Source organism: Empedobacter brevis (genome assembly GCF_965118635.1).
GTDB lineage: Bacteria > Bacteroidota > Bacteroidia > Flavobacteriales > Weeksellaceae > Empedobacter > Empedobacter brevis_A.
In genome coordinates this window covers 57,672-106,432 of sequence record NZ_CBCPHV010000008.1, presented here as the reverse complement: position 1 = coordinate 106,432, position 48,761 = coordinate 57,672, and the positions used below count along the sequence as shown (strand labels likewise).

Sequence of the window (48,761 nt, the reverse complement as noted above, 5' to 3'; positions counted from 1 at the left end):
TTGTTGGCAGTAGATATATTAATTATGTATAAAAAAATGAAGGTGAACGTATTTCTAAATGTGATAAGCAGATTGAGTAATCGCAAAAAATATAATTGTATTCTGTTTTTTTGTATTTAATATCATCATTAATAATCTTACTTATGTACGTCCAAAAAAGCATACTATGATTGTAAGATATCTGATAAAAAATTCCAGAAACTGTTGATTTATTTTTAAGAAAAAATGATGATTCCTTATATGGTAAATAAGAGAATGTTTTATTTGTAAGAGAAGATATATTGGGATGAGTATTTTTGTTCTTCTCAACCACTAAATTATTTGAATTTTTATTTATTTCTTTCTTTACTTCTTCTTTTACTCTTTTTTCATGTACAACTTTATCTTTATTAGCAATATGTTTTATTTCAAACTGTGATGTAGATGTATTTTCATTAATATAAATAGTTGTATTCCCTTTTATTGTTACTACATTTTTAGAAATTGATGAAATAGAATCTTTACCCTCATTTGTTTCTGAAGCATGAGCAAAAACAAGAGTTGAAAAAAAACAAAACAATAATAGGTAAGTAGAAGTCGTATGATTGAGAGATATAAATAAAACTCTTCTCATAATCATATTTATTGGTTGGTTATATCTAATAAAAGGTTTTTATACTATTTTTTTTATAAAATATTAATTCTCTTTAACATGCATAAAAATATTATCATGACAAACATAATCAAAAAAAACAACTTAATACCTTATTGTTTAATTATTATTTGCAACATAATTTTTTGTGCGCTAATATTTTAAAAAATTGAAAATTCTAAAAATTGCGATTATTTCATTAAAAGTTGCATTATTCCTCGGATTGTTAAAATTTGCTTGATGTTTTTAAGGTGTAGAAATCCATTCTTGATGATGATTATAAATAATCATTAAAAATTATTTATAAAAAATATGAAATCGATAATTTCAGAAATAAATGACTTTAACATAAAATTAGAATAAATTAATTTTATATTCTATTGTTTTACTATACTTTAGTCACGATATTAATATCATAAATATCATAACTAACCATATAAATCAATTAAAATGAAAAAAGAAATCTTTTTGATGTCAATTTTAGGTGTTCTATTTTTTGCACCATTTTCTGAAGTAAAAGCAGATACTACTAATTTTAAAATCGAAAAACAAGATACTTTACAAGCTAAGAAATCTTTAGGAGATCCGACAGATGTAAAAGCAGATCCAGGAACTTTCCAAATAAAACCATTAAAATATGGTTACAATGATTTGAATAAATACATTGATGCGCAAACAATGGAACTTCATTACTCAAAACATTATTTGGGATATACTAACAAATTGAATGCAGCACTAAAAGATGCTAATATAAAATCGAATGATATCATTGAAATTTTGAAAAAAATGGATATGAAGAATAGTGCTTTACGTAATAATGGAGGTGGATATTACAACCACATGTTATATTTCGATATTATGTCTCCTAATCCACAAAAACAACCAACAGGAGAATTAAAAGCAAAAATTGATGCTACATTTGGTTCTACAGCAGAACTTTTGAAATTATTGGATGATGCGGCAGCTAAACGTTTTGGTTCTGGATGGGCTTGGCTGGTTGTAAAAAAAGATGGTTCTTTAGCTGTTACAAGTACAGCAAATCAAGATAATCCATTAATGCCTGGAGCAGAAGTTGCTGGAATGCCTATTTTAGGAATCGATGTTTGGGAACATGCTTATTACTTAAAATATCAAAACAAACGTGATGAATATTTAAGTGCATTTAACAATGTTTTGGATTGGAAACAAGTTGAAGAGAATTACAAAAAAGTAAAATAAAAACTTTTCACTAAGTAACATAAAAAGAAGCTTCTCAAATTGAGAAGCTTCTTTTGTATATATTTAATTAATATTTCAGTTATATTCTAAATTTAAATATCTTTTTGATTTAAAATTTCTTCTGGACTTAGATTTTTAGGATTAAACGATTCAACTTTTGCTCCTTTGTTTAGTTCTTCTTGAATAAGAATATTTCCTTTATCAACTTCTTCTCTAAATTTCGTAATCTGTTCTGATGAAAAACCTAACTCTTTGGCTAATTTTTCATTAATATATCCTTTTCCATCTTCGAATTTGAAAATTTTTAGAATTCCTAAATTATATTCTTTCGTTCCTTTTTCCAAACCTTCTGTTTGATGCTGAATATCTACAATTGCATCATTTTCTGAACAAGAATAGAAGAATGAAAATGTAAAATATATAACTAAAAGGTGAATTAAATTCTTTTTCATATTGTTGAATATTACTTACAGAGATTAAAAAGATATTTCTTATTAAATTATTCTTTGTAATAGATTCATCAAAAACAATACCTTATTCATTATTAATTCATTAAGAACTAAGCAAATTCACATCATCCATAGAATTCTTCTTTTTTCTTCTAATCATTTTTCTTAATAAAACTATTCTTCTAAAATGAAAACTTCCGTAAGAATGAGTGAATACGTAAATTAATATCGGAACAATTAACCAACACAATGATCCTAAAACAATTTTTAAAGAAGCCATTAATGAATTAAGCATTGTGTTCTGGTAAATCATCATTCCATTTGGAATTTCGCCAACATCAAGATAATTCGAAATATCATTTAAACTTTGCCATTGAGATTGATAGGTTGCCCAACCAATAATTGCTCCTCCTATAGCTGTTGCTAAAAATGATCTTAAAGCAATAAGTATTGCCATCATTCCCATTAATTGATCCATTGATAAATTTAATGAAGCATAAAACCAAATACCAATAAATAGGATTCCCATAGCTAATCCTTTTAATAACATAGAATATTCTAAATAGCGAATGTCCATTTGTGGTTGAATAATTAAATACAAGCATAACAGATGTAAGAAAAAGCAAAAAAATCCAAGCGCAATATAATATTTAATATACCATTTGTTCTTGAAGCCAAAAAATGCTAATATTCCTGCAACAATTATCCCAGGTATCATCCAGAGATTTGTATGTGCATTAACTAAGTTATTATATCCTAAAACACCTACTGCATATTGTGAATAAATTGATGAACTTGCTTGATAAATACCAAAAAAGAGTAATAATACACTTGCATGAATTACATTTTTTTTCGTGAAAGCACTAAAGTCAATTAATTTACGAGCCAATAAGGTTTGTCTGTAAACCAACCATATAAAAAAAGTAACCCCAACTATTAATGTTCCTACGATGTAAGGAGAGATAAACCATCCTTGTTGTTTCATAAAAACAAAGAAATAATTCAACGACATGAATGATATACTTAATAACACAAGAGATAACCAATCAATTTGATACAAAGGCATCTTAAAACAGAATCTTTTATTATGTTGAAAAATTAGAGACAACATTGCAATAGTCAACATGATCGCCGACATTGTAAAATAAGGTGTCTGCCAATTTCCATCAAAAACTATTGATGCAAAATAATAAGCAAACAACTGTCCTGAAACAATAGACAAAGGATAAAATACAGAATAAAACTTTCCTCGATCTCCTGTAGGACTTACAACAAACATCAAAGGCAATACCATTTCTATAAAAGGAAACATTTTAATGAATCCAATAAAGAAACTACATACAACCAACACCCAAGGTTTGTCGGTCATTCCACAAATGTAAGATAGGATAGCAAGTAAAATAGAACAGAAAGTGATGATTTCCTTAGATCTAAATCTCATTTTGACACGAAAAATAATCAAAAAAGCCACTCCCATTCCAATATAACCGGCATTATTAGCAAGCGAAATATATTCTGTATAAGTTGCCAATGCTCCTGAAACATTAGTTACTGTACTTGTATATACACCCGAAATGGACATCATCGGAAATAATATCACAATGATTAATAACAACATGACTGGTTTAGGAACCCAGCTTGCGAACGGATTTTTCTCGTACATATTTTTATTATATTATGCAGTTTTAAAAATTTAGAATCAACTATTTTAAAGTTACTTCTACATTCATTCCTGCACGTAATTGTTTCAAATCTTCCGATTTATTATTTTTCGTAAACTCTATTCGAACTGGAATACGTTGCTGTACCTTCACAAAATTCCCTGTTGAATTATCAAGTGGAACCGCTGCATACTTGGCTCCTGTTGCTCCAGATATAGCTGTGATTTTTCCTTCGAATTCTTTGCCTCCCAGCGCATCTACTTTTATCATTGCCAATCCGCCGATTTGCACATTATTCATTTGTTTTTCACGATAATTAGCTGTTACCCAAATGTTATTAATATCTACAATAGTTGCTACTTGCTGACTTGGGTTTAGCAATTGTCCAATGTTAACTGTTCTTCTCCCCATAATTCCGTCATGTGGAGCAGTAATCACCGTATAAGAAAGGTTAAGTTTTGCCATTTCTAATGCATTTTCAGCACGTTTAATTTCAGCATCATTCAAACCTAATTTTGATTGCACTTCATTTACAGACAATTCACTTGTAGTTTTGGTATTAATTACAGATTGATATTGAGAAATTTGTGCTTCCAATTGTGCTCGCTGAGCTTGGTAATCCGATTTTACTTGATCAAACTGTTGTCTCGTTACAGCTTCATCTTTCAATAAATTTTCGTAACGTTTATAATTTTGTTCAGCATTCCACAAACGTGCTTTTGTCGCTTCTATATTTGCTTTTGCTGATTGAACATTCGAGCCAACTGTATTTACATTATTCGCTACTGTTCTTACAGAACTTTCTGTTGCATTACGAGAAGCTTGTGCTGCCATATAAGCGGCTTCTGCTTGCCCAAGTTGTGTCAATATTTCTCGGTTATCTAATATCAATAATGTATCTCCTTTTTTTACATATTGATGTTCCGTAAATCGAATTTCTTTTATATAAGCAGAAACTCTTGTATTAATTGGATTAATGAACGATTCTACTTGTGCCGCATTCGTATAGCGATCATTTCCTACATTGAAATAAGATTTTATCACAAAAAATAATCCTACAAGTACTAAAATGAATACAACTATGTTTCCAATTTTTGTCCTACGTTTCTTCTTATTTTTTTTATGTTGTTTTGTTAATTTTTCATCAGAACTATGTTGTTCTTTATTTTGATGATTTTCTTGTTCTTTATTCTTTGACATTTTTATCTTTTTTTACCTTTATTATAAGTTTCCACTTTCTTTTAATAGCTTGTAATAAGCATATACAATATTGATTTGCGAATTTGCGAACTGAAGTTCTGAATCTAATTTAGAATTACTCGCATCAATCAAATCCAGTAAAATAGCCAACTGATTGTTGTATTTACTATTCATAATACGATAATTCTCATCTGCCAAATCTTTATTCGTTTTTAGCGTATTATTTTGTGTAATCGCTTCATTGTATTTAATATGAGCTGCATTAACCGCAACATCTATCATTTGTTGAACTTCATTTACTTGTGCTTTCGCTTTATCTTTTTCAAACTGAACTTGTTTTACTTTTTTCGGCGTTTTATACAAAGCATCAATACTAAAATTAAGTGAAAGTCCTATATTCCAACTATTCGCATACATATCTACAGCTGGACTTGTTGTTGTGATTGGTCTTGCCAATTTGTTTCCAGCAAAAGCTGATAAAGTTGGTAACATTTCTGCTTTTGTTATTTTTTCAGAAACTTCATATATATCAATCGTTTTTTCTGTCATTAAAACTATAGGATGATTTTCTGCTAGTTTTCTGTAATCATCTAGCAATAATACTTGTGGAATATCAGCTAAAAGAGTTTCGTCTGGTAAAATTTGCGTATCATCAGCCAAACCTAGCGCGGTTGTAAGTTGTTTATTCAATATTTGTTGATTATTTTCGACAACTTGCAAAGCAAGATTTAAATTAGAAGATTGTAATTCACCTCTAATTACATCGTTTCGGGTTACCATTCCTTGATTATAGAATTTTTTAATATTTTCTAAACGCTGATTAGCAAGTTGTATATTTTGCTGATAAACAATTTTCTGATTGATTAATTTATACAAATCAAGATAATATCCTAATACTAAAAGTTTGATACTTTGTTCATTCGATTGATAATTTAACTGCATCAATTCTTCTCGCAACGATTGCGCTTTGATACTGTTTCTTACCGTTTCTCCTTTCCATATTAATTGATTTGCATCTACCGAAAAAGTATTCCCGAAATGTGGCATATCCACTCGAGTACTATTGGAAAAATCTTTATCAATTACTTGTAAATCGCCTATATAATAAGCTTGTAAACCAGTATTTAAACTTGGTAACATTGCATTTTTAGCAACTTCAATTCCTTGTTTGGCGATAGCAATATCTGCTTTAGAAACGGATAGCTTCGGATGATTTTCTTTTGTCAGCTGAAAAAGCTCTTCTATCGAAATTCTTCTTTCAGAAACTTCTTGTGCATACACTACGTTAGTGGTCAAACCTATAGTAAATAGTAAGACAGTGATTAATTTTATGTTCATTTATTTTTAATTCGAATCAATATTATTTAATATCAAGTATCTTAAAATAAGTACTTTCTTATTCCATCATTTTTTGATGAATTCGTTGAAGAACTTCTATTGTATGACTAAGTTCTTCAGAAGAAATATCTCGCAGAAACAAATCGTACACTTCTTGAAGTAATGGGATTAATTTTGCTTGATAATTTTCTCCTTCTTTTGTCAATGCTATCAGATTATTTCTTTTATCACTTGGATCTGGTTTACGCTCTACTAATCCTCGCTTTGTCAAATTATCAAGCAAAGAAGTAACACTTGCTTTATCTTTATTTGTTTTAAATACAATTTCTCGTTGATTAATATTGTCTTTCTCCCAAAGAATATATAGAACATCCAACATCTCTATCGTCATATCAATCTGATGCTCTTTCATTTTTTTCATAAAATGATTACGAACATCTTTTCGGATGTCTCGTATCGATTCCATAAGACTTGTGAATTTTGACAAATCTTCCTTATCCTTAATTTTCATGGCGCGAAGATACATTTAATAGTTCGTTATCAAACCATATTACATAAAAATAATTTGATAACGAACTATTTTTTATTTTATGAAGTAGTATTGATGATATGAATCGGGAAAATAACATTATTTAAAATATTAAATATCAATTAGGAACATACAAATCAAACGATAAACTTTCCTTATTTTCAAGAGTTAGAAACACAAGAAATTTTGAGAAATTAAACTGATAATCTCTCAAAATAAGTTTGTTGAAGAACAACATTTTAGACAATAAAAGGGTTTTTCATACTATATTTTTAAGTATATTATTATTTTGATTGTATAAGGAATTTAATCTTCTTGTGCAGTCCAAGTAAGTTGATCTATCGCATAACCATTTTCTTTTGCATACAAAAGAAACTTTTGTTTAGTTGCTTCAGAAATCGTTTTTTGACGGGATAAAATCCACATATAATCATGACTTTCTCCAAAAACTAAAGCTGTTTCATAATCTGGTTCCATCAACACTATATTATATCCTGAATAAAAAGGTCCAAAGAAACTAACTTTTAAAGCTCCTTTTCCTTCTTCTCTATTAAACTGGGCTTTTCCATGCGCTTCTACCCATTTATCTTCCTTATAATCAAAACCTCTATTATGAACATCCACCATACCATTCTTATTCAAGAAATAAGTAGCTGTTACATAATTCATATTTTTTTCATATTTAAAATCTAAGCGAGCAATCTCATACCATTTTCCCATATATTTTTGCAGATCGAAGTTTTCGACTGCTAAAACATAATCTGGAATTTTTACTTTTCTGTAATTGAGCCAAGCATAGCTTAATCCTCCTAAACCTAATAAGGTTAAACTTGAAATGATTGTTTTATTTAATTTTTTCATAACTTAATCCTCTTTATGTTCTATACCTAATAAAAATTCAAGTAAATCCATATTCAATTCCTCTTTGTGTGTAATATTCAAACCATGAGGAGCATCTTCATATACAATATAAGTTGACTGAGGAATTAATTCTGAAGCCTGATCACCAGCAGTTTTTATTGGCACTGTTTGATCTTCTCTTCCATGTATAATTAATGTTGGAACATGAATCATTTGGCATTCTATTCTAAAGTCTGTATTCATCCAAGCTAATGCCGCTTTTAAAGTCGCATAAGGAGAAGCATGTGAAGAAACTGAAAAATCAAAATCTAATTGTTGTTTACTCACCGATCTTTTTAATAATCCGTAATTATAAAAATCTTTATGAAAACCTTCTAAAAATTCTAATCGACTTGTTTGAAGTTGATCAACAATTTCATCTAATTTTTTCTGAGGAACACCATGTTTATTATCTTCAGTATGTTTAACTATTGGAATAATAGAACTTATTAAAGCAATCTTAGAAACATTCTTATTACCATAATTGGCAATATAACGCACAACTTCTCCTCCACCCATCGAAAAACCAACCAACACAACATTTTTCAGTTGTAATTCATCAATCAATGCATATAAATCTTCTGCCAAAGCATCATAATCGTATCCATCCCATGTCGCACATGATTTTCCGAAACCTTTACGATCATAAGCTATACAGCGAAAACCTGCTTCTACTATTTTTGGAATTTGATATTCCCACGATTGTAAACTTAGTGGCCATCCATGGATTAAGATAACAGGTTGCGCCATTTTATTCCCATAATCTACATAATGTATGTTATAACCGTTTCTTTTCAATTTAGCCATAATAATTATTTTTTGTGATTTGTATTTGCTATTTATAATTTTCATAACAAGCATTAAGCCAATAATCACATTTTTAAATGTTTAACATTTTAATCATTTCAAAAAAACATAAAATTGAAAAGAGATTATTTTGTTCATTTCACCAAACTATTGAAGATTTCATAAGATTCAAATTTTATAAAAGTCAGAGATTTTGTTACAACTCTCCTTTTTTGGGTTACTTTTTGTAACATTTTGTATTAGAACTTTGTATCATCAAAAATCAACAAATAATTATGACTGAAGTATTGATTATCCTAACGAATATAAATCACTATGCCAATAGCAAATTAAAAACTGGTTTATGGTTAAGTGAATTGACACATTTATACCATGCTGCTATGGAACAAGGTTATAATATAACTTTAGCAAGTCCTAATGGTGGTCCTATTCCTATTGATCCTGAAAGTCTAAAAAAATTCTTGATAGATTCAGTTTCTAAAATGTATTATCACAATGTCAATTTTATGAAGAAACTAAATAATAGCAAAGCATTAAAAGATATTGAGAATGAAGACTTTGATGTGATTTATTTAGCTGGTGGACACGGAACTATGTATGATTTTCCAAATGATGTCGTGATGCAAAAGATGATTCAACATCAATATGAAAATAATAAAATAGTTGCAGCTATTTGCCATGGTGTAAGTGGATTATTGAATGTAAAATTATCCAATGGAGAATACCTTATAAAAGGTAAAACTATTACAGGATTTAGCTGGTTTGAAGAAACTTTGCCAAATAGAAAAAATAAAGTTCCTTTCAACTTAGAAGCTGGCTTGAAAGCAAGAGGTGCTAATTACAAAAAAGCATGTATCCCGATGACTTCTAAAGTTGTTGTAGATGGTAAATTAATTACTGGACAAAATCCTTTTAGCTCCAAAGAAATGGCAGAAGTCGTAATAAAAGAAATAAATAAAATAAAATAAAATAAATAGAAACAATTAAAATTAATAAAAATGAAAAAACTAAAAATTATATTTATTATCGTGATAATTGGAGTAATACTTCTTTTCATTCCCAACTTTTTTCTAAAAAGTGCAGTAATTAACAATCTCTCTGATAACGGAAAATTTAGATTGTCAAATAATGATACAATTAGTAAAAATGATACAATTATTAACTTAGGAGATCATAAAGTACCAGTATTGAAAGGAGGTTTATTTAGTAGATTTCATTCCAACTCACCTCTTTCGGTTGTTGCAAAAGAAAGACCTGATATAGATCTGAGCTGGTTTAAAACAATTAAAAAAGAAAGAAAAGATGTCGGCTTTATTACATATTCTCCTAATTTTTATTATAGCAACACAAGTATTACTGCTATTTATACAGCAGATATGGAAGAAATAAAAAAATTAATTCCAACAGAAGTGCAAGAGTTGGTAAAACCTATTTCGTATACACCAAATAGAGGGTTAATAGCTATTACTTCGTATGCCTATCATTTCTGTGACAACGATTTTTATAACGAATTGTCTATTTCTATCGTAACAACAGAACCAAACAAAAGCAATTTGGGACTTATTTCTTTAATGGGAGAACTTAATAACAAAAGTCTATGGGGATATGTTTTAAAATTGCCTGTAGATACTGAATTAGCTAGAGTTCGTGGAGTTGTAGGTTACAATTTACCAAAATGGTTAATTCCAATTGATTATAATAACGAAGGAGAAAATGTAAGCTTTACTTATTATGATGAAAAAGGAAATGTGGATTTTTCAATGGTAGGTAAAAAATTAAACATCACAAATGAAGAACCTGAGATTAGCCGCTCTAATTTTATTAACCTAAATACAAAAGGAGAACTAACACACGGATATACAGATGTAAGAGCATTGAAAAAAGCATCAAGTAAAAAAGCTGAAGACATTGAACTAAATCTTTCAAATGGCTCTTTATCTACTTTTATCAAATCTTTAGGTCTAAAAAAATTAGTCCGTTATGATTACCAACCAGAATTTCAAGCTGCCTTATATACTCCTGAATTGATTGGTGAGAATAAAAAATAATCAATCACAATCAAAAAAATCACAAAATGAATTTCACAAATATATTTCAATCACAAAAGGCTTTTTTTAAAAAACATCAAACAAAAGATGTAGAGTTTAGAAAACAAACCTTAATCAAGCTGAAAGAGATTCTTACAGAAAATGAAAATCGTTTATATGATGCGATTTACAAAGATTTTCGTAAAGGTTCTTTCGATACTTTTTTAACAGAATTGAATATGGTTTATAACGAAATCAATTATTTTCTAAAAAATCTAGACAAGTTAACTAAACCAAAAAAAGTAAAAACACCTTTTAATTTACAACCAGGATCCAGCCATATTTATGCCGATCCATTAGGAGTTACATTAGTCATTGGAGCATGGAATTATCCTTATCAATTAACATTGGTTCCTTTGGTTACAGCAATTGCTGCAGGTAATACATGTGTAGTAAAACCAAGCGAATTACCTGAAAATACAATGTATCTTTTAGCTGAATTAATAAACAATAATTTTCCTTCTGAATATTTATATGTAGCTGAAGGAGGTATTCCCGAAACTACTGAATTACTGAAATTACGTTGGGACAAAATTTTCTTTACGGGAAGTCCAAAAGTTGGGCAAATTGTGTATGAAGCAGCTGCAAAAAACCTTGTTCCTGTTGTACTAGAATTAGGAGGAAAATCACCAGCAATTATTACAAAAACTGCAAACCTTGAAGTAGCTGCAAAACGTATTGTTTGGGGAAAATTCCTGAATGGAGGTCAAACCTGTATTGCACCTGATTATTTGTTAGTTGAAGAATCTATTAAGGATAAATTTTTACAATTATTGAAAGAAAAAATTGAAGAAAATGCTTATACAGAAGATGCAGACCATTACACAAGTATCATAAATAAAAGAAATTATGACAGAATTCTAAACCTAATTGATTCAGATAAAATGTTTTATGGTGGAAAACACAATAAAAACAAGCTCTATATTGAACCAACTATCTTAAATGATGTTAATTATAAAGATGCAGTAATGCAAGAAGAAATTTTTGGCCCAGTTTTACCTGTAATTTCCTTTACAAATTACGATGAAACATTGGAGAAAATTATTGAGGGAGAGAAACCTTTAGCGGCTTATCTTTTTACTAATAATAATGAAGAAAAAGATAATTTTTTAAATAAAGTTTCATTCGGCGGAGGTTGTATCAATGACACTTTAATGCAAATTACCAGTGATTATCTTCCTTTTGGAGGAATAGGAAATTCTGGCATTGGGAATTACCATGGAGCATTTGGATTTGATACTTTCTCTCATCAAAAATCTGTTATTGAAAGAGCAACTTGGGCAGAACCTGATTTGAAATATCCACCTTATACAGATAAAAAGCTTCACTGGCTAAAAAAAGTAATGTAATAATCAATTTATTTTAAATAAAAAACAAAAAAAATGCAAGTGATATTAGGTGCCAACGGACAAATTGGCGAAGAATTAGCAAGAGAGTTGAAACGAAATTTCACCTCAGATATTAGAATTGTGAGTAAAAATGCTCAAAAGGTAAACGACACAGATGAAGTTTTTTCTGCGGACTTAATGATTAAGGAAAAAGCAATAGAAGCAGTAAAAGGAGCAGAAATTGCTTATTTCACTTTAGGATTGCCTATTAGCTCAGATATGTGGGAAAGTTATTTTCCTAAAATTTTACAAAATATCATTGAAGCTTGTAAAGTCAACGGAACCAAATTAGTCTTTTTTGATAACACTTATATGTATCCTCAAGACGATAGAAATCTGACTGAACAAACTCCGTTTCAACCATTAGGTAGAAAAGCTAAAGTAAGAAGACAAATGGCAGAAATGTTATTAAAAGAAATGAAATCGGGCGAACTAGAAGCTGTTATTTGTCGCGCTCCAGAATTTTATGGTCCAGGAAAAACACAAAGTATTACCAACACTTTTATTTTTGATAATATCAAAGAAGGTAAAAAATTAAAAGTGCCAATTAGTGCTAATAAAAAAAGAAGTTTAATTTGGACTCCAGATGCAAGTCGCGCCACAGCTTTAATCGGAAATACACCAGATGCTTACGGACAGACTTGGCATTTACCTGTAGATGAAAGCCATCCTACATACAAAGAATTTATCGCTCTAGCTTCTAAAATATATGGTCGAAATTTAAAATTTTCAGTTATTCCAAAATTTTTATTTCAAATCATAGCTTGGTTCAATCCTAAAGTAAAAGAACTGCTAGAATTATTACCAAGATATGCATATGATAACTTATTTGACGATAAAAAATTCAGAAAACGTTTTCCTGATTTTAAAGTAACTAGCTATAAAGAAGGAATTGAAATCATAAAAAGTGAACAATTTAGTAAAAAATAAAGCGTAAATTAGTCATGTACAAATCAGAGAATCAGCAAATGAAAGCGCCTTCAAAAGTTTCATCAATTAATGAATTACATCGATTTTTAGGTTTGAGCAAACCAGCACATCCATTAATTAGTGTATTCAATTTTGATGAAATGAAGCTAGAACCTGAAACTTTTTTAAGTGCCATAACAACCGATTTTTATGTTGTGGCATTAAAAAAAGATTGCGCCGGTGGTAAATTTCGATATGGCCAGCAATATTACGATTTTGATGAAGGAATTATGTATTTCATTGCGCCAAATCAGATTATGCAATTTGAAGATATTTTACTAAATGGCGTTAAAGGATTTGTATTGGTGATGCATCCCGATTTTTTACAAGGATTTCCGTTAGCAAAGCAAATAAAAGATTATGGATATTTTTCTTACACAACAAATGAAGCGCTTCATTTATCCGAAAAAGAAGAAAAATCGATCATGCATATTATAGAAAATGTTAGCAAAGAAATAGATGATAATATGGATCTTCAAAAAAAAGATACAGAACTTTTAGAATTTCATATCGAAAATGAATACAAATCAACTTTGGGCGATTTATATATTCAGACTTCCGATGATGATAAAATTTGGGTTAAAACAACTTATCCATTTACAACCTATGAAGTAGATTCTGTAGAAGAGCTTTTATATATTTTAGAAGGCTTATTTTTCAATCAATTATTTTGGGTAATTAGTTATGAAGACAATGATTGGGATGATACTTTTTTAATGCTAAAAGATCAAGAAATTAAAACCGAAGAAGGATTCACTTATAAAATTCTTTCTTGGAATGGAAAAGATGATAAAGTGATTAATGCTTAATCTCTTCATCAAAAAATCTCCTATTTTTATACATTTGCAATTATGTTTAACAACGAATTACTAAAAGACATCCAAAAACGTACACAAGATTTGCACGAATATTTGGAAATCGAACAAAAAGAAATCGAAGTTCAGAATGAAGAAGAACACGCTGCTTCACCTGAATTTTGGAACAATCCGAAAGAAGCCGAAGCTTTTATGAAAGTTTTACGTGGAAAGAAGAAATGGATTGACGAATACCAAACTATTGCAAATGCAGTAAACGATGTCGAAGTTTTAGTAGAATTTAACCGCGAAGGCGAAGTAAGTGATGAAGAAGTTATGGAACAATATACTATTGTTGCTAAGCTTTTAGAAGATATCGAGTTCAAAAATATGCTTTCAGAAGAAGGTGATAATCTTGGAGCAATTCTTCAAATTACTGCTGGAGCTGGAGGAACAGAATCTTGTGATTGGGCTTCTATGTTGATGCGAATGTATTTAATGTGGGCCGAAAAACATGGTTATAAAGTAAAAGAATTAAACTATCAAGCAGGAGATGTTGCTGGTGTAAAAACAGTAACATTGGAAGTTGATGGCGAATTTGCTTTCGGATACTTAAAAGGCGAAAATGGCGTTCATCGTTTGGTTCGTATTTCACCTTTTGATAGTAATGCAAAACGTCACACAAGTTTCGTCTCTGTATATGTTTCACCAATTGTAGATGATACAATCGAAATTGAAATTAATCCTGCTGATATCGAATTGCAAACTTCTCGTTCTGGTGGAGCTGGAGGTCAAAATGTAAATAAAGTAGAAACAAAAGTTCAGTTAACACACAAACCTACAGGAATTGTAGTTGTTTGTCAAGTTGAACGTTCACAATTGGCAAATCGTGAGCGAGCAATGGAAATGTTAAAATCTGAATTATATAAAATAGAATTAGAGAAAAAAATGGCTGCTCGTAACGAAATTGAGGCAAATAAGATGAAAATCGAATGGGGTTCTCAAATTCGTAATTATGTAATGCATCCATACAAATTGGTAAAAGACGTTCGAACAGGAACTGAAACAGGTAATGTGGACGCTGTGATGAACGGTGATATAGATGAATTCTTAAAATCGTTCCTGATGTTAATGGGACAAAAAGAAACATCAAAATAGTTTTACCCTAATTTTTTTTCATGAAAATATTAATCGGAGGCGCTGGAGAAGTTGGTTTTCACTTAGCAAAATTACTTTCCAATGAAATGAATGACATCGTCGTCATGGATATGGACAAAGATAAATTGTTGATGATTGAAAACACGTTAGATGTAATGGCATATCGTGGAGATATCACTTCTTTCAAAGCTTTGCGAGAAGTTGGTATTGATGATACAGACATTTTTATCTCGGTTACTCATCTTCAAAATACAAACCTTACAAGCGCTTCGATTGCAAAAGATTTAGGAGCTAAACGTACATTAGCCAGAATCTCGAATCCTGAATTTCTTCACAAAGAAAATCAATTCTGGGTACAAGGAATGGGAATTGATGCGCTAATTAGTCCTGAAAAATTAGCAGCAGATGAAATTTATTCTCTTGTACAACAATCGGCTTTCAATGCAATGCATCCATTTGCAAACGGTCAACTTTTTATGGTTGGAACAGTTCTAGATGCCGATTGTAAAATTCTGGATAAAAAATACAAAGACATGTACTTAACCACAAAAGGTGGCGAAGACAATCTTTTGATGCCAATTGCGATTATTCGTAGCAACGAACGTGGCGAATACAAAACCATAATCCCAGAAGCTGAAACTGAATTTAAAATAGACGATCACCTTTATTTTATTGTTAAAAAAGCTGGAATTTTAGAAATTTATAAAATCCTTGGAAAAAAGCAAGAATATTTCAAAAATGTAATTGTTTTAGGCGGAGGAAGTATTGGTGTTAAAGTGGCTAAACTTCTAAAAGATAATAAACACAACGTTAAGCTATTAGAAATAAATAGAAACAAAGCCTTTGACTTAGCCGATGATTTGAATAACATTTTAATTATTAATGGTGATGGTCGAGATGGAGAATTATTATTAGAAGAAGGGATTTCTGATTCTGATGCTTTTATCGCTGTAACAGGAAGTTCGGAAACCAATATAATGTCTTGTCTTTTGGCAAAATCAAAAGGTGTTAAGAAAACAATTGCTTTGGTCGAAAATATCGATTATATTCATCTGAGTCAAGAAGTTGGAATTAATGCTTTTATCAATAAAAAACTCTTAACTGCAGATAGTATTTTTCGTTATATAAGACAAGGATCTGTAATGGATGTAACAGGAATTTCTGATTTAGATGCAGAAGTTTTAGAATTTCGTATTAACGAAAACTCAGAAATTGCAAACAAACGTGTATCAGATTTTCCATTCAAAGAAGGCGCTATTATTGCGGGAATCGTTCGTAGAAATGAAGGATTTATTCCAACAAAAGATTTCATTATCGAACCAAAAGATCATGTCGTTGTTTTTAGCCAAGCGAATTTAATTCCGAAAGTGACTAAATATTTTAAATAATGAAATCGCTTAACATCAAAGTAATCCTGAATCTTTCGGGTGTTTTATTGTTACTAAATGCGCTTTTCATGTTCATTGCAACATGTGTTAGCATTTATTTTAGTGATCATCTACTCTACCCTTTCTTACTTTCGGGAAGTTTAGTCGGATTTTCAGGAGCTGCAATGATGTATTTCACTCGAGATAGAAGAAAACATATCAACAAACGAGAAGGTTATATCGTAGTTTGTGTCGGATGGTTTTTCTTAATTCTCTCTGGTTGCTTGCCTTATGTAACTTCGTTAATATTTTTACCAAACGATCATATTATCAATGAAAATTTCAGTTTTGTGAATATTATTTACGAAACCGTTTCTGGCTATACAGCAACAGGAACTTCTATTTATGATGATGTGGAAAGTTTACCAAAAAGTATATTATTTTGGAGAAGTACAACGAATTGGATTGGCGGAATGGGAATTATCGTTTTAACCATTGCGATTTTACCTTTTCTTGGAATTGGTGGACGACAACTTTTTATGGCAGAAGCGCCTGGAATTTATACAGATAAAATACATCCTCGAATTACTGAAACAGCTAAAAATCTTTGGTTAGTTTATTTAGGATTAACAACTTTTTTTGCAATATTGCTTTATTTCGGAGGAATGAATCTTTTTGATGCTGCAAACCATTCCATGAGTGTAATTGCAACTGCAGGTTTTTCTACCAAAAATGAAGGTTTAATGCATTGGAACAACAATGTTTTTATTCAATATGTTTTAATTGTAATGATGTTTTTAGGCGGAACAAACTTCGCTTTGATCTATTTATTAATTAAAGGACAATTAAAAAAAGTATGGAAAAACGAAGAATTCCGTTGGTGGGTTGGTTTACTTGCCGTTGTTACTTTTATCGTTTTTATCGTATTATTTTTCAATATCTATCCCAATTATTCCGTAGAAACTTATTCGTGGTTCAATTTTGAACATTCATTCAGAAGTGCATTATTCCATGTTGTTTCCATCGCATCTACAACAGCTTTAGCAATGGAAGATTACACAAGTTGGTTAACTGTTACTACTTTAATTTTCTTCTCGTTGTTCTTTATTGGTGGTTCAGCAGGTTCTACATCTGGTGGAATTACGGTTATAAGACATGTCATTTTATTAAAAAATAGTTGGATAGAATTTAAACGTATTCTTCATCCAAATGCAATTATTCCTGTTCGTTACAATAATCGTTCGCTTAATCAATCCATCGTTTTCCACGTTATGGCCTTTTTCGTGATGTTTATGTTTACTTGGATTGTAAGTTCTATTTTGTTTGCTCTTTTGAATTATGGTATAACAATGAGTTTTCAAGATATTTTGGCTTCTCTAACCTTAACAGCTTCCACTTTAGGAAATGTTGGCCCAGGAATTGGAGAATTTGGTCCAGGTAATTCAATGAATTCTTTAACGGATAGTGCAAAATTATTATGTTGTTTTTTAATGATTTTAGGACGTTTAGAACTTTATACAATTTTAATTCTATTCACGCCAGCTTTTTGGAAAAATAACTAAACAGAAGCATCTAATATCACTTTCTGAATAATCTGTTCGGTTTGATCAGGAAAATTTCTTGTTATAATTTTATTAGAATCTGTCCAACGTTGAAGTTTCTCAATATCCAAATCATAAGAATAATCAATATCGATTTTTTTTAATGCTTCACAATTGCATAATTGTTCATATTGTCCTTTGATTGGGATTACAAAAAGCTTCTTTTTTAGATAAATGCTTTCTGCAGGCAATTCGAAACCAGCTCCGCATAAAACGCCTTTACAATTTTCCAAAGCTTTCGTAAAAAGTCGTTCATCTATTGGATAAAGTTCTACATTAAACTGTTTCGTCTGTTTTTTTACAAAAGGAGAAAAAACTTTCCATTTCGATTCTTTAATTTCAGACAAAATCTCAATTATTTCAGTTGGATGATAACTTGGCAAATACACCAAATAATAATCTTCTTGCGTTGGATTTAATTGTCTAATTTTATCTCTAATAATGGGTAAAAAAATAGAATCATTGTATTCTTCAAAATGAAATCCATAATGCTTTGAAGTTGGTGCGTAATATTTTAAAATTGTTTCTCCTGTTTTGTTTTTCACTTTTGGAGTTTCGTCAAATAAAAGCGAAGCTTGATGACTCAAACCAATAATATTTTTCTTTTTCTTTCGAGCAGAATGCGCTGTAATTGGCTCAAAATCATTAATAATCAAATCATATTTTTCTATTGGAAAATGATTTACTTCATTCCAAAAAGATTTAAAACTATTTTCCTTAAAAATTCTTTTGTACGAAACTTTTCCTATTTCATTGTAGAATAAAGATAAACCTTTACGATGTTCAACTTGATAGTTTTCTAATTGTAATTGTGAATTGGAACCGCTTATAAAAACGTCTAAATCCCCATAATTTTCGAGAATAGGTAATATTTTTTGCGCTCGTGCCAAATGTCCATTTCCAGTTCCTTGTAAGGCATATAAAATCTTCATTTACTTTTTATTGAGAATAGAAACTATTAATTCATCCAATGAATAATTAAATTCGATTTCTTCTAAATTTTGCATCAAAACTTGTTTATGTTCTTCAAAATAGAAAACCGCCCAATTTCCGTCTATGCATTCTAAAGCGGATAAATTTTCGATCCAATCTCCAGAATTCATATAAATACAATTTCCTTTTTCTGTTTTCACTTTTCGTAATTGTGGTTGATGAATATGTCCACAAACAACATAATCGTATTCATTTTCTATTGCTAATTCTGCTGCAGTTTGTTCGAAATCATTGATGTGTTTAACTGCTTTTTTCACTGAATTTTTAATTTTTTGAGACAAAGAATAACGTTCTCTTCCAAAAAACTCCAAACATTTATTGATAAAATAGTTTAACTGAATTAATTTATCATATCCCCAACCTCCTAACTTAGCAATCCATTTCGAATGTTGAATAGAAGCATCAAAGACATCTCCATGAAATATCCAAGCGACTTTATCATTCTGTTTCAACATATATTTATCTGTCAAAAGGATATTTCCGAAACGCATTGTCGTAAATTTACGCAACAATTCATCGTGATTTCCTGTTATATAAATGATTGGAATTCCTTGTTCTGAAAGATTTAGTAAATAACTAATAATTTGTAAATGTGTTTCTGGAAAATAACTTTTCTTAAAATTCCAAATATCCACAATATCACCATTGAGAATAATTTTTTTGGGATGAATGGATTGAAGATAGGCTAACAATTCTTGTGCTTTACAACCAAAAGTTCCTAAATGCACATCCGAAATTACAACGACGTCAAGATTACGCTTCATTGATTTTTATTTAAATTTCGAAATCAAATATTACTTAAACGTTTTTTTAATCTTATGAAATCTTTATAAATTTGAGTCTAAATTGTAAAATTATGAGTGAATTTAAATTTAAAACAAATATAAACTGTGATAGCTGCATTAAATCGGTGAAACCTTTTTTGGATGAAGCTGTAGGTGAAAACAATTGGAAAGTTGATACAACTGATGAAAGAAAAATCTTGACTGTACTAACCAATGAAGATGAAGAAGAGATTATAGAAGCTGTAACTGATGCAGGTTTTATAATTCAGAAAATAGAAGAATAAAGAAAAGCGATTCAGAAATCTGAATCGCTTTTTTTTTATTTTTATAATTAGGATACTTCTTAATTATTTTTTAACTACTTTTTGAGTAGAAGTTTTTCCGTTAGAAGTTGTTTTAACTATATAAGCTCCTTTAGCTAATGAAGAAACATCAACAGACTGAACACCTTTTACTTCAAATGTTTTTACTAATTCTCCGTTAATATTATAAACTTCAACAATAGTTTTATCTTTCACATTGAAAGAAGCTGTGTTTGTCCATAATGTGTTATAAAATGCTTTTGTTAGTGTAAGATCATCAGTACTCAAATTTGTACAAACATTTGCAGCTGTTTGTCCATTTCTAGGAGCTGCAGCAGCTACGTCAAAATCATTTTTATTATCATTTGTATCTTGACAACCTTTTAATTTTCTTTGAGCAGAATTAGTATTAGATAAAGCCGCAGTGGCACCAGATCCTTCATATTCATTAGAACTTCCAAAACCTACAAAATCAACAATATCTTTATCTTTGACATCAGTTATTGGCTCAACATTAGCAACAAGTGCTACTTTACCGTTTACAGCTCCTAATGCTAGAGGTAATGCAGGGATTTGATCTGGAGTTGGCAATGCATCTGTACCAGCATTACCTTTTGCTTGTTGAATTAAATAATATTTACCTGGCTGAATTGTTATATCTGCTAATACTTGAGTATTAGATTCACTAACAGTACCTGTAGCAGAAGCATATTGTAGTGAATAACCTTTTAGTGTAACAGATTCAGAACCTCTATTAAACAATTCAATAAAATCATGTGTATATTTTGCACCAGAATTTCCCCCTCCACCATAAACCTGGCTAATTACAACCTGTCCAAATGATAAAGAAGATAAAGCAGCAATCGCTACTAAAGAATAGAATTTTTTCATATAATTTATTTTATAATTATTTATATAAATATAGTTAAAAAAATTAATCAATATGCTGTACGTAAAAGCTTAACGATTTATTAAACTAAAAAAGCAGCCTATTGGCTGCTTTAAATTACTATTATATTATTTTTATTTTTTAGATATGAATTGCATGTCCATATGCATCTTCTACAGCTTCCATAATAGCTTCTGCCATTGTTGGATGCGCATGTACAGATTTCATAATTTCATGAGCTGTTGTTTCTAATTTACGTGCAACAACTGCTTCTGCAATCATTTCAGTTACTCCATCACCAATCATGTGACATCCTAACCATTCACCGTATTTTGCATCAAAAACAACTTTTACAAAACCGTCTGCAGCTCCATTTGCAACAGCTTTACCATTTGCAGAGAATGGGAATTTACCAACTTTTACTTCGTAACCAGCTTCGATAGCTTTTGCTTCAGTAAGACCTACTGAGGCAATTTCTGGTGAACAATATGTACAACCTGGGATATTTCCGTAATCAATTGGTTCTACTTTTTCACCTGCAATATGCTCCACACATAAAATACCTTGAGCTGATGCTAAGTGCGCTAAATCCGCTCCTTTTACAACATCTCCAATAGCATAATATCCTTTTACAGAAGTTTCACAAAAATCGTTGATAACAATTTTACCTCTTTCAGTAGCAATTCCTACTTCTTCAAGACCGATATTTTCAGTATTTGGAACAACTCCTACAGCAGACAAAACAACTTCAGCTTCGATAATTTCTTCTCCTTTAGCTGTTTTGATTGTAGCTTTCACTAAATCTCCTGAAGTATCAACACCTGTAACTTCTGCATTTGTTAAGATATTAATTCCAGATTTTTTAAGTGATAATTGCAATTGTTTTGAAACATCTTCATCTTCAACATTTACAATACGTGGTAAAAACTCTACAATTGTAACTTTAGTTCCTAATGTATTATAAAAGTGAGCAAACTCAACTCCAATCGCACCAGAACCTACAACAATCATAGATTTTGGTTGTTTTTCCATTGCTAATGCACCACGATAACCAATTACTTTTTTACCATCTTGTGGTAAAGCAGGTAATTCACGAGAACGTGCACCTGTTGCAATAATTATATTCTCTGAAGATAATTCGCTTACAGAACCATCAGCTGCTGTAACTTTTACTTTTTTACCTGGTAAAACTTTTGCTTCACCTTGAATTACTTCAATTTTATTCTTCTTCATTAAGAATTGAACCCCTTTACTCATACGATCTGCAACTCCTCTACTACGAGAAACTACATTTCCAAATTCAAATGAAATATCAGAAGGTAAGTTAATTCCAAAATCTTCTGCATGATTTAAGTATTTAAATACTTGAGCAGATTTTAATAATGCTTTAGTTGGAATACATCCCCAATTTAGGCATATTCCTCCTAATTCCGCTTTTTCTACAATTGCTACTTTTTTACCTAATTGTGCTGCTCTAATCGCTGCTACGTATCCTCCAGGACCACTTCCAATAACTATAATATCGTAACTCATTTTTTCCATAATTTGATTGCTAATTTAATAATTATAACCCGAAAAAAAAGGAAATCCTTAAAATAGATTAAAAATTTCTTACTTTTGCAATGTGAAAATATTCTTTGAAAATTACGCTGACGACTTACATGTTGAGACTGAATTACCTTTGGAAGGTAGTTTATCACAAGCTATTGAGATTTTTCATAACCTACCCGATTATGATGGAAGTTATATAGGTTTGGTTAATCGAGATGGCAATACGGTTCAAATTTCGAAGTATGACCGTTTTTTATTTTTAGTAGAAATACCGCTTTATCAAGAACAAGCTTCTTATTCAGCATTATTCACTTATTTTCAAGTTATGCAATTATTCCAAGATTTATACAAAGGTTTTGATCCTTATAATATAAAAGAATTGAAATTTGAACCGTATATAACAGAAAAAGCAACGAAATAATCGTTGCTTTTTCTGTTATTTTATTCTAAAATAAAATGTTATTAAAAAAGTAATAATCATTTATCAATTTCTAAAGACTCTTTTTAATAACCTAATCATTACTTCCTATAAAATATAAAAAATACTTGTCTTTTATTATTAGTTATATGCTTTTGTTAACTTAAAGTGATTTTATTCTATTGATTATTTAAAGTTTAAGAATTTACTAAAATGATATAAATTTCTTTTTTGAGATTAAAATTAATTATAACAATTCTAAATAATGCTATTTATCATATAATTTGCCCTATTTAAAATATTAAATTACTTTCGATAAATAACTAAACCAAAATATAATGAACTATATTAAATTAACACTTTGTTTATTTTCTTTAACTGCCATAATTTCTTGTACAGACGATTCTATAGATGATACAGATAATATTATTGAAGAAAAGCAACCTAATTTAAAACTTAAAGTAGATAAGAATGAAAATAACATTTTAGAGATGGTTATTTTTACTCCCTCTTATGACCCTAAGTATCCTCAAGGATATTATCCTGAAATTTTTGATTCGATTGTATTTAAAACTTCTGAAGGAAATAATACAGAAAAAATTGCAGATTATACAGGTCCAGGTCTTACATCTACTACATTGTGGGGACATCATTTTTATACTACTGGAGAAAAAGTAGCCACTTTAATAGGATATAAAAATAATAAAATTATTATTGAAGATAAACTCACAATAAATATAACAAACAGTAAGGATTTTCTTAATACAAATTGGAATCAATTTGAAATCTCAGAACAGAATTCAGGTTATATAAATCATGCTACTTCAAACACTCTAGCTTTATATAATACAATTAAAAATGATACTCCAAATATCCTTTTAAGTAACTCATGGGATGACTTAGACAATAATAATAGTGACTATGAAATAATTTCAGCAGAAAAAAATTTCAAATATCTAAGCAACTACATTACTGAATTATATGGGGAGCCTAAGTATACAATTGAAAATGACCCTAATATAAAATCTATTTTTTCAAAAAGATTTAAATCTGCAATTTCAGATAAAAATCCTATCAAAATCTGGATAACAAACAAAAATAAAATAGCTCTTATTAAGAAAAATATGGACTATTATATTCTTGCAGAAGAAAACAAATAATTATTTCATAAGAAAGTATTTAAAATATAATATATCTTCGTTCTATGGATATATTTAATGATTTATTTGACGAACAAAAAAATTTATTACCAAAAAATGGAACAGTAAATTATTTTGGACAAATTATGAGCGATGAGGAAGCTCATAATTACTATTCTATATTGATGAATGAAATTGAATGGAAAAACGATCAAGCGATTATTTTTGGTAAATTAATTGAAACCAAACGAAAAATAGCTTGGTACGGAGATTTTCCATTTGCTTATACTTATTCTAAAATTACAAAAACAGCTTTGCCTTGGACTGAAACTTTGCTTGAATTGAAAAAATTAGTTGAGCTAAAAACAGGTGAAAGCTACAATTCTTGTTTGGTGAATTTATATCATAATGGTTCTGAAGGAATGGCTTGGCATAGCGATGCTGAAAAACAATTAAAACGACATGGTGCAATTGCATCTCTTAGCTTTGGTGCCGAACGTAAGTTTGGTTTTAAACACAAAGAAACCAAAGAAGTGATTTCATTAAATCTTTCAAGTGGAAGTTTATTGATAATGAAAAATGAAACACAAGATTATTGGTTACATCGCTTGCCTCCTACAAAAAAAGTAAATTCACCTCGAATTAATTTAACATTTAGAACAATCGATTTGGAGCAATAATTATTCCTGCTTAGAAATTTCTGCTTTGTAAAAAGCTAAACTTTGTTGATTAAATTCGTTCAGGAATGTATCATTGAAATTATTCAAGGAAATAACATCCAAATCAATTTTAGTTTTCAAGGTTGGTAAAGCTATTACTTTATTTGATAATTTATCTAAACTTGTCCATTTCGCAATAAATTCCTTTGTAGCTGAAATAAACGTTGATTCTCCATTTTCTTTTGAGTGATCTTCCGATACAATAGAACGTTTTATCATAGATAATTCTATTCTTTTTGTTTGACGATTATACTTAAAATACGATGTAAATAACACATCTCCAATTTTATTTATAATCTTGAAACCTTTTTTTGTTTCTTCAATCGTCGCATGTCGATCTAATTCATTAAACGCTAAACTTGTTTGTTTTTTATATGAGTTATCAGAAAGTAAAAACTCTATTTTTTTAGTTTCAAAATTGATTGAAACTTTATCGAATTTTCCATCTCCATCTAAATCTCTCACAATCGATTGTTTTGCAAAAGTTAATAAACTCATGCTCAAAAAAAACGATATGAAAAATCTTAATTTCATCAGAAAATATATTAGTTTAATTTTTATCTAAGATACTACAAAAAAAGCTCCAAAATGGAGTTTTTATTATTTAATAACAGGATTTACATCCAATATATTTTCTCTTTTATATTTTTCTATAAAATCATCTGTAAAGTTTTCACTTCCCATTAATTTATTCTCCTGTAAAACCTTTTTAATATCAAGATTTTTATAAGCTTGTAACATTGGTTTCGAAATTGCCTTGTACGTAAAATGCCAAGGTTCGTACTTAAATCCTTTTCTTGTCGGATCATCTGTATAAACTAAATAAAAACCATATTTCGATGCATTCTCATCTAACCAAAGCTTAAATTTATGCATTGAGCCACCTTCGTTAAAATGCTTTTCATTTAATGGATCAGAAGGCATTCCGCGCGTTCCATCTATAATATCTAGATCTGTTCCCCAATGATGACGAGATGTTCCTGGTATTGTAGAATATTCAATAATCTTATCAATGTTTTGTTTTGCAGCAATTTTCTTTGCCTGATTCGCTTTATACTTGCGTTCCCAAATTCCATTTTGGTACGTATAGTTTCTATAACTCGAAACTACTTGTATCTTAAAACCTGCTTTTTGTGCATCAGCTTTCATCAATTCAAACTGTTTTGCAACTTCAGGCAATAGTTTATATTCCTTCCCAACCATCGTAGGACTTCCTTTTCCAATCAATTCTGCTGTTGTAAAAATTGGTGATATAGTATCTCTTTCTTCCACTGTTTGTTCATTACTGCCGAAAGCACATCCTGCGTTTAACATAAATGCAAGTAAAACTAAATAAGAAAATTTCATAATATTAAATTGTGACATTATGATAGGTATTAGATTTTGGTTTATTTTTATCAAAATTAAAAAATAAAAGTGGAGATTGTTATAATAATTGTATTGATTTTATTGAACGGGATTTTTTCAATGTCAGAAATGGCTCTTGTTTCTTCAAGGAAATTCAAATTAGAAAATCAAATGAAAAAGGGAAGTTCTGGTGCTAAAACAGCTTTAGAACTTGTTGAAAATCCGAATAAATTCTTATCTACTGTACAAATAGGAATTACTTTAATTGGTATATTGTTAGGTGTTTTTTCTGGAGATAAATTGACTGCAGATTTAACAGAATTTTTAACATCTGTTTCTTTCATTGCTCCTTATGCTAAAACACTTTCTCCAATCATAATGGTTGTTATTATTACATATTTTTCAATTGTATTTGGCGAATTATTACCAAAACGTTTGGGAATGAAATTTCCAGAAGCCGTTTCTACCTTTGTTTCAAAACCAATGAAATGGTTATCTCTAATAACTTCTCCATTTGTATGGTTGTTAACTGTTACAAACAATTTTTTCTTAAAATTATTCGGAATTAAAGACGATGATAACGAAGTTGTTTCTGAAGAAGAAATCAAAAACATCATCAAAGAAAGTACAGAAGGTGGTGAAATTCAACAAAAAGAACACGAAATCTTAGAAAGAGTTTTTGAACTTGGAGATCGTCGGGTAAATACATTAGCTACGCATCGTTCAGAAATTACATCATTAGATATTTCTGATGATTATGAAAAAGCGCGCTCAAAAGTGAAAAAAAATAAATATTCAGCTTATCCTGTTACAAAGAATAATAATTTAGATGAAATCGTCGGAATTCTAAAACTAAAAGATATGTTTGGAGTGAACAAAGAAGATTTTAGCTTGAAAAAATTTATACACAAACCTATTTTTGTCAATGAAAATTCGTTTAGTTATCCGTTATTAGAAATGTTACAAAATTCACAAGCACATTTTGCAATTATTTTGGATGAATATGGTACAACGGCAGGAATTGTGACAATAAATGATATTTTAGATGAATTAGTTGGCGATACTCCTGAAGATCATGAAGAAGATTATGAAATTGTAAAACGTGATGATGGAACATGGTTAATAGATGGACAATTTTCTATTTATGAATTCGAGAAGTTTTTTGATATTGATATTGATGAAGAAATTGAAAATAGATATGTGACAGTTGCAGGAATTTTCTTGGACAAATACGAAACAATTCCTAATGTTGGTGATAAAGTTGAAGTAGCAGATTTAACTTTAGAAATCGTAGACAAAGACGGTAATCGTATTGATAAAATACTAGCTTATCGAAATAAAATATAATATTCTTTATCCAAAAATATGTAAATAAAAAAGCAACGAAATAATCGTTGCTTTTTTATTTTATTGTGATGTAAATTCTTATTTCCAAATATATTTCTCTCCTAATCCTAATGTAGATTTTATGATATAATTACCTTGATCATTTCTCTCTGTAAGTACTAAGATTGGATAATATTCTCCTGCAGGAACCAATTTAGTTATATTAGAATTAAAGCTTAGTTTTTCTAATTTCGTATTCCCAGAAATTGGAGACAAATCAAAGTTTAATAATTCAAAACCATCAATTTCTTTCACTTCATAAATATCTTGTCTTGAAAAATAAACCAATAATTTTAATTTATTCGTTGGTTTTGAACCCAAGTTCTGAATAGAATTATTAATTCCATCAACTGTAACCATTAAAGTATTAAAATCTATTTCTAACTTCCAAACACCTGATAATTTTACTTTTTTGTTTGCATTCTCTATATCCAAAGAACTCTCAACTGTTGTGTATATATCAGATAAAGTAGCATCTATATATTTTGTAGAAGCTAATGTATTTTCTTCTGTTAATATTGGTAATTCAGCATTATCTACAACTCTATCTATCAATATATTATTAGAATCTAATGAAATTTTGTTGCTCAATATTTTATAATTCAAAATAGAATTAGTTTCTCTATCCTTCAATAATAAAATTGGCACATAATCTCCTTGAGATAATAATTGTACATCCGAACCTTTAAAAGTAACAATTACATTATTAAAACTTGTACCATTCCCTTCTAATTGACCAAGTTGCGCATTCGTATTTATCTTGTTTGGCAAATCATATAAATCTAAAGAAGATTTTGAGGGAACAAAATATAGATCAAGAAATAAATTCTGACTTGTTTTGTTTGAATAGTTTGTCAATTTTCCTCCAGAAATTTTGAAATTAGAAGTATTTCCATCATTAGAAATTTTCCATATTCCATCAAAAGAATAATCTTTATTAATCGTTGTAGGTAAATTAATAATGTTTATACTATCTTGTTGTGCTGCAACAAAACTACTGGTCAAAATCGTTGCTGTAAAAAATAGTTTAGTAAAAATATTCATAGGTTTTACTTTTAGTTTTCCCACAAAAATAAGAATTTAATTTACAAAAAAAGCTTAAAAACGGATATTTTAAAATTAATATAGAAACTATTTATTTTTGATTAATTATTTTTGCATCGAATTATAGAATTATGACTAAAATATTACCAAAAGATACAGACCAATTTGATGATTTCATCCACAAAGAAACTACTACTTTCGAAGAATTAACAGTCTTTGATCGCAATCACTTGGCTCCTATATCTATTGATAATAAATTTGGCTTAATAGATAAACAAGGAAACGTCATTGTTCCATTTGAATATCAAAAACTTGTTCTTACAACCATTAATGCATATAGTGCACAAAAAAATGAGAAATGGGGATTTATAACAAAATCTAACCAAATCTTAATTCCTTTTGAATACGATTTAACAAGTGATTTTATTGAAAATATTTGTGCTGTAAAAAAAAATGGAAAATGGGGTTTTATTGACTTATTAAATAAAACCGTAATTCCATTTGAATATGATGGTTGTACAGATTTTAGAGCTGGATTAGCTGGTGTGGAAAAAGATGGAAAATGGGGAATGATTAATAAAAATAATCAATTATTGATTGATTATCAATATGAATATTTAATTCCGGTTGATGAAAATTTTGCAACTTTTGGAGAATCTACATCATTGAAAGTTGAACGTCCAGATATTTTGGCATATTTTCCTTATTTTTTATCAAAAGAAAATTATTTGATGCATTTCGGACTTATTACAACCAAAAATGAACGAATTTTAGATCCAATTTCTGAATTACCAATTCTAGAAAGTTTCGAAAATCAGCCTGTTGTTCGAAAAAATTATCAATTAGGATATTTAAAAGATGGAAAAACTTTTGTGAAATTTGAACAATTTACAATCGATCCATACGAAGAAAAAATCTTAACGCAATTAGGCGTAATGAAATAAAAAAGAGCTTTACAAAAAGCTCTTTTTTATTATCTATTGTTTTGGTTTGTATTGCATATGCTCATGATTTTCGCTCATCAACGTTTTTTCTCCAACAACTTCAAAACCTTTTCTTTCATACAATTTCTTAGCATTCGGATTTGTAAAATCTACTAACAAACCCAAAGTTTTACCTTGCTTGTTTCCAATTTCCTCAATCAAATAATCTAATGTATTAGAACCGATTCCTTTTCCTCTGAAATCTTCGGATACGGCAATTGTATCAATATATATTTCTCCAGCTTGTGTTTCGTCCTGTGGATGAATAACTTGATTATATTCTTTCTCCAATAATTCTAAAACTGGTTTACGTAGTTCATCTAACTTTCCTCCATCATAAAAAGTAGTAGTACCAGCAAATTGGTTGTCATATTCTACAACAATTGTATTCTTGTAACTGTATTGATTATCTTCTTGTTCGATTAATTTTTTCAAAAATTGAACTCCTTCATTATAATCTGTTTTTCCAATAAAATCATAAACGATTTTATCCATTGCTAACATCATTAATTCTGCTATCGATGTAGCTTCTGTCTTTTTTGCTTCTCTAAAATTTAACATAAAAAAATAGCCTTGAGATTTCTCAAGGCTAAGTTAGCAATAATTATTCGAAAATTATTTTGCTTTTAATTTATCTAACGTATTGTTATATCCTTCTTTCGCTTTTTCTCCAGCTTCTTTTGCTTCAGCTTTTACATCTTTAGCAGCAGCATTAATGTCTGCTTTAGCGTCTTTTGCAGCAGCATTTACATCAGCTTTCGCTTTATCAGCTTCTACATTTACTTTATCTACAGCATCGTTTACACCTGCTTTTACATCTTTAGCAGCAGCATCTACATCAGCTTTTGCTTTTATCCAAGCATTATTAGCGTCATCATAAGCTTTTTGAGCAGCTTCTGTAGCAGCTTGATCTCCTTTAGCTTTTGCTTCTTCTAATGATTTTTTAGCCTCATCTAATTTTGCTTTAGCATCTGATTCTGATACTGTTGTTGTAGTTGTAGTTTCTTCAATAACTGCTGTAGAATCATTACCTAGTGAATCTACTGTTACATCAGTTTCAACTGTTTTTGATCCTTCTTGTTTACAAGATGTAGCAAATGATAATGATGCAACTGCTACTAATACAAATAATTTTTTCATAGTACTTTATTTAATGTTTTAATAATAGAATCTTTTCTAACAATTTTAATACCAAATTGTAATTAATTCAAGTTTTAAATTTAGAAATTTATAAAAAATAAACCAAGAGTTTTGTGAATAATTATTGATTTGAAGCGCTTATCATACGATAATTACCAGAAATATCTTTATATGTTATGACATTATCAAATTGTTTTTCAAACAATTCCTTTGTTTCTTCTGCTAAATATTGATTGATTTCGCAATAGATTTTACCATTTTCTTTTAGATGATTTTTGGCAAATGCAATTATTCGCTCATAAAAAATCAATGGATTTTCGTTGTCTACAAATAATGCCAAATGTGGCTCGAAGCCTAAAACATTTTGATGCATTTCCTCTTTTTCTAGATTTCGGATATAAGGCGGATTGGAAATAATAACATCAAATTTTTCACTTAATTGAATATCTTCCAATAAATCTTTGTGATGAAATTTCACATTAACCTTTAGGTTTTCAGCATTTAATCGGGCAATTTCCAAGGCTTTTTCCGAAACATCTAATGCCGAAACCTCAGCTGTTGGGAATAACTTTGCCAAAGAAATAGGTATACAACCTGTTCCTGTACCCAAATCGATGATAGAAATTTCCTGATTCTCATGATTATCATTATGAATCAATTCGATTAATTCTTCTGTTTCTGGTCGAGGAATCAATGTATGTTCGTTTACAAAAAAGAAATCATTGTAGAAAAAAGCCTTTCCAGTAATATGTTGTATTGGTTTTCCTGCTGCTAAATCTTCTAAATCTACCAGTATTTCATCCGTTAAATCAAGGTTCTGATCACTTCTTAAATCAAGGTTCAACTTGTCTTCCACATAAATCATGAACATATGAGAAGCTTCTTCTTTATTATAAAGTGATTGCAATTTTTCTATAAACAAGTGTTTTAGCTCGGCTAAAGTCATTTTGTAAATTTTTTTCCAAAGTTATAGGTTATTAATTGAATCTGCATTGTTCTCCCTTTTCAAAGCACACAAAAAAGTGAACAAACCTGTACAGACTTTAATCAAACCGTTAGAAAACAACTCTATAAAGGCATATTATCTTATGTATTTACTCATCCCAACTTCATATCACCAGCTTTTATCCAGTTCTTTTTTCTCATAAAAAGATAGATTAAATAAGATAGAATTGCGGGAGCGATAAGTTGTAAAATCAAAATTGAAGCTAATATATAAGTCGCACTATAGTTAGCTTTCATGGCGTTGAACGTTCCTATTTGCCCAACCAAACCGCAAGAACCCATTCCTGATTCGAGTGCTGTGTTCTCCATATTAAAGTAAATGATAGCGATAGGACCTATGATTGCCGATGATAATGTGGGTGGAATCCAGATTTTCCAGTTCTTATAGATATTGGGAACCTGCAACATACTTGTTCCAAGTCCTTGTGCTAAAACTCCTTTCAAGCCATTATCCTTAAAACTTATCGTTGCAAAACCTATCATTTGTGCGCAACAACCTATCGTAGCTGCGCCTGCAGCTAAGCCATCTAGCTCTAGCATAAGACACAAAGCTGCTGATGAAATAGGTAATGTCAGCACCATTCCGACAATAACAGCCACTACAATTCCCATGATAAGCGGGTTAGAATCGGTAGATAACATGATTACTTCTCCAATCCATTTCATTATTTGTTGTACAGACGGACCTATTATCTGAGCCAATATTACGCCTACTAATACAGTTACAACAGGTGTTATTACAATATCTATACGTGTTTCTCCTGCTACCATCTTCCCTATTTCTACCGCAACTACTGTGGCAATAAAAACTCCTAAAGGTCCTCCTAATTGATAAGACGCAATTCCTACAACCGCAGAAGAGAACAAAACCAATTGTGGCGCACGCAAACTATAAGCTATAGCAAGTGCAATTGCTGGTCCTGTTGCTTGATTAGCTACTGGCCAAACGGTATCTGTCAAAAAAGTAATACCTAGCTCCTCTCCTATTGTTTTCAAGATTGTGCCTACAAGTAACGTAGCAAACAGCCCATAAGCCATTGCTCCCATAGCATCTATAAAGTATCGTTTCAGTGAAACTTGAATATCTTTTTTAAGTAAGAAGTCTTTCATTGTTATTTATTACGATTACAAAGATGATATAAAATGTCATATTTTTTTTAGTATATTTAATAATTAATCAACTATCCTAAAACAATGAAAATCAATTTTTTTTTGATATTATTAATATTCTTATCTCTAATTTCTTGTCATAAAGAAGATAAAACTTACGCAAATCTAGATTCACCTCAAAATATTGCAACTACTCAAATAGAGGATTCTATTAAATCAACAAATATTTTTTATTCAAATAAAAATAATAATTTACTAAGAGTTTTTGTTCCAAATAAAAATCAATCAGATCCTTATTTTTATTCAGATACTGCAATTGTTTTGAAAGTTGAATCAATTTCAAATTCTAATAAACGAAAGTCAGTTGATTTATTAAATCTAGATTGGACATATTTAACAATAGATAGTACAAGCATCAATGTTGAAACTTTTCAAAATAAACCTTTTTTATTTTTTTCAGCTAGGACTGATTTTATGGGAAGAGCTATCAATGTAAAATCTGTATACTTCTGGATGATTAATACTAAAAACATAAAAGAGAATTATTCTCTTACCTATACAGGTTACTTTTCTCCTGTTTGTAATGAATGTATTAAAGGTGATTTTGAAAAAAATAATATTCCTAAAGAAATAGAAAATACTTTATTAAATTTTTCAAAAACTTCTAGTTTTATTTATCAAAAAACAAACAAAAAAGAAGATGATTATAAAGATTATGAAGAAAAATGGCAAACAGATAATAATGTAGATAGTCATTTCGGTTCAGGAAATCTAGAACCAATAAATCAAATTTATTCAACCTATTACACTGATAATTTATTTAAAATTGGTGGTAATTCTTCTACAAAAATTGAGAATGATAATTATATCATTAATTCATATTTTAGAGGTAATTTGATTGGATATGATAAAAATAAAAAACTGTACTTTCCAATTCTTGTTGAAAGTTGTAGCTACTCATGCGATAAGAAAATTGAATTTATAAATTCGAATACAATCAAAATAGAATATGAATACTCAGATGAGTACGAAATTGATTTATCTAAAATAATATTTAAATAAAAAGTCTCACAAATGTGAGACTTTTATAATAATTTAATATTGTATCAATTACATATTACGTCTGTATTGTCCGCCCACTTTGAACAAAGCGTCTGTTATTTGCCCAAGCGAACAAACCTTAGTAGCATCCATTAAAGCCTCGAAGATGTTTTGATTTCTTACTGCCACCTCTTGTATATGAGCAAGCTGTGCTTTCTCTTCTTCTGCCTTTACATTATGCAAGTTTTCTTTCGTTCTTATCTGGAATTGCTTCTCTTCTTCCGTTGCACGAATAACTTCTGCTGGAACAACTGTCTTCGAGCCTGAGGCACTTAGGAACGTATTAACACCGATAATCGGGAACTGTCCGTTGTGCTTTAACGTCTCGTAATACAATGATTCTTCTTGTATCTTAGATCGTTGATACATTGTTTCCATTGCACCCAACACGCCCCCTCGCTCAGTTATACGGTCGAACTCTGTTAGGACTGCCTCTTCTACCAAGTCAGTCAACTCTTCGATAATGAAAGAACCTTGTATTGGATTCTCATTCTTTGCAAGTCCTAACTCTTTATTAATAATCAATTGTATTGCCATTGCTCTGCGTACAGATTCTTCTGTTGGCGTAGTAATCGCTTCATCATACGCATTGGTATGTAGCGAATTACAGTTATCATAAATGGCATATAAAGCTTGTAATGTAGTGCGAATATCGTTAAAATCAATCTCTTGTGCGTGCAAAGAGCGTCCAGATGTCTGTATATGATACTTCAACATTTGGGCACGTTCATTCGCTCCGTACTTTTGTTTCAAGGCTTTTGCCCATATACGACGAGCCACACGACCTATGACAGAGTACTCTGGGTCGATACCATTCGAGAAAAAGAACGATAGGTTTGGACCAAAAGCATTGATATCCATACCACGCGACAAGTAATATTCGACATAAGTGAAGCCGTTTGCCAAAGTGAAAGCTAGCTGTGTTACAGGATTTGCACCAGCTTCTGCGATGTGATACCCAGAGATAGACACAGAATAAAAGTTGCGGACATTCTCTTTGATAAAGTATTCTTGTACATCACCCATAAGGCGCAAAGCGAACTCTGTAGAGAAGATACAGGTGTTTTGTGCCTGATCTTCTTTCAAGATATCAGCCTGAACTGTACCGCGAACTTGTGCCAATGTATTCTTTTTAATGTCTGCATAGACATCAGCAGGCAGCACTTGATCTCCTGTTACACCTAATAACATCAATCCCAATCCATCATTACCCTCTGGTAAATCGCCATTGTATCGAGGTCTTTCTAAGCCTTTATCTTCATAAATTGCCTTAATTTTTGCTTCGACCTCCGCTTCTAATTCATGTTCTTTTATGTACTTTTCACAATTCTGATCGATAGCAGCATTCATAAAGAAGCCTAATAACATAGGTGCTGGACCGTTAATTGTCATGGAAACAGACGTCATAGTATGTGATAAATCGAAGCCTGAATAGAGTTTCTTCGCGTCATCTAAGCAACAAATAGAAACGCCTGCATTCCCAATTTTACCGTATATATCTGGGCGATGCCCCGGGTCGTTACCATATAAAGTTACCGAGTCGAAAGCTGTTGAAAGGCGTTTGGCAGGCATACCTTTTGACACATAATGGAAACGGCGATTGGTACGTTCTGGTCCACCTTCGCCTGCAAACATACGTGTAGGATCCTCTCCTTCACGCTTGAAAGGGTACAGTCCTGATGTAAAAGGAAACTCGCCCGGTACGTTTTCTTGCAGTACCCAACGTAAAATATCGCCCCAAGCCTCGTACTTTGGTAAGGCAACTTTTGGTATTTGTAAGTGCGATAATGATTCGGAATGCGTTTGAATCTTAATCTCTTTATCGCGAACTTTGAACGAATATACAGGGTTCTTGTACTTGTTTACCTTGTCGTCCCAAGTCGTTATTACTTCCCAATTGTAAGGATCTAAGTTAAGTTTCAGCTTATCGAACTCTGCTAATAATACCTTAGAAAGCTCTTCGTTTTCTGTACCGATAACTTCTATTCCGTGCTGTGTTAAGGCAGGTAACTTACCCGAAATAGTTTCGATTGTTTTAAAAATACCGTACAACTTCTGCGCTACATCCTTTTGTACAACTGTCTTATTGTCATATCCTCGGTTGTTTTCTGCAATCTCGGAAAGGTAACGCGTGCGAGAAGGTGGGATAACGAATATCTTCTCTGACATCTCTTTTGTAATCTCGAAAGACGAAACCAAGTCTGCTCCTGTCTTTTCGACCACTTTGTCTATAATCGATTTGTACAATTGATTAGTCCCTGGGTCGTTGAATTGTGAAGCAATCGTGCCGTAAACTGGCATATCATCTGGGTTGATATCCCATAGATTATGGTTACGTTGATATTGTTTTTTCACGTCTCGTAGAGCATCTAATGCGCCACGTTTATCGAATTTGTTGATAGCAACAATGTCGGCAAAGTCTAGCATATCAATCTTTTCTAACTGTGTTGCAGCACCAAACTCAGGTGTCATGATGTATAATGACGCATCTGAATGGTCTAAAATCTCGGTGTCTGACTGCCCGATACCTGATGTTTCGAGGATGATTAAGTCATATTTTGCTGTTTTCAACACTTGAATCGCTTCTTCTACATAGCGCGACAACGCCAAGTTTGACTGACGAGTTGCCAATGAACGCATGTAAACACGAGGATTATTAATGGAGTTCATGCGGATACGATCGCCTAATAATGCTCCGCCCGTCTTCTTCTTCGAAGGATCTACAGACACTAAAGCAATTGATTTCTCAGGGAAATCGATCAAGAAACGGCGTACGATTTCATCTACCATCGACGACTTTCCTGCTCCTCCTGTACCCGTAATCCCCAAAACTGGCGCTGAATTGTCTTCTACTTTAGCAAAGTCGAACACCTTTAAGAAGTCTTCTTCGCGGTTTTCTGCCAGAGAGATTAATCGAGAGATAGTGGTAATGTCCTTGTCTTGTAACGATTGATAGACGTCTTTGCCAGCAGGAAGCACTAGATCCATCGTTGGGAAATCGGCTTTGGCTACCATATCGTTAATCATTCCTTGCAGTCCTAGTTCGCGACCATCGTCTGGTGAATAGATACGTGTGATGCCATATTCCATTAGATCGTTAATCTCCGTAGGGAGGATTACGCCGCCACCGCCGCCAACAATCTTTATATGACCTGCTCCTTTCTCCTGCAACAAGTCGTACATATATTTAAAGTATTCGTTGTGTCCGCCCTGATATGATGTCATCGCGATAGCGTTCGCATCTTCCTGAATTGCTGTGTTTACAACATCTTCTACCGATTTATCATGACCTAAGTGAATTACTTCGCAACCTGTAGATTGTATAATGCGACGCATAATGTTGATTGCTGCATCGTGTCCGTCAAACAAAGCTGCAGCCGTTACAATGCGTATTTTGTTTTGCGGCTGATAGGCTTTTTGTATAGGATGTTTGAAGTTTTCCTTCTTTTCTTCTTGTGTGGTTTGTGACATTTATTTGTGATTTTGATTTTTTATGGTTATTGCTAATATAATATAATTTTGAATGTTATAGCATGCATAAAATTATCACATTAAATGAAAAGGCAATCAAATTGAAGAAAAATTAATAGAATAATCTAGAACTTCATTTTGTATTTAAAAACTATTTAGCTTCTGACTCTGAAATGAAAAAAATAAAAAATAAAAAAATCCCGCCTAAAGCGGGATTTAATTTATTGTATAATATTAACTTCTCTAACCAATGTTACACCATATTTGGCTTTCACATCTTCTATAATTCGTTCAGATAATTCATAAATTTCTCGTCCAGTTGCATTTCCATAATTCACTAAAACCAATGCTTGTTTATCGTGAACACCCGCATCACCAAAACGTTTTCCTTTCCAACCTGCATGTTCTATTAGCCAACCTGCGGCTAATTTTACACCTGAATCAGTTTTGAAATGAGAAATTTCTGGATGAAGTTTTTCAATTTCAACAAATTCATCCATCGAAATTACAGGATTTTTAAAGAAACTTCCCGAATTTCCTATTTGCGAAGGATCTGGTAATTTACTTTGACGAATTCTAATCACAGCTGCACTAATTTCTTGAATCGAAGGTTCGAAAATTTCTTCTTTCTCCAATTCGGATTTTATTGCGCCGTAATCTACATGAAGTTGATGATTCTTTTTCGTTAATTTGAATGTAACTGCTACCAAAACATATTGTCCTCTCAACTCATTTTTGAAAACAGATTCACGATAACCAAAATGACATTCTTCGTTTGTAAAAGTACGCTCTTCTCCTGTTTCTAATTCTAAGGTTTGAACTTCTTCAATATAATCTTTAACCTCAACACCATATGCACCAATATTTTGCATCGGAGCCGTTCCTACATTTCCAGGAATCAATGAAAGATTTTCTAATCCTCCAAAATCATTCTGCAATGTCCATTCTACAAAGTTGTGCCAATTCTCACTTCCTTGCGTTTTTACATATACAAAATCATCATCTTCATTGATGATTTCAATTCCTTTCAAGTTCAATTTTAACACAATTCCTGGAAAATCGTCAACAAAAAGCATATTACTTCCTCCACCAATAAATAAAATAGGTAAATCTTTTTGACGACGAAAAACCAAAACTTTTCGCAAATCTTGAATAGTTGCTACGTCTGCAAAGTATTTTGCTTTCGCATCTATTCCGAATGTGTTATATAATTTTAATGAATAATTTTCGATGATTTCCATCTTCCTATTTTTCTTATGATCTAATTGTTCCTGGATATTTTTCTAAAGCTTCTTTCAATAATTCGACAGAACGAACTAAATCTTCTTCTTTAAGAACATAAGCCAAACGAACTTCTTGAATTCCTGAATTTGGTGTTGAATAAAATCCTGCTCCTGGTGCTAACATTACTGTTTCTCCATTTGATGAGAAAGATTCTAACAACCAAATAGCAAATTTCTCTGCACTATCTACTGGCAACTGAACCATGCAATAGAAAGCTCCTTTTGGATTTGGACAAACAACTCCTGGAATTTGTTTCAAACCTTCGACTAATGTATTGCGACGTTTTAAATATTCTGTACGACAATCTTCGAAATATGTTCCTACATTTCTATGTGCTAAAGTTGCAATATATTGAGAAATTTCAACAGGACTTAAACGCGCTTGTGCATACAACATTGCTGCTTTCAAGAATTTCTCATTACGCGTAATCAAAGCTCCAGAACGTGCTCCACATAAAGAAAAACGTTTAGATTCCGAATCAATTACAATAGCATTATCTTTTAATTCTGGAAAACTTAAAACTGATGTAAATTCTTCTTCTGTATATAAATACTCTGCATAAACTTCATCTGCAATCAAGTAGATATCATGTTCTAAAACTAAATCTTTCAATTGATTTAATTCTTCTTTCGAATATACATAACCTGTTGGATTTCCTGGATTACAAATTAAAATTGCACGAGTTTTATCTGTAATTTTTTTTGCAAACTCTTCAATAGCAGGTAAAGCAAAATTATTTTCTATTGTTGATGGAACAGGAACTATATTTACATCATTCTCACAAGTAAATCCGTTGTAATTCGCATAAAAAGGTTCTGGAATAATAATTTCATCACCTGGATTTGCAATAATTCCGAAAATAAATAATAAAGCTTCAGAACCACCTAAAGTTGCAATAAAATTTTCCGGCGTTAATTTTATTCCACGATTTTTATAATAATCCGTCAATGCTTGACGATATTCCAATGTTCCTTCTGAATGTGTATAAGAAATAATCTTAGAAGGAAAATTTTTCAATCCATCTAAAACAGCCTTTGGCGACTCAATATCAGGTTGTCCAATGTTTAAGTGATAAACTTTAGTTCCTCTTTTCTTTGCTTCATCAGCATATGGCACCAACTTTCTGATTGGAGAAGCTGGCATATTTTGTGATTTTTGAGACAATGTTAACATTTATTGTAATTTTTTAAATTTCATTTGATTTTTTTGGTATTGTTTTTGTAATTTTAGAGTGTAAATATAAAAAACGTTTAATCTCAAAAAAAACTTTATTATGAGTAAATTAAATAATGCAACTAAATTATTGGCAGGTTTAGCAATCGGAACAGCAATCGGAGCAGTAGTAGGATTATTATATGCACCAGAATCTGGAAAAGACACACGCAAAAAATTAAAAAAAGAAGCTGATAAATACAAAAAAGAGCTTGATAAATATGCGAATGATTTTTCTGACAAAGCGAAAAAAACTAAAAAAGAATTAGAAGCTAAATTAGAAGAAGTTAAAGCTAAATTGGCTGAACAAAAAGACGAGTTTGTTTCAAAAGCAAAAGAAGCTGGAAAAGATTTAAAATCTAAAGCAAATCAAACTAAAGAAGATTTAAAAGACGAATTCCAAGAAAACGTAGGAGTTTAGTTTTAACAAAATACAATATTCCTTAAAATTTATAATTAACTTTGTCTGAAATAAATCAGTTTTATGTTTAATGAACTAAAAATTTATATTAACAATAGAATTACTTTAGCAAAATATGATCTCGTAGATTCGTTGAGTAACATGTTAGCTAGCGGTATTTACGTGTTAATCATTGCCGTATTTTCTTTGTTTTTAGTATTATTAGGGAGTTTGGCATTAGGATTTATTTTAGGAAGTTATTTTGATAATACAGGATTAGGTTTCCTTGCAGTAACTGGAATTTATCTTTTGATGATGGTTCTGTCTATTTTATTTAGAAAGAAATTAAAATTGTTTATTGTAAATATTACAATAGAAAATGCAATGGAAGCAATGTCTAACCAAGATGATGATGAAGATGACGACGATGAATAATAAAGGACAAACAAATGCTATAAAGAATTTAGACGATTTGCGAATGGCAAAACGTAAACTAAAGCTGCAAATGAAAGTTGCTGAAAATAAGCATGAAAATTCATTTGTTAATAAAGCATTTAATGTTGTTAAAAATTTACAATCTGATTCTAGTTTTACATCATCGAGAGTTGAAAATGCTTTAAATTGGGCTGGAGACAAAGCTTCTAAAAAATATCCTATGAAGGGATTTACAAAAATTTTAATCTCTGGATTGATTATGATAGCAGTTCCGATTATTACGAGTAAAATTCAGGAGTATATCGAGGAAAAATTATAAAATAATTATTTGATAATAATAAAAAAACCACTTCAATTGAAGTGGTTTTTTTATGTGTTAATTCTAAACTCATCTAATATTTTTCATAAAAATATTCATTAGATAATATTGTTTTATTCTTTTTGTCAATTGCTTCTTGATTGCGCAGTTCTACACGACGGATTTTTCCAGAAATTGTTTTTGGTAAACTTTCTACAAATTGTATTATACGTGGAATCTTATAACGCGCCAAATGTTTTTCTGTATATCTAAAGATATCTTGTGCTAATTCTTCAGACATCTCATAACCTGGTTTTAAAATAACAAAAGCTTTTATAGCATTATTCCGTAAATCATGAGGACTCGCAACAACAGCAGCTTCCATAATTGCATCGTGTTCTAATAAAGCACTTTCAACCTCAAAAGGTCCAACTCGAAAATCAGACGCTTTTATCACATCATCATCACGTCCAACAAACCAAATATATCCATCTTCATCTTTATAGGCTTTGTCACCTGTATAATATAAACCATGTTTAAAAACTGTTGCTATTTTATCTTTTTGAATCAAATAGGTTTTAAAAATGCCATTAATCGTCTCTTCATTATGTACTACACAAATATTTCCTTCTTCACAATCTTGAACAAAATTCCCATTTTCATCTGCAATTACAATATCGTACAAAAAAGTAGGTTTTCCCATTGAACCATACTTTATAATCTCATTGGGTAAATTTACGATCATTGCTGTAGACTCTGATTGTCCATATCCATCGCGAATCGTAATTCCTGTTCCTTCTTTCCAAACATCAATAATTTCTGGATTCAAAGGTTCTCCTGCAGCAACACATTGTCGAAGTTTGAACTGATAGCTTTTCAAATCCTCCAGGATTAATACACGAAAAGCTGTCGGAGGAGCACAAAAAGTTGTTACTTCTAAATCTTGAATGGTTTGTAATTGTTCTTTTGGCACAAATTTATCTGCATGATAACCCAAAATTGTAGCGCCCATATTCCATGGAGCAAAGAAACTACTCCAAAAGAATTTTGCCCAGCCTGGTTGAGAAATATTGTAATGTAAATCGCCTTTTTTCATTCCAACCCAAGATGCAGTTGTAAAACCTCCTAATGGATATGTGTAATGTGTATGCACAACGACTTTCGGCATTCCTGTTGTACCTGAAGTAAAGAAGTAAAATAAATCATCATCTGGTTTTGTATCTGCTGCTTCTGCTTCAATAGACTCATTCCATAATTCATTAATGCTAATCCACCCTTTTCTTTCTCCTTCTGTGATTAGTTTTATTGTAATTTTTTTATCAAACTTTGCCTCTGCTTCATCTATTTTTGATGCATTCGCTTGATCTGCCAAAACAACTTCTGGAAAAGAAGATTCGAATCTAAATGTAAGATCTCTCACTTCTAAAGTTGTGGCTGCTGGAATAACAATTAAACCTCCTTTAATAGCAGCTAAATAACCTATCCAAGTAATTGGTAATAATGGAACTTGAGAAAACATTTTATCTCCTTGTACAATTCCTTTGCTTCTTAAATAGTTTAAGAATTGATTGTATTTATCGGCTAAATCTTGAAAAGTATAATCTTCTCTTTCATTATTGTACTTGCAAATTAACCCTTTCTGCTTACCGAGTTGATTTACATTATAAGGTTCGAAAATATCTCTTACCCAATTAAACTTTTCTGGCTTGAAAATTTTAATTGCTTTTAATCGTTCATAGTCTTCTTCTTCGATGGATGATCGAATAGAGTTAAATAATTCTTGTACTGTCATTTATTTGTGTTTTAAATAAATATAAAAATTTATTTATTCAAACATAAATTTTCAGTAATAAAAAAAGGATGATTTAATTAAATCATCCTTTTTATTTCTATTAAGTAGAAGCAGATTAATCTCTACCTCTTCTTGAATTTCCTGTTCTGTTACGGTCTCCACCACGGTAACCACCACGATCTCCGCCTCTAGTGTCACGGCTATCACGATCACGGTCTCCACCACGATATCCTCCTTTGTCACGATCTCCACCGCGATAACCACCACTTCTTTCGCGATCATTATCTCTACGGCTGTTATAACCACGTCCACGAGAATCTCCTCCATTACGACGGCGATCTCCTCCACGACGTTCTCCATCACCACGTCTTGGTTCTGGTTTTGAGATTTGAACATCTAAATCAACACCATCACGTTGAGCATTTTTGAAAGACTCAAGTACTAATGATTCAAACTGAGTATCAACTTCGAAGAAAGAGAAATTACGTAAAATTTCAATTTTTCCTATTTCGATATTACGGTTACGCGTTTGTTCATTGATTAAACCAATTAAATTCGGAACACGTAAGTTATGTTTTTGCCCAATATTGATGAAGAAACGAGAGAAATCTCTTCCTCCGCGACGATTAGAAGAACGATCTCCTCTATCACCACGTTCTCCTTCAGATGAAATATCTTTGGTGTTTTTATAATATTCTAAGAAAGAATTGAACTCAACTGTCATGAAACGTTTCAATAAATCGTCACGATCTAAGTTTGCCAATTTTTCGTTTACAGTTTCCATGTAAGGTTCAATTAATTCTTCATCAACATCAATATTTTCGATTTTGTCAATTAAAGAAATTAAACGTTTTTCACAGATTTCTGCTCCAGTTGGAACATTTTTCGGCTCAATTTTAGAAGCGATTAATTTTTCTAAATCTCTAATTTTACGAGCTTCACGTCCTCCTGAAATAATAATAGAAATCCCTTTGTTACCTGCACGTCCTGTTCTTCCTGAACGGTGAACATAAACTTCTGGATCATCTGGTAAATTGAAGTTGATAACATGTGTTAACTCATTTACGTCGATACCACGAGCAGCAACGTCTGTTGCAACAAGGATTTGAATATTTTGGTTACGGAATTTTTCCATCACGTGATCACGTTGTGATTGTGATAAATCTCCGTGTAATGCATCAGCATTGTAACCATCTTGCATCAATTTATCTGCAATATCTTTCGCTTCACGGCGAGTTCTACAGAAAACGATACCATAAATATTTGGGTAATAATCGGCCAAACGTTTTAAAGCTAAGTAACGATCAGAAGAACGTACTAAATAAACGTGATGTTCGATATTTTTTGATGCAGTATTTACTTTACTTACAGCAATCTCAACTGGATTGTGCATATATTCTGAAGCGATACGACGAACCTCTGAAGGCATTGTAGCTGAGAATAATAAAGTTTGTTTCTCTTCTGGAGTAGTTTCTAAAATAGAATCAATTTCGTCACGGAATCCCATGTTCAGCATTTCATCTGCTTCATCTAAAACTGTCCATGTAATGTCATTAATTTTTAATGCACCACGTTTTATTAAATCCATTGTACGACCTGGTGTTCCTACAACGATTTGTGGATTATCTTTTAATCCTCTAATTTGTTTAACGATGTCAGCACCACCGTAAACTGCCTGTACACGTACTCCACGCATATCTGCAGAAAAAGATTCTAATTCTTTAGCAATTTGTAAACATAATTCACGAGTAGGGCACAAAATAATTGCTTGTACTGATTTTGAATTATTGTCTAATTGATTTAAAACCGGAAGTCCAAATGCTGCAGTTTTTCCTGTTCCTGTTTGCGCCAATGCAATAACATCTTGATCTGATGAAAGGATTTGAGGAATAGCTTTTTCTTGAATTGGAGAAGGGTTAACGAAGCCCATTTTCTCAATTGCAGTTAGGATCTCTTCTTGAAGTCCTAATTCTTTGAATGTAATCATGTTAGATACGATACCGAGATAATGAAATTCATTTATATTTCATATCACGGTTTTATTTTAAATTATTTAACCAACAGATATGAAAGAATAAAATTAAATGGCTGAGCAGCCTAAAAAATCCCTAAATGAATATTCTTTAACATCCGTACCTTAACTCTAAAAGGCTGTGCAAAGGTAAGGATTATTTTTGAAATACACAACACACATTCATAATCCTTACAATTAACACATATAATGTTTTTCACATTGATAATAAATACATTACTAGCAATCTGCAATATTTACAGCAATTGCCAAACCTCCTTCGGAAGTTTCTTTGTATTTATTATTCATATCTTTTGCAGTTTCCCACATTGTATTTACTACTTTATCTAACGGAACTTTTACATTTAACGGATCTGTGTCTAATGCTAATTCGGCTGCATTTATCGCTTTAATCGCTCCCATTGTGTTTCGCTCTATACAAGGAATTTGTACTAAACCTCCAATCGGATCGCATGTTAAACCTAAATGATGCTCCATTGCTATTTCTGCTGCAATAGTAACTTGTGCTGGAGTTCCTCCCATTAATTCGCACAAAGCTCCTGCAGCCATAGCTGAAGAAACACCAATCTCTGCTTGACAACCTCCCATTGCGGCTGAAATAGTTGCTCCTTTTTTAAAAATAGAACCAATTACTCCTGCTGTAGTTAAGAATTGTTTAATTTCTTTTGGACCTGCTTTGTGATTTTCGATAACCAAATAATACATTAAAATTGCTGGTATAACTCCCGCACTTCCGTTTGTTGGTGCTGTTACAACTCTACCCAAAGAAGCATTTACTTCATTTACAGCTAAGGCGAAACAACTTACCCATTTTAGAATTTGACGAAAATAGACCTTGGTTTTTCGGATTGATGTAATCCATTCTTCTGGATTAGAATAAGGTATTGATCCGACCAAATTCTTATTCATAGCAAAAGCACGACGTTTTACATTTAATCCTCCTGGCAATGTACCTTCTGTATGACAACCAATGTACATACATTCTAACATTGTATTCCAAATACGCATTAATTCGTGATCAATTTCATCTTCTGTTCGAAGAGTTTTTTCATTTTCGAACATAATTTCAGAAATAGATTTATTTTCTTTTGTACAAAAATCTAATAATTCTGCAGATGTATTAAATTGATATGGAAAATCGCAAGTAACATCTGTATTTGTGGTGTTATCGTCTTCTTTTGTAATGAACCCTCCTCCTATTGAAAAAAATGTTGAAGAAAATTCTTTGTCTTCATAAAAAGCAGTAAACATCATTCCATTTGCATGAAAATCTAAAAATTCTCTATTGAAAATGATATCTGTTTTAGGATCAAATTCAATTAAAAATCTGTTTCCGAAATTTAATTTTTTCTCCGTATTTATCGCATTGATAATAGTTGAAATATCATCAATAGGAATATACTCAGGATCAGCTCCACTTAGTCCTAACATTACTGCATAATCTGTAGCATGTCCTTTTCCTGTTAAAGATAAAGAACCGTATAAATCTACACGAACTCGAGTAATTTTATCAAAAATAGATGCAGCTTCTAATTCTTTCAAGAAAGCTTCTGCAGCACGCCAAGGACCTAAAGTATGAGAACTTGAAGGGCCTACGCCAATTTTGAGCATATCAAATACTGAAATACAATCCATTCTGTACTTTTAATTTACATTTTTCCACACAAGACAAATATAATCGTTAATTCAAATATTCACTTTGTTTTTATACAAATTTTATGAATTTGAAAAATAAAAGGGCTTAAAATATTCAATATGAACATTTTTAATAAAAAATTCACAATAAAAAAGAGATTACATAATAATGTAACCTCTTTATTTTACGTTTTTTTAGTTTTATTTATTTGAATCTATACCAATAAGGATAAATAATTGCTAAACCGTAGCCTATAAACACAAACAACGAAAACATTGTAAATAATGTTCCATCGGCCATAAATTCGGGTTGTATAACTGCTGACGCAAATAATGAAATAACAACCATATATACTCCGATCTTTTTGTAAGCATTAACAAAGAAAATTCCTGTTAAAGCAATTACTCCTAATATAATTGTAACAATTGGATACCATTTTGGCATTTCAGGCGCATCATCATTTAGCATTTGTCTGAACAAATAATCATTTGTTACAAATAACTGATATCCGCGATAAATAATACTCAAAATCAAAAAAACCATTATAAATATCATTGATTTGAATAAAAAGGATTTTTTATTTCCTTTGTGCTCCAAATCTTTACTTTTTGTTTGATCTGACATTAAAACCTTTGTGTCAAATATGTCATCACGTTCTTTATCGGTATCTATTTTTTGATCTTTCATAACTTAATTTTTTAAAATAAGAAATCATATCCTTTCAAACTTAATTTTTCATATTTCTCTTCATCAAAACGATATAATTTAGATACTTTACGATGTTGTTTAGGATCTGTTGTATTACCGGTTTCTATGATTAAGTTTGAATTAAAAATTTTCTTTCTAAAGTTACGTTTATCCAATTCTCTGTTCAACGCTTTTTCATATAAACTTTGCAATTCTGCAATCGTAAACTCGTCTCCTAAAAGATTAAATCCTACAGGACGACGTTTAACACGGCGTTTGACGCGTTCTTTTGCATATTTTATAATCTCATTATGATCAAAAGCTAAATCGGGAACACGATCATAAGGAAACCATTCTCCTCCGTGTGCTTTAACTTTTTCTTCAATTTGAGGTGTTAATTTTACCAAAGCATAATACGCTACATTCACAACTCGTCCTAATGGATTACGAAAAACTTTTGTGAAAGCTTTTAACTGCTCTATATAGGTTTGATGCTCGTCATACGCAATTTTTTCGATCAATAATTCGTGAATTGCTTGATCATTGCTTACAGTTGGTGCGATATATTTACCTGGCAAAACTAAAGCTCCTTTAAAAGGATCACTTAGTTTTTTATAAACTAATATTTTAAGATCTTCTCCATCAAACCCGAAAAGTACGAGACTTGAACAGAGAGCGACCTGAAAAAACTTTTCCTTTTCTTCGTCTGTCATTTTGTGGGATGGTTTAAAAAGTTGAAATTTTCTTAGTGAAAAATTGAGTGCATCAATCTATTCTTATCATTAAATGATTCTTCTAATGATATCATAGATTCTGTTCTCAATACATCATCTATCTGGTCAATTTTATAAATAACTTCCTTTGCATCTGCAGTATCTTTTGCACGAATTTTACAGAAAATATTGTACTTTCCTGAAACTACATGCACTACAGTTACATTAGGAATTTTATATAATTCGTCTATAACTTTTTGAGTTTTATTTGTTTTGGTAAGTAATAATCCTACATAGGCAACAAATTGATAACCCATTTTATCATAATCGGTAATTAATGTTGTTCCTTTGATGATCCCCGCTTCCTCTAATTTTTTGACGCGAACATGAATAGTACCAGCAGAAACATTCATTTTTTTTGCTATTTCTGTAAATGGCATTCTTGTATTATCAATTAAATACATCAAAATTTTCTTATCTACATCATCAATTATGTAATTCATTTTCCTAATTTTTGATTATTATTGTTATTTTAATAAAAAATCGAATTAATTTTTAGCAAATTTATAAATAAAACAAACAAACGTCAAAATATTTTTTAATGATTTATTTAATATTTTATTTTTGTTGTAATAATAGTTCAAAAAAGAAAGAACTAATCACTTTTGTTTGTTTGCGCGAGTTTATTGTCTAACCACAATAAACTCTTTTTTATTTATTTAATCTTGACTAAACCTCGACGCTTAGGTTGTACTTTAGGCTGAAGTGATTTTTGATAAGTAACTTTTATAG

At 30.8% G+C, this 48,761-nt stretch carries 48 protein-coding genes (1 of these 48 only partly in view); 19 read left to right on the top strand and 29 right to left on the bottom strand.

Annotated features, from left to right (window positions below):
* Positions 1-22: 22 nt before the first annotated feature.
* A complete protein-coding gene (locus ACMHJW_RS11420) occupies positions 23-613 on the bottom strand; it encodes a hypothetical protein (RefSeq protein WP_413533545.1) in 591 nt (196 codons plus the stop codon).
* Positions 614-1,081: 468 nt separating this feature from the next.
* On the opposite strand from ACMHJW_RS11420, the gene ACMHJW_RS11415 reads away from it, so the two are divergent.
* On the top strand, positions 1,082-1,849 hold the full coding sequence (locus ACMHJW_RS11415) for a superoxide dismutase (RefSeq protein ID WP_413533544.1): 768 nt from the start codon (positions 1,082-1,084) through the stop codon (positions 1,847-1,849).
* Positions 1,850-1,941: 92 nt separating this feature from the next.
* Here ACMHJW_RS11415 and ACMHJW_RS11410 read toward each other — a convergent pair whose 3' ends face one another.
* The 7 genes from ACMHJW_RS11410 to ACMHJW_RS11380 form a co-directional block, all read right to left on the bottom strand.
* A complete protein-coding gene (locus ACMHJW_RS11410) occupies positions 1,942-2,301 on the bottom strand; it encodes a hypothetical protein (RefSeq protein ID WP_413533543.1) in 360 nt (119 codons plus the stop codon).
* A 100-nt stretch (positions 2,302-2,401) separates the two neighbouring features.
* A complete protein-coding gene (locus ACMHJW_RS11405; RefSeq protein WP_413533542.1) occupies positions 2,402-3,961 on the bottom strand; it encodes a hypothetical protein in 1,560 nt (519 codons plus the stop codon).
* 40 nt (positions 3,962-4,001) lie between these two features.
* Complete coding sequence (locus ACMHJW_RS11400; protein ID WP_413533541.1) at positions 4,002-5,159, bottom strand: HlyD family secretion protein; 1,158 nt, start codon at positions 5,157-5,159, stop codon at positions 4,002-4,004.
* Between the two features lie 21 nt (positions 5,160-5,180).
* Positions 5,181-6,497 carry a TolC family protein gene (locus ACMHJW_RS11395; protein WP_413533540.1) on the bottom strand — a complete coding sequence of 439 codons (1,317 nt, stop codon included), beginning with the start codon at positions 6,495-6,497 and terminating at the stop codon, positions 5,181-5,183.
* Positions 6,498-6,555: 58 nt separating this feature from the next.
* Entirely contained in the window at positions 6,556-6,963 is a 408-nt protein-coding gene (locus tag ACMHJW_RS11390; RefSeq protein ID WP_413533539.1) for a MarR family winged helix-turn-helix transcriptional regulator, read from the bottom strand.
* Positions 6,964-7,332: 369 nt separating this feature from the next.
* Complete coding sequence (locus ACMHJW_RS11385; protein ID WP_413533538.1) at positions 7,333-7,887, bottom strand: lipocalin family protein; 555 nt, start codon at positions 7,885-7,887, stop codon at positions 7,333-7,335.
* 3 nt (positions 7,888-7,890) lie between these two features.
* Positions 7,891-8,733, bottom strand: a complete 843-nt coding sequence (locus ACMHJW_RS11380; RefSeq protein ID WP_413533537.1) for an alpha/beta fold hydrolase — start codon at positions 8,731-8,733, stop codon at positions 7,891-7,893.
* A gap of 275 nt (positions 8,734-9,008) precedes the next feature.
* Between ACMHJW_RS11380 and ACMHJW_RS11375 the strand changes: the two genes are divergently transcribed.
* Genes ACMHJW_RS11375 through ACMHJW_RS11340 form a run of 8 tightly spaced genes read left to right on the top strand, consistent with a single transcriptional unit; the run spans position 9,009 to position 18,058 of the window.
* The gene (locus tag ACMHJW_RS11375) at positions 9,009-9,701 is read left to right on the top strand and encodes a type 1 glutamine amidotransferase domain-containing protein (RefSeq protein ID WP_413533536.1); all 693 of its coding nucleotides are present in this window, start codon (positions 9,009-9,011) and stop codon (positions 9,699-9,701) included.
* Positions 9,702-9,731: 30 nt separating this feature from the next.
* A complete protein-coding gene (locus ACMHJW_RS11370; protein WP_413533535.1) occupies positions 9,732-10,781 on the top strand; it encodes an acetoacetate decarboxylase (ADC) in 1,050 nt (349 codons plus the stop codon).
* On the top strand, positions 10,781-12,169 hold the full coding sequence (locus ACMHJW_RS11365) for an aldehyde dehydrogenase family protein (RefSeq protein WP_413533546.1): 1,389 nt from the start codon (positions 10,781-10,783) through the stop codon (positions 12,167-12,169). The genes ACMHJW_RS11370 and ACMHJW_RS11365 overlap by 1 nt, the downstream gene beginning before the upstream one ends.
* A 33-nt stretch (positions 12,170-12,202) precedes the next feature.
* The gene (locus ACMHJW_RS11360) at positions 12,203-13,138 is read left to right on the top strand and encodes an NAD-dependent epimerase/dehydratase family protein (protein WP_413533534.1); all 936 of its coding nucleotides are present in this window, start codon (positions 12,203-12,205) and stop codon (positions 13,136-13,138) included.
* A 14-nt stretch (positions 13,139-13,152) separates the two neighbouring features.
* Positions 13,153-13,986 (top strand): hypothetical protein, encoded by an 834-nt coding sequence (locus ACMHJW_RS11355; RefSeq protein WP_413533533.1) that lies wholly within the window; start codon positions 13,153-13,155, stop codon positions 13,984-13,986.
* A 42-nt stretch (positions 13,987-14,028) separates the two neighbouring features.
* Complete coding sequence (gene prfB, locus ACMHJW_RS11350; protein WP_312356915.1) at positions 14,029-15,129, top strand: peptide chain release factor 2; 1,101 nt, start codon at positions 14,029-14,031, stop codon at positions 15,127-15,129.
* A gap of 20 nt (positions 15,130-15,149) precedes the next feature.
* Positions 15,150-16,517, top strand: a complete 1,368-nt coding sequence (trkA, locus tag ACMHJW_RS11345) for a Trk system potassium transporter TrkA (protein ID WP_413533532.1) — start codon at positions 15,150-15,152, stop codon at positions 16,515-16,517.
* The gene (locus tag ACMHJW_RS11340) at positions 16,517-18,058 is read left to right on the top strand and encodes a TrkH family potassium uptake protein (protein WP_413533531.1); all 1,542 of its coding nucleotides are present in this window, start codon (positions 16,517-16,519) and stop codon (positions 18,056-18,058) included. The genes trkA and ACMHJW_RS11340 overlap by 1 nt, the downstream gene beginning before the upstream one ends.
* Here ACMHJW_RS11340 and ACMHJW_RS11335 read toward each other — a convergent pair.
* The gene (locus tag ACMHJW_RS11335) at positions 18,055-19,029 is read right to left on the bottom strand and encodes a glycosyltransferase family protein (RefSeq protein WP_413533530.1); all 975 of its coding nucleotides are present in this window, start codon (positions 19,027-19,029) and stop codon (positions 18,055-18,057) included. The two genes, ACMHJW_RS11340 and ACMHJW_RS11335, sit on opposite strands and share 4 nt — an antisense overlap.
* Positions 19,030-19,854 carry a UDP-2,3-diacylglucosamine diphosphatase gene (locus ACMHJW_RS11330; RefSeq protein ID WP_413533529.1) on the bottom strand — a complete coding sequence of 275 codons (825 nt, stop codon included), beginning with the start codon at positions 19,852-19,854 and terminating at the stop codon, positions 19,030-19,032.
* 92 nt (positions 19,855-19,946) lie between these two features.
* Between ACMHJW_RS11330 and ACMHJW_RS11325 the strand changes: the two genes are divergently transcribed.
* A complete protein-coding gene (locus ACMHJW_RS11325; protein ID WP_413533528.1) occupies positions 19,947-20,159 on the top strand; it encodes a heavy-metal-associated domain-containing protein in 213 nt (70 codons plus the stop codon).
* Between the two features lie 63 nt (positions 20,160-20,222).
* On the opposite strand, the gene ACMHJW_RS11320 is transcribed toward ACMHJW_RS11325, so the two are convergent.
* Both ACMHJW_RS11320 and lpdA read right to left on the bottom strand, forming a co-directional pair.
* The gene (locus tag ACMHJW_RS11320) at positions 20,223-21,068 is read right to left on the bottom strand and encodes a lamin tail domain-containing protein (protein ID WP_413533527.1); all 846 of its coding nucleotides are present in this window, start codon (positions 21,066-21,068) and stop codon (positions 20,223-20,225) included.
* A gap of 139 nt (positions 21,069-21,207) precedes the next feature.
* On the bottom strand, positions 21,208-22,599 hold the full coding sequence (gene lpdA / locus ACMHJW_RS11315) for a dihydrolipoyl dehydrogenase (protein ID WP_413533526.1): 1,392 nt from the start codon (positions 22,597-22,599) through the stop codon (positions 21,208-21,210).
* A 91-nt stretch (positions 22,600-22,690) separates the two neighbouring features.
* Here lpdA and ACMHJW_RS11310 point away from each other — a divergent pair, with 91 nt between their 5' ends.
* From ACMHJW_RS11310 to ACMHJW_RS11300, 3 genes are all read left to right on the top strand, one after another.
* Positions 22,691-23,038 carry a hypothetical protein gene (locus ACMHJW_RS11310; protein WP_413533525.1) on the top strand — a complete coding sequence of 116 codons (348 nt, stop codon included), beginning with the start codon at positions 22,691-22,693 and terminating at the stop codon, positions 23,036-23,038.
* Positions 23,039-23,373: 335 nt separating this feature from the next.
* Positions 23,374-24,195, top strand: a complete 822-nt coding sequence (locus ACMHJW_RS11305) for a hypothetical protein (protein WP_413533524.1) — start codon at positions 23,374-23,376, stop codon at positions 24,193-24,195.
* Between the two features lie 44 nt (positions 24,196-24,239).
* Positions 24,240-24,854, top strand: a complete 615-nt coding sequence (locus ACMHJW_RS11300; protein ID WP_413533523.1) for an alpha-ketoglutarate-dependent dioxygenase AlkB family protein — start codon at positions 24,240-24,242, stop codon at positions 24,852-24,854.
* Here the strand turns inward: ACMHJW_RS11300 and ACMHJW_RS11295 are convergent, their stop codons facing one another.
* Both ACMHJW_RS11295 and ACMHJW_RS11290 read right to left on the bottom strand, forming a co-directional pair.
* Complete coding sequence (locus ACMHJW_RS11295; RefSeq protein WP_413533522.1) at positions 24,855-25,391, bottom strand: hypothetical protein; 537 nt, start codon at positions 25,389-25,391, stop codon at positions 24,855-24,857. It lies immediately after the preceding gene.
* 102 nt (positions 25,392-25,493) lie between these two features.
* Positions 25,494-26,240, bottom strand: a complete 747-nt coding sequence (locus ACMHJW_RS11290) for a M15 family metallopeptidase (protein WP_413533521.1) — start codon at positions 26,238-26,240, stop codon at positions 25,494-25,496.
* A gap of 69 nt (positions 26,241-26,309) precedes the next feature.
* Here ACMHJW_RS11290 and ACMHJW_RS11285 point away from each other — a divergent pair, with 69 nt between their 5' ends.
* On the top strand, positions 26,310-27,587 hold the full coding sequence (locus ACMHJW_RS11285; RefSeq protein ID WP_413533520.1) for a hemolysin family protein: 1,278 nt from the start codon (positions 26,310-26,312) through the stop codon (positions 27,585-27,587).
* Between the two features lie 78 nt (positions 27,588-27,665).
* Here the strand turns inward: ACMHJW_RS11285 and ACMHJW_RS11280 are convergent, their stop codons facing one another.
* Positions 27,666-28,670, bottom strand: coding sequence for a hypothetical protein (locus tag ACMHJW_RS11280; RefSeq protein WP_413533519.1), 1,005 nt, complete (start codon positions 28,668-28,670; stop codon positions 27,666-27,668).
* Positions 28,671-28,801: 131 nt separating this feature from the next.
* On the opposite strand from ACMHJW_RS11280, the gene ACMHJW_RS11275 reads away from it, so the two are divergent.
* On the top strand, positions 28,802-29,614 hold the full coding sequence (locus ACMHJW_RS11275; RefSeq protein WP_413533518.1) for a WG repeat-containing protein: 813 nt from the start codon (positions 28,802-28,804) through the stop codon (positions 29,612-29,614).
* A gap of 33 nt (positions 29,615-29,647) precedes the next feature.
* Here ACMHJW_RS11275 and ACMHJW_RS11270 read toward each other — a convergent pair whose 3' ends face one another.
* The 4 genes from ACMHJW_RS11270 to ACMHJW_RS11255 all read right to left on the bottom strand — a co-directional run bounded on the left by ACMHJW_RS11270 (position 29,648) and on the right by ACMHJW_RS11255 (position 32,908).
* Positions 29,648-30,214: a GNAT family N-acetyltransferase gene (locus tag ACMHJW_RS11270; protein ID WP_413533517.1), complete on the bottom strand. Its 567-nt coding sequence runs from the start codon at positions 30,212-30,214 to the stop codon at positions 29,648-29,650.
* Between the two features lie 54 nt (positions 30,215-30,268).
* A complete protein-coding gene (locus ACMHJW_RS11265) occupies positions 30,269-30,793 on the bottom strand; it encodes a hypothetical protein (protein WP_413533516.1) in 525 nt (174 codons plus the stop codon).
* A 121-nt stretch (positions 30,794-30,914) separates the two neighbouring features.
* Complete coding sequence (gene prmC, locus ACMHJW_RS11260) at positions 30,915-31,739, bottom strand: peptide chain release factor N(5)-glutamine methyltransferase (RefSeq protein WP_413533515.1); 825 nt, start codon at positions 31,737-31,739, stop codon at positions 30,915-30,917.
* Positions 31,740-31,891: 152 nt separating this feature from the next.
* A complete protein-coding gene (locus ACMHJW_RS11255; protein ID WP_413533514.1) occupies positions 31,892-32,908 on the bottom strand; it encodes a PTS transporter subunit IIC in 1,017 nt (338 codons plus the stop codon).
* Positions 32,909-32,992: 84 nt separating this feature from the next.
* On the opposite strand from ACMHJW_RS11255, the gene ACMHJW_RS11250 reads away from it, so the two are divergent.
* Positions 32,993-33,970: a hypothetical protein gene (locus tag ACMHJW_RS11250; RefSeq protein ID WP_413533513.1), complete on the top strand. Its 978-nt coding sequence runs from the start codon at positions 32,993-32,995 to the stop codon at positions 33,968-33,970.
* 48 nt (positions 33,971-34,018) lie between these two features.
* Here ACMHJW_RS11250 and ACMHJW_RS11245 read toward each other — a convergent pair whose 3' ends face one another.
* The 3 genes from ACMHJW_RS11245 to ACMHJW_RS11235 form a co-directional block, all read right to left on the bottom strand.
* Positions 34,019-37,480 (bottom strand): methylmalonyl-CoA mutase family protein, encoded by a 3,462-nt coding sequence (locus tag ACMHJW_RS11245; protein WP_413533512.1) that lies wholly within the window; start codon positions 37,478-37,480, stop codon positions 34,019-34,021.
* A gap of 221 nt (positions 37,481-37,701) precedes the next feature.
* On the bottom strand, positions 37,702-38,721 hold the full coding sequence (gene murB / locus ACMHJW_RS11240; RefSeq protein WP_413533511.1) for a UDP-N-acetylmuramate dehydrogenase: 1,020 nt from the start codon (positions 38,719-38,721) through the stop codon (positions 37,702-37,704).
* A 13-nt stretch (positions 38,722-38,734) separates the two neighbouring features.
* A complete protein-coding gene (locus ACMHJW_RS11235) occupies positions 38,735-39,937 on the bottom strand; it encodes a pyridoxal phosphate-dependent aminotransferase (RefSeq protein ID WP_413533510.1) in 1,203 nt (400 codons plus the stop codon).
* Positions 39,938-40,037: 100 nt separating this feature from the next.
* Between ACMHJW_RS11235 and ACMHJW_RS11230 the strand changes: the two genes are divergently transcribed.
* The 3 genes from ACMHJW_RS11230 to ACMHJW_RS11220 all read left to right on the top strand — a co-directional run bounded on the left by ACMHJW_RS11230 (position 40,038) and on the right by ACMHJW_RS11220 (position 41,130).
* Positions 40,038-40,397: a YtxH domain-containing protein gene (locus ACMHJW_RS11230; protein ID WP_413533509.1), complete on the top strand. Its 360-nt coding sequence runs from the start codon at positions 40,038-40,040 to the stop codon at positions 40,395-40,397.
* A 63-nt stretch (positions 40,398-40,460) separates the two neighbouring features.
* Entirely contained in the window at positions 40,461-40,811 is a 351-nt protein-coding gene (locus tag ACMHJW_RS11225) for a phage holin family protein (protein WP_413533508.1), read from the top strand.
* Complete coding sequence (locus ACMHJW_RS11220) at positions 40,804-41,130, top strand: hypothetical protein (protein ID WP_413533507.1); 327 nt, start codon at positions 40,804-40,806, stop codon at positions 41,128-41,130. Before ACMHJW_RS11225 ends, ACMHJW_RS11220 begins: the two co-directional genes overlap by 8 nt.
* Positions 41,131-41,203: 73 nt before the next feature.
* Here the strand turns inward: ACMHJW_RS11220 and ACMHJW_RS11215 are convergent, their stop codons facing one another.
* The 7 genes from ACMHJW_RS11215 to ACMHJW_RS11185 form a co-directional block, all read right to left on the bottom strand.
* Positions 41,204-42,901: an AMP-binding protein gene (locus ACMHJW_RS11215; protein WP_413533506.1), complete on the bottom strand. Its 1,698-nt coding sequence runs from the start codon at positions 42,899-42,901 to the stop codon at positions 41,204-41,206.
* Positions 42,902-43,016: 115 nt separating this feature from the next.
* A complete protein-coding gene (locus ACMHJW_RS11210) occupies positions 43,017-44,888 on the bottom strand; it encodes a DEAD/DEAH box helicase (protein ID WP_413533505.1) in 1,872 nt (623 codons plus the stop codon).
* Between the two features lie 264 nt (positions 44,889-45,152).
* A complete protein-coding gene (locus ACMHJW_RS11205; RefSeq protein WP_413533504.1) occupies positions 45,153-46,568 on the bottom strand; it encodes an L-serine ammonia-lyase in 1,416 nt (471 codons plus the stop codon).
* Between the two features lie 205 nt (positions 46,569-46,773).
* Positions 46,774-47,256 carry a hypothetical protein gene (locus ACMHJW_RS11200; protein WP_413533503.1) on the bottom strand — a complete coding sequence of 161 codons (483 nt, stop codon included), beginning with the start codon at positions 47,254-47,256 and terminating at the stop codon, positions 46,774-46,776.
* 11 nt (positions 47,257-47,267) lie between these two features.
* Positions 47,268-47,969: an NUDIX hydrolase gene (locus tag ACMHJW_RS11195; protein WP_413533502.1), complete on the bottom strand. Its 702-nt coding sequence runs from the start codon at positions 47,967-47,969 to the stop codon at positions 47,268-47,270.
* Positions 47,970-48,001: 32 nt separating this feature from the next.
* Positions 48,002-48,472, bottom strand: a complete 471-nt coding sequence (locus ACMHJW_RS11190) for an Lrp/AsnC family transcriptional regulator (RefSeq protein WP_413533501.1) — start codon at positions 48,470-48,472, stop codon at positions 48,002-48,004.
* Positions 48,473-48,684: 212 nt separating this feature from the next.
* A protein-coding gene (locus ACMHJW_RS11185) for a translocation/assembly module TamB domain-containing protein (RefSeq protein ID WP_413533500.1) crosses the window boundary here: on the bottom strand, positions 48,685-48,761 show its 3' end. The gene runs 4,531 nt beyond the window's last position; the window shows 77 of its 4,608 coding nt (coding positions 4,532-4,608); the start codon falls outside the window, past its right edge; its stop codon occupies positions 48,685-48,687.

Excerpts from the sequence above, each read along its gene's own strand:
- ACMHJW_RS11290 (WP_413533521.1), bottom strand. The coding sequence starts at position 26,240 with ATGAAATTTTCTTATTTAGTTTTACTTGCATTTATGTTAAACGCAGGA.
- ACMHJW_RS11330 (WP_413533529.1), bottom strand. The coding sequence starts at position 19,854 with ATGAAGCGTAATCTTGACGTCGTTGTAATTTCGGATGTGCATTTAGGA.
- ACMHJW_RS11215 (WP_413533506.1), bottom strand. The coding sequence starts at position 42,901 with ATGACAGTACAAGAATTATTTAACTCTATTCGATCATCCATCGAAGAA.
- murB (WP_413533511.1), bottom strand. The coding sequence starts at position 38,721 with ATGGAAATCATCGAAAATTATTCATTAAAATTATATAACACATTCGGA.
- prfB (WP_312356915.1), top strand. The coding sequence starts at position 14,029 with ATGTTTAACAACGAATTACTAAAAGACATCCAAAAACGTACACAAGAT.
- ACMHJW_RS11355 (WP_413533533.1), top strand. The coding sequence starts at position 13,153 with ATGTACAAATCAGAGAATCAGCAAATGAAAGCGCCTTCAAAAGTTTCA.
- ACMHJW_RS11280 (WP_413533519.1), bottom strand. The coding sequence starts at position 28,670 with ATGAATATTTTTACTAAACTATTTTTTACAGCAACGATTTTGACCAGT.
- ACMHJW_RS11235 (WP_413533510.1), bottom strand. The coding sequence starts at position 39,937 with ATGTTAACATTGTCTCAAAAATCACAAAATATGCCAGCTTCTCCAATC.
- lpdA (WP_413533526.1), bottom strand. The coding sequence starts at position 22,599 with ATGAGTTACGATATTATAGTTATTGGAAGTGGTCCTGGAGGATACGTA.
- ACMHJW_RS11405 (WP_413533542.1), bottom strand. The coding sequence starts at position 3,961 with ATGTACGAGAAAAATCCGTTCGCAAGCTGGGTTCCTAAACCAGTCATG.
- ACMHJW_RS11250 (WP_413533513.1), top strand. The coding sequence starts at position 32,993 with ATGAAAATCAATTTTTTTTTGATATTATTAATATTCTTATCTCTAATT.
- ACMHJW_RS11305 (WP_413533524.1), top strand. The coding sequence starts at position 23,374 with ATGAACTATATTAAATTAACACTTTGTTTATTTTCTTTAACTGCCATA.
- ACMHJW_RS11380 (WP_413533537.1), bottom strand. The coding sequence starts at position 8,733 with ATGGCTAAATTGAAAAGAAACGGTTATAACATACATTATGTAGATTAT.
- ACMHJW_RS11370 (WP_413533535.1), top strand. The coding sequence starts at position 9,732 with ATGAAAAAACTAAAAATTATATTTATTATCGTGATAATTGGAGTAATA.
- ACMHJW_RS11335 (WP_413533530.1), bottom strand. The coding sequence starts at position 19,029 with ATGAAGATTTTATATGCCTTACAAGGAACTGGAAATGGACATTTGGCA.
- ACMHJW_RS11375 (WP_413533536.1), top strand. The coding sequence starts at position 9,009 with ATGACTGAAGTATTGATTATCCTAACGAATATAAATCACTATGCCAAT.
- ACMHJW_RS11360 (WP_413533534.1), top strand. The coding sequence starts at position 12,203 with ATGCAAGTGATATTAGGTGCCAACGGACAAATTGGCGAAGAATTAGCA.
- ACMHJW_RS11410 (WP_413533543.1), bottom strand. The coding sequence starts at position 2,301 with ATGAAAAAGAATTTAATTCACCTTTTAGTTATATATTTTACATTTTCA.
- ACMHJW_RS11245 (WP_413533512.1), bottom strand. The coding sequence starts at position 37,480 with ATGTCACAAACCACACAAGAAGAAAAGAAGGAAAACTTCAAACATCCT.
- ACMHJW_RS11230 (WP_413533509.1), top strand. The coding sequence starts at position 40,038 with ATGAGTAAATTAAATAATGCAACTAAATTATTGGCAGGTTTAGCAATC.
- ACMHJW_RS11275 (WP_413533518.1), top strand. The coding sequence starts at position 28,802 with ATGACTAAAATATTACCAAAAGATACAGACCAATTTGATGATTTCATC.
- trkA (WP_413533532.1), top strand. The coding sequence starts at position 15,150 with ATGAAAATATTAATCGGAGGCGCTGGAGAAGTTGGTTTTCACTTAGCA.
- prmC (WP_413533515.1), bottom strand. The coding sequence starts at position 31,739 with ATGACTTTAGCCGAGCTAAAACACTTGTTTATAGAAAAATTGCAATCA.
- ACMHJW_RS11385 (WP_413533538.1), bottom strand. The coding sequence starts at position 7,887 with ATGAAAAAATTAAATAAAACAATCATTTCAAGTTTAACCTTATTAGGT.
- ACMHJW_RS11200 (WP_413533503.1), bottom strand. The coding sequence starts at position 47,256 with ATGAAAGATCAAAAAATAGATACCGATAAAGAACGTGATGACATATTT.
- ACMHJW_RS11205 (WP_413533504.1), bottom strand. The coding sequence starts at position 46,568 with ATGGATTGTATTTCAGTATTTGATATGCTCAAAATTGGCGTAGGCCCT.
- ACMHJW_RS11340 (WP_413533531.1), top strand. The coding sequence starts at position 16,517 with ATGAAATCGCTTAACATCAAAGTAATCCTGAATCTTTCGGGTGTTTTA.
- ACMHJW_RS11190 (WP_413533501.1), bottom strand. The coding sequence starts at position 48,472 with ATGAATTACATAATTGATGATGTAGATAAGAAAATTTTGATGTATTTA.
- ACMHJW_RS11390 (WP_413533539.1), bottom strand. The coding sequence starts at position 6,963 with ATGGAATCGATACGAGACATCCGAAAAGATGTTCGTAATCATTTTATG.
- ACMHJW_RS11320 (WP_413533527.1), bottom strand. The coding sequence starts at position 21,068 with ATGAAAAAATTCTATTCTTTAGTAGCGATTGCTGCTTTATCTTCTTTA.
- ACMHJW_RS11400 (WP_413533541.1), bottom strand. The coding sequence starts at position 5,159 with ATGTCAAAGAATAAAGAACAAGAAAATCATCAAAATAAAGAACAACAT.
- ACMHJW_RS11295 (WP_413533522.1), bottom strand. The coding sequence starts at position 25,391 with ATGAGTTTATTAACTTTTGCAAAACAATCGATTGTGAGAGATTTAGAT.
- ACMHJW_RS11265 (WP_413533516.1), bottom strand. The coding sequence starts at position 30,793 with ATGAAAAAATTATTTGTATTAGTAGCAGTTGCATCATTATCATTTGCT.
- ACMHJW_RS11420 (WP_413533545.1), bottom strand. The coding sequence starts at position 613 with ATGAGAAGAGTTTTATTTATATCTCTCAATCATACGACTTCTACTTAC.
- ACMHJW_RS11210 (WP_413533505.1), bottom strand. The coding sequence starts at position 44,888 with ATGATTACATTCAAAGAATTAGGACTTCAAGAAGAGATCCTAACTGCA.
- ACMHJW_RS11395 (WP_413533540.1), bottom strand. The coding sequence starts at position 6,497 with ATGAACATAAAATTAATCACTGTCTTACTATTTACTATAGGTTTGACC.
- ACMHJW_RS11325 (WP_413533528.1), top strand. The coding sequence starts at position 19,947 with ATGAGTGAATTTAAATTTAAAACAAATATAAACTGTGATAGCTGCATT.
- ACMHJW_RS11220 (WP_413533507.1), top strand. The coding sequence starts at position 40,804 with ATGAATAATAAAGGACAAACAAATGCTATAAAGAATTTAGACGATTTG.
- ACMHJW_RS11225 (WP_413533508.1), top strand. The coding sequence starts at position 40,461 with ATGTTTAATGAACTAAAAATTTATATTAACAATAGAATTACTTTAGCA.
- ACMHJW_RS11300 (WP_413533523.1), top strand. The coding sequence starts at position 24,240 with ATGGATATATTTAATGATTTATTTGACGAACAAAAAAATTTATTACCA.
- ACMHJW_RS11415 (WP_413533544.1), top strand. The coding sequence starts at position 1,082 with ATGAAAAAAGAAATCTTTTTGATGTCAATTTTAGGTGTTCTATTTTTT.
- ACMHJW_RS11195 (WP_413533502.1), bottom strand. The coding sequence starts at position 47,969 with ATGACAGACGAAGAAAAGGAAAAGTTTTTTCAGGTCGCTCTCTGTTCA.
- ACMHJW_RS11270 (WP_413533517.1), bottom strand. The coding sequence starts at position 30,214 with ATGTTAAATTTTAGAGAAGCAAAAAAGACAGAAGCTACATCGATAGCA.
- ACMHJW_RS11255 (WP_413533514.1), bottom strand. The coding sequence starts at position 32,908 with ATGAAAGACTTCTTACTTAAAAAAGATATTCAAGTTTCACTGAAACGA.